The sequence below is a fragment of the Alphaproteobacteria bacterium genome, from assembly GCA_019635875.1.
GTDB lineage: Bacteria > Pseudomonadota > Alphaproteobacteria > Reyranellales > Reyranellaceae > JAFAZJ01.
Genome location: JAHBYP010000002.1, coordinates 729183 through 785856, shown reverse-complemented (window position 1 = coordinate 785856; position 56674 = coordinate 729183). Strand labels below are relative to the sequence as shown.

The window sequence follows — 56674 nt, the reverse complement described above, 5'->3', positions numbered from 1 at the left end:
GCAGCAGCGTTTCGTTCGAGAGGTTGACGCCGGTGCGATAGGGGATGTTGTAGATCAGGATCGGCCGCGTGCTCTTGTCGGCGAGCGCCTCGAAATGTTGCCGCATGCCCTCCTGCGAGGGCCGCGTATAGTAGGGACAGGTGATCAGGTAGCCGTCGATCGGCCACGACCCGACCGTACCCAGCGTCTTGAGCATCTTGCGGGTGTCGCTGCCCGACAGGCCCAGCAGCAAGGGCCTGGTGCCGTCGAGCGTCACGGCCGCGACGTCGACCAGGCGCTGCAGCTCCTCATCGTCGAGCGTGAGCGATTCGCCCGTCGTGCCGGCGAGGATGATGCCGTCGATCGGCTGGCCGGCGTAGTGGCGCAGCAGCTTGCGCAGCGAGGCCTCGTCGAGCGCGCCGTCGCGGAAGGGGGTGATCAGCGGCAGCCAGACGCCGCTGAAGTGTGTTCGGGTCGCGCTGCTCGTGGTGATAGTCATGGTCTCGTCTCCTGTTGAAGCCGGAACAGGAGCGGAAACCAGCAAAAGCAAAGGCCCCGTCCTGAACCGGCGGGGCCTCGTGGTCGTCGATGCGGCGCGCGTTCAGCGCAGGCAAAGACCTCCGGTCCCCGGGAATGGGAACGGTTTGGCTTTGGGCTGCAGAACGCGCGTGCGCATGGCTGCATATTCGCGGCTAGTGTCGGCGCCGTCAACGCCTGTTACCATGGCGTCGCCGGCGGGTGGACGCGATGCCGCGTTTCCGCTGCGAGCGAGGGGAGAATCCACCATGGCCTGGTTCAGCCGCTTCACGCGGTTCGGCGACATGCACATCGTGTACGGCCAGGAGGCCGGCATGTCTTGCGGACTCGCCTCGGTGATGATGTGCGTCTTCAAGGTCAACAAGCTCGTGCCGGGCAAGACGGCGGTCACCGTTGAGGAGAACATCCGCAAGAAGTACCAGGCGGCGCTGGGCTCGGCCTACAACTCCGAAGCGGTCGGCACCTATCCGCAGCACCTCGCGAGCATCCTGACCAGCTTCACTTCCGGCACATGGCGCTGGCACAACCTCGCCGCCAACGCCGTGACGCCGAAGCTGGTGTCCAAGGTCGGCGTGACGCCCGGGCTGGGCCCGGTCGCCATCGTCGAGCCGGTGATCCTGGGCGTCGACTGGGACCTCGGCGGCGCGCACTGGGTCGTCGTCGACACCATCCGCCAGCCGTTCTTTTCGAAATACGCCACCGTCAACGATCCCTGGGATGCCAACGTCCACATGCAGGAGATCAAGGACAGCGGGCCGTTCACCTACAACGCCGGCGAAGGCGGCTTCACCATCAACGGCTGGGACAAGTCGATCGCCGAGACGCGCAAGCAGAAATACGACAACACGTCGAAGGGCATGGTGAAGACCTGGGGCATGATCTGCCGCGACTAGGGGCGCGTCGTCACGGGCCGGCGTGACGGATCAGCCGTGCGTCAGCCCGGCCGCCTCGATGCCGGCGATGCAGGCGGCCTCGTCCTCGTCGCCGGTGCCGCCGGACGCGCCCGCGGCGCCGAGGACCGCGCCCGAGGCATCCCTGATCAGCACCGCGCCGGTCTGCGGCAGGAACTTGCCCTGCGCCGTGGCGGCCAGCGCGCCGAAGAAGTGCGGGTTCTCCCGGGCGCGGCCCAGCAGGGTGCGGCTCGAGGCGCCCATGCCGACCGCCGCCCACGCCTTGCCGGTGGCGATATCGATGCGGAACATGCTGGCGCCATCCTCGCGCTGCGCCGACTTCACGTGGCCCGACTCGTCGAGCACGACGACCGCGAGCGGCCGGATCTTCATCTCGCGCGCCCTGGCGAGCGCGCCCGAGATGATGGCGTTGGCCTGGGCGAGGGTGAGCGGCATGGCGCGAATCCTGCGGGCGGGTCAGGGCGTGAGCATAGGCAGGCGCTACTTCCGCGTCAGCCGCTGGACCAGCAGATCCACCTGGTCGTAGTTCTCGAAATGGATCGTCATGCGGCCTTCCTCGCCGCGGCCGGCATGGTCGATCTCGACGCGCAGGCCCAGCGCCTCGGTCAGCGTGCGCTCGAGCGATCCGGTGTCGGGATCCTTCTCCGCGCCCTTCGCCGTCGACGGCGGCCTGGCGCCTGGTCCGCCGCGAGCCGGGGCCTTCGACTTGCTCCATCCCGGCGGCACGCCCTTGCCGTCCCAGCCCGCCTTCGCCGCTTCCTTTGCGACATTGCCCAGGCGCTCGAACTCGCGCGTGCTCAGGCCCTGCTCGTGGCCGAAGCGCGCCAGCGCGGTCGGATCCCTGGTGCCGAGCAGCGCGCGGGCCTGGCCGGCGTCGAGCCGGTGGTCGGCGATCATCGCCACGACGTCGGCCGGCAGGTCGAGCAGGCGCAGCGTGTTGGCGACATGGGCGCGGCTCTTGCCCACGGTGGCGCCGATGCGCTCCTGGGTGTGGCCGAACTCGCTCTGCAGGCGACGATAGGCGATCGCCTCCTCGATCGGGCTGAGGTCGGCGCGCTGCACGTTCTCGATCAGCGCGATCTCCAGCGTGTCGCGATCGGCCAGTGGCCGGATGACGACCGGCACCTCGTGCAGCTGCGCGCGCTGGGCGGCGCGCCAGCGCCGCTCGCCGGCGACGATCTCGTAGCGCTGCGGCACGGCGGCGCCGTCGGGTCCGCGCAGCGGGCGCACCAGGATCGGCTGCACCAGGCCATGCGCGGCGATCGACTCGGCGAGCTGGGCGAGGCCTTCCTCGGGGAACTCCAGCCGCGGCTGGTACTTGCCGCGCTGCAGCCACTCGATCGGCAGGGTCGAGGTCGGCGTCACCGGCGGCGGCGGCGCAGCGGCGGGCGCGGATGACGGGTTTTTTGCGACATTCGGCGTTTCCACCGGCGTGTCATCGCCCAGAAGCGCGGCGAGGCCGCGGCCCAGCCCACGCGGCTTGATCGGCTCCTTGCTCATCGCGCGACGTCCTCTCGTGCGGGAATGCCCAGGCGGCGGCGGCGCAGCAGCTCGCCCGCCAGCAGGATGTAGGCCTGCGAGCCGGCGCAGTCCTTGTCGTAGACCAGCACCGGCAGGCCGTGCGAGGGCGCCTCGGAGATGCGCACGTTGCGCGGGATCGTGGTGCCGAAGGCGACCTCGGCGAAATGCCCGCGCACGTCCTTCTCGACCTGGACGGCGAGGTTGTTGCGGCGGTCCATCATGGTCAGGATGATCCCGGCGATATGCAACCTGGGATTGAGTGACCTGCGGATGCGGTCGATGGTGCGCACCAGGTGGCCGACGCCCTCGAGCGCGAAGAACTCGCATTGCAGCGGCGCCAGCACCGCGTCGGCTGCAACCAGGGCGTTCAATGTCAGCAGGCCGAGCGAGGGCGGGCAGTCGATCAGGATGACGTCCCAGCGCGTGTGAGCACCGCTTACATCGAGCGCGTCGCGCAGCCGGAACTCGCGCCGCTCGAGGTCGATCAGCTCGAGCTCGGCGCCGGCGAGGTTCACGTTGGCCGGCGCGACATGCAGGTTGGGGATGCGGGTCTCGACGATCGCCTCGTTGAGCGGCGCCTGGCCGAGCAGCGCCTCGTAGGAACCGGTCTTGCGTTGCGCCGCGCCGACCCCCAGCCCGGTCGAGGCGTTGCCCTGCGGGTCGAGGTCGATCAGCAGCACCTTCTGGCCCACCGCGGCCAGGGCGGTGGCGAGGTTGATCGCCGTCGTCGTCTTGCCGACGCCGCCCTTCTGATTGGCCAGCGCGTAGATGCGAGGGGGCGTCGGCAGGTCTTTGGGGGCGGGGGCGTCGGGCAAATCGACTCTCAGGCTCGCGGGCGCAGCCGCGAGATCCTGAGGATGGAGGCACCTGGCTCCGTCGCACTGGGCACGCGCTGGACGTCCATCATCCAGTCGCGCGCCGCCTCGGTCAATTCGCTGTCGACGTTAACGCCCTTGTGGAAAAGGCAAATAGCGGGGTCAGTCGCGAACGGGGCCGCCCAGGCGAGCAGTTTGGGCAGCGGCGCCAGGGCCCGGGCGGTCACCACGTCGACCGGAAAGGGCTCAAGCGCCTCAATCCGGGCCGCCTTGACCGAGGCATTGGGCGCGATGGCGCGCGCGACCTCGATCAGGAAGGCCGCCTTGCGCTGGTCGGCCTCGACCAGGGTGACGGCGATCTCCGGGCGTTCGGCGGCGATGACCAGGCCGGGGAAGCCGGCGCCGGAGCCCAGATCGATCAGCGTCCGGGTATTCTCTGGCAGAAGCCCGAGGAGCTGCAGCGAATCGTCGAAATGGCGTCGCTCCAGATCGTCGAGCGTGGAGCGGCCGACCAGGTTGATCGAGCGCTGCCATTTGCGCAGCAGCGCGGCGTAGGTCTGAAGCTTGGCCGAGTGTTTCACGTGAAACGCCGCCCTGCCCGGCCCTCGGGATGTTTCACGTGAAACGTCGGACGTGGCGCAGCAGCGCGACCAGGGCCGCCGGTGTGACGCCCGCCAGCCGGCCGGCCTGACCCAGCGTGGCAGGACGATGCGCGGTGAAGATCTGCCGGATCTCCGCCGACAGGCTGCCCATGCCGCCGTAGTCCAGGTCATCGGGCAGCGCGAGGGCCTCGTCTCGCCGATAGGCCTCGATATCGGCCTGCTGGCGCCGCAGGTACCCGGCGTAGAGCGCATCTATCTGCAATTGCTCGACAATCGGCGCGGCCATGCCCTTCAGCTCGGGCCAGATCGCCGCCAGGCGCTCCAGGGTGACCCCCGGCAGGGCGAGCAGATCCTGGGCGCTGCGCACCACCCCGTCCTGGTTCACCGCGATCCCGTGCCGCGCCGCCGCCGAGGGCGAGAGCGCGTGGTTCGCCAGCAAGGCACGTCCGGCCGCCAGCGCCTGCGACTTCGTCGCAAAGGCGGCCGCCCGGACAGCACCGACGCAACCGACCTCGACGCCCCGCCGTGTCAGGCGCTGGTCGGCATTGTCGGCGCGCAGCAGCAGCCGGTACTCCGCCCGCGAGGTGAACATGCGATAGGGCTCGGGCGCGCCGCGCGTCACCAGATCGTCGATCATCACGCCGATATAGGCCTCGGCCCGATCGACGATGAAATCCCGCTCGCCGGCGGCATTGATGCCGGCGATCAGCCCCTGCGCCGCCGCCTCCTCGTAGCCGGTCGTGCCATTGATCTGGCCGGCGAGATACAGGCCGGCAATCCGCCTTGTCTCCAGCGTATGGCGCAGCTCGCGCGGGTCGACATGGTCGTACTCAATGGCATAGCCCGGCCGCAGCATGATCGCCGCCTCCAGGCCGGGGATGGTGCGCAGCAGCGCCGCCTGCACCTCGCGCGGCAGCGACGTCGAGATCCCGTTGGGATACACCGTGATATCGTCGAGCCCCTCGGGCTCGAGGAAGATCTGGTGCCGCTCGCGCTGGCCGAAGCGCACGACCTTGTCCTCGATCGACGGGCAATAGCGCGGGCCGGACGACTCGATCTGCCCGGAATACATCGGCGCGCGGTGCAGGTTCGCCTGGATGATCGTATGCGTTGCCGGAGTCGTGGAAGTAAGGAAGCAGGAAATCTGTGGAACAGTGATTCGATCGGTGAGATAGGAGAACGGCACCGGCGGGTCGTCACCGCGTTGTTCCACGAGCGATTTCCAGTCGATGCTGCGGCCGTCGAGACGCGGCGGCGTGCCGGTCTTCAGCCGCCCGAGCTGGAAACCGAAGCGCGCCAGGGTGCGTGACAGTCCGCTGGAGGGCGGCTCCAACGAGTCCTGCGCATCCATCGCCTCGGCCGAGCGCGGCAGGTCGCTCGGCCCGCCCGCTTGGCGCTGCCCACGCGCGCGGCCGGCCGGGATGGTGACCTCGCCGCAATGGATCAGCCCGCGCAGGAAGGTGCCGGTGGTCACCACGACCGCCCGGGCGGCGATCCGCCCGCCATCGCCGAGCTCGACCCCCGCCACCCGGCCCGCATCGTCGAGCCAGACATCCTCGACGGCGCCCGCGCGGACCTCGAGCCCGGCCGTCTCCGCCAGGATCCGCTGCACCGCCCGCCGGTACAGCGCCCGGTCGGCCTGCGCCCGCGGGCCGCGCACCGCCGGTCCCTTGCTCGCGTTCAGCGTGCGGAACTGGATGCCGGCACAATCGATGGCGCGGCCCATGACGCCGTCCAGCGCATCGATCTCGCGCACCAGATGGCCCTTGCCCAGGCCGCCGATCGCCGGATTGCACGACATCTCGCCGATGGTGGCGACGTCGTGGGTCAGCAGCAGCGTGCACGCGCCCATGCGCGCGGCCGCGGCCGCCGCCTCGGTGCCGGCGTGGCCGCCGCCGATGACGATGACGTCGTATGTCGCTCGATCGCTCACCGCGCGCAGATTGCGAACGACCCCGGCCGAGTCAAGCCTGCCGAACCGCCCGGGACTCGCCTGCTCCTCCTGGCATCCTGCCCTGATGTGTCCTGGGTGACAGCCCTGCCCGAGCGAATGGTCCATCCAGTCGACAGCTGCAGGCGGACCTTCAGACGGTCGACATCGTGCAGACCGGGACGAGCGCGCTGAGCTCGCCCCCGGTGAAGCGGATCGACTGCCAACTGCGCGCGATCAGCATCGACGACGGATGGGAGTAGTGAAATGCCGGAAGTGGACATGAACATGGGCGACCGCATCACGCAACGCGTCCGCCAGTTCTTCCAGAAGGGGCACAAGAGCGGCAACAAGCTCTATGCCGTCAAGATCAATGGTGAGGATGATCAGCCGCTATGGAATACGATCCAGTTGAAGGCCGAAACGCGCGATTGGCATGCCGGCGAGGCGCGTGATCTGCGGCTCGCCTGGCCCGGCTCGAATTACGCTCTCGCGCAGTCCCTGATCCGGGTGCCGATCGAAGACCGTTCCGGAAATTGCCAAGAGCAGGCCGCCCTGGCGGCCTGGCACGTGCTCAAGTCGGAATTTCTCCCGCGCAACCGGATCCACATGGTCTCCATCACCCATCCGGGAGATCACGTGTTCTGCCTGGTGTCGCGCGTGCCGATCCCCGAGACCGCGCGGAATTTCGCGAGCGTCAGTCAGTTCGTCCAGTCCCGCGTCGCGCCGAGCTACCTGGTCATCGATCCGTGGCTGAACACCTGCTGCAGCGCCGACCAGTATCTGCTCCGGGGCGGGCAGAAGCTCGACAAATGGCAGGCCGGCGGCAAGCGGGTCTCCTGGCACGCGGGCAGCCAGGGGCCCGGCTGGTATCCGCCGGGCGGCGAATACAAGACCGTATTCGGTCAGGCACCGCTGCAGATCGCTTCGTTCTAGAGTGGGATTGGCAGCGCGTCAGCGGCGGCCGCGCGAACATGCGCTCGGCCGCCGCTGATGACACATCACGAGTTCGCTCCAACGAGCCAAGCCCGACGCCAGCCAGCGCACGCCTGCGCAAGGCCTCGCGTGGCGAGGCCGATGTCGATCGTGCCGTTCAGCACCTGCTCGATGAGGTCGCGCGCCTGGGCGGGCAACAGGTCGAAGCCGCGCCTGACCCACGTCATCTCGCGATCGAGCGCCATGCCCTGGCCGGTCGGCGCGATGCGCCCGCCCGTGCGGCGGAACACCGGCGCAGGGTCATCGCCACGCCTCCAGGGGCCTAACTTTGCCTGACGTCAGCGTGACACACGGCAAACTCCATCGGATTTGGACCATTCCCGCCACGCCGATGCAGCATGGCTGCTGTATTCTCTGGCCAGACGTTCGAACACGGGGCGAAGCCCATGGTTCTGCCGGTGCAATCCTTGTTTCGTTCACCCGAGGTGTTCACTGCCCGCCACTGGTGTGATCCAACCTGGCCGGCCACCACCGCTGGCGTCGGCGACCTCATTGTCCGCCTGCGCCGCAACCGGACGCGGCAGCTGCATGCTGCCTTTTTGCACGCCGAACGCAATCTACATGCTCCTCGACGGAGCAATAGAAGCTTGCTCACCTAGAGCTAAAGCGATTATAAAACATTCATACTTAAGACATTGTTCTGATAGGATTATAGCATGTCGAATGAAATCTTGGTCATCGAGGACGACGCGTTCCTTCGCGACGAGATCGTCGACTTTCTCGCGCGCCGCGGGCGCAACGTCGTGTGCTGCGAATCCATCGCGCAGGCCGACGAGGTCTGCCAGCAGGGGCTGAAGCCGCGGCTGATCCTCTCCGACATTCACCTGCCCGACGGCGATGGCGTCAGCTTCTGCGTGCGCATGGCCGACAGTCTTCCCACAACCAAATGGGTGCTGATGTCCGGCAACCGCGAGTTGGTGCGCTACGGCACCCTGGCGCGCCTGCCCTCGGTGCAGGTCGTCGACAAGCCGGTGCCGCTGGCGGTCCTGGCCCGCTTCATCGGTGCACTCGATGCCACCCCGGCCTGACCCCACCACTACCGACCCGACCCTGCGCCGCCTGGTGCTGCTGGTCGAGGACGAGATCGAGCTGCTGGCGGAGATCTCCGCCTTCCTGCGCCGGCGCGGCCACGAGGTGCGCACGGCCTCGAATTTCGACGAGGCGCTCGAGCAGCTCAAGGCGTGCTCCGACCGGCTCGACCTCCTGCTCACCGATGTGCGCCTGCCCGGCGGCAGCGGCCTGGACCTGCTGCGCTCGGCCGGAGTCGACAGCGAGAAGACGCCGCGCCGGGTGGCGATGACCGGCCACCTCGACCAGGAAGGCATCGACCAGGCCGAAGCCTCCGGCGCCGAGCACGTCCTGCTCAAGCCCTTCAGCCTGTCCGAGCTCAACCGCGCCATCCAGGCCGGCCTGCGTCCGCGTAACGGTTCCGGCGACGATCGCTAGCCCTGCCCAGCCGACGAAAGAGACCCATGGTGGCCATGTCCGACAGCCGATCGCCCGTGCCTGACAGCGAGGGGGCGGCGCTCTCGGTCGAGCACGCCCAGCAGGTGCTGGCGCCGGCCCTGGGCGACAAGCCGTCGCTCGGCCTCTGGGACTTCGTCCGCGAGCTGCGCCTGGTCCTGCTGATCGGCGCGCTGATGGTCGGCATCATCGCCATCGGCACCATCAAGCTCAACGACGCCGCCCGTCACGACGCGCACGCCACGGCCTATCGCGACGCCGAGAGCCTCACCGCCATCGTCGCCGAGCAGGTGCAGCGCACCCTGGCCAATGTCGACGAGCGCCTGCGCTTCGTCGCCCACGAGATTCGCCGCGCCGACGGCGCGGTCTCGCTGCGTCGACTGGTCGACGACGGCGCCGTCTCGCTCGACCAGGTGATCCTGCTGAGCCTGGTCGACGCGCAGGGCCGCCTCGTCCAGACCAATGAGGGGCCGATCGCCGATGGTCCCGATCTGTCGGCCCGCGGCCACATCGCCACGCATCTGCGCACGCGCACGAGCGGACCGCTGATCGGCGAACCCGTCGTCGGCCGGGTCAGCGGCAAGTGGTCGATACATGTCTCGCGCCCGGTGCGCAGGGCCGACGGCAGCCTGCTCGGCATCGTCGTCGCCGCCGTCGATCCCGCCTATTTCGCCGAGTCGTGGCGCGGCCTGAAGCTCGACGCCGGCGGTCACATCGAGATGATCGGCGCCGACGGCGTGCTGCGGGCGCGATCCCACGCTTTGGAAGCGGCGCTGGCCGCCGGTGTCACGGCGCCCGATCTCGTCGAGGCGGCGCGCGGTGCCGACAGCGGCCGTCTGCGGCGCGCCCTGGCCGACGGCCAGAGCCTCTCGCACTTCCGCCGTCTCGACGGCGTGCCGCTGATCGTCTCCGTCGGCTTCAATGTCGGCGCCATCGAGCGCTGGGTCGACGCGCAACAGACGCGAATCATCGCCGGCGCGCTCACGCTGGCGATTCTCCTGGCCATCATTCTCGTCCTGCTGGGCCACCGCACGCTGGCGATCCATGCCGAACGCATGCGCGCCACGGCGACCACGCGCCTGCTGCTCGAGGCGATCGACGCGCTGCCGGTGTCGTTCGGCCTCTACGACCGCGACGAGCGCCTGGTCCTCTACAATCGCCGCTCCGCCCAGCTCAACGGCGCGGTGGTCGGGCCGCAGGCGCTGGGCCGCACCTTCGCCGAGCTGCTCGACGGCTTCATCGAGCAGGAGCGGCCGCGCCATCCCAACACCGACTGGGCGGCCACGCGCCAGATGCAGCTCGACGGCTTCCACGCCGGCGAGCCCTTCGACTCGCCGGCCGCCGACGGCACCTGGCAGCGCAATTTCGGCGTCGCCATGGCCGATGGCGGGCGCGTGCGCATGCAGCTCGACATCACGCCGCTCAAGCGCCGCGAGAACGAGCTGCAGTCCAGCCGCCGGCGCTACGAGAGCCTGGTCAATTCGCTGGCCGACGTCGTTTTCTCCTGCGACCGCGCCGGCGCGATCTCCTACATCAGCGCCCGCGTGACCCGCTTCCTGGGCTACGCCGCCGACAGCCTGAACGGCCGCGACATCCTCTCGCTGTTCCACGAGCAGGACCACGACAAGGTGAGCCGCGCCATGCGCAGCGTGCACCCGCGCGGCGCGCCGCTGACCGTGGTCTGCCGCGCCGTGCGGCCCGACGGCGCCGCGCGCTACGTCGAGATCCGCCTCGGCGCCGGCGAGTCGGACGAGGCCGGCAACCGCGCCATCTCCGGCGTCATCCGCGACATCCACAAGCAGCATCACCTCGTCCTGCAGCTGCGCAACGAGATGAGCCGCCTGAACTCGATCGTGCATTCCAGCGGCGCGCTGATCCTGCTGGTCGACCGCGACGGCCGCGTCACCATGGCCAACAGCGGCTTCCTCGCGCTCACCGGGCGCAGCCACGAGGACGTCGTCGGCCAGCCGCTCGACGTCGTCATCCCCTGCCCGCCTGACGTGCGACTGGTCGAGACCTTCGCCGTGGCCGACGGCGCGCACGCGCCGGCGCCGGTCGAGTTCGACGTCGCCCTGATCGACACGCGGCACGAGAAGCGCATCATCCGCGTCACCGCCCAGGCCGACTACGCCGAGGACGGCCGCATGCGCCACCTGGTGCTGCTGGGCGTCGACGAGACGGCGCGGCGCGCCGCCGAGGTGCGGCTGTTCGACGCCTCGCGTCTCGCCACCCTGGGCGAGATGGCCTCGAGCATCGCACACGAGATCAACCAGCCGCTGGCCGTCATCCGTCTCGCCGCCGAGACCCTGGGTGAGGAATTCCAGCTCGCCGAGCCCGACCAGATGCCGGCCGAGTTCCGCGAGTTCGCCGAGCGCAAGCTCGAGCGCATCGCCAACCAGACCGAGCGCGCCTCGACCATCATCCGCGACCTGCGCATCTTCGCGCGCAAGCCCGACGACCAGCCAACGCCGTTCTCGGTGCCCGACGCGCTGCGTGGCGCCGCCGATCTGGTGCACGAGCAGCTGCGCCTGGCCAGCGTCGCCACCGAGCTGCAGCTCGAGGAGAGCTGCGGCCAGGTGATGGGCCACGCCAACCGCCTGCAGCAGGTGGTGATCAACCTGATGCTCAATGCCCGCGACGCCATGCTCGAGAAGCCCGGCGATGTCGCGCCGGCGATCCGCGTGCGCGCCTATCCCAAGGCCGACCGCTCCAGCGTCGTCGTCGACGTCGAGGACAACGGCCCGGGCATTCCCGCGCATGTCCTGCCGCGCCTGTTCGAGCCGTTCTTCACCACCAAGCCGGGCGGCAAGGGCACCGGGCTGGGCCTGTCGATCAGCTACGAGATCGTGCGCCAGATGGGCGGCACCATCTCGGCCGAGAATCTCGAGGGCCGCGGCGCGCGCTTCCGCTTCGTCCTGCCGACCGCGCCCGAAGCAACGCTCGTCGCAGCGCCCGCCATCGCCGCGGAGTAGCTGGCAGCGTCTTCAAGGCGTTCGGGCCGCGCCGCTCCAGCGACGCGTCATGAGCGCCGCTGGAGCGGCGCGGCCCGAAAACAACCACTCCGAAACCATGCGCGACGGCCCCGCTCCGGGGCTACTTGCCGATGCAGAAGTCGCGGAACACCACGTCGAGCATGTCCTCGACGTCCATGCGGCCGGTGATGCGCGCCAGCGCGCGGGCGGCCAGGCGCACGTCCTCGGCGATCAGCTCCGGCAGATCGGGATCGGCGCGCGCCGCTTCCATTGCCCGATCGAGCGCCTGGACGCAGTGCGTCAGCGCCTCGCGGTGGCGCGCGCGGGTGAGCGGTGGCGGCGCGGCCTCGGCGCGCGCCAGCAGGCTGGTATGCTCGCCGACGATCTCGACGGCGCCGACCATCGCCGCCACCGCGTTCTCCAGCCGCTCGAGCAATCGCGCCACACCGCGGCCCGACAGCGCCGAGACGGCGAGATAGGCGGCGCGGCGCGAGCCATCGTCGGCGACATCCTCCGCCATGCCGTCGATCCCGGCGCCTTCGTCGGGCAGCAGGTCGACCTTGTTGACGACCACCAGGTCGGTGCCGCCGTTCCACGCATCGGCCGTGCTCCACACGTCGCGCGCCACGCGCCGCCAGTCGCCGGACTCGCCCGCCTCCACCACCAGCACGCGGATATCGGCGTCGCCGGCGCGCGCCCTGGCGCGGCGCACGCCCTCCTGCTCGACCGGGTCGCTCGAGTCGCGCAGGCCAGCGGTGTCGGCGAGGGTCACGGGATAGCCGCCGAGATCGAGATGCACCTCGATCACGTCGCGCGTGGTGCCGGCCGTCGCCGCGACGATCGCCGCGTCGCGCCTGGCGATCAGGTTGAGCAGCGAGGACTTGCCGGCGTTGGGCGGACCGATGATGGCGATGGTCACGCCATCGCGCAGACGTTCCCCGCGACGATCGTCGAGATGCCCGGCGATCTCGCCGCGCAGGCGCTCGATCTCGGGCCAGACCTTGGCGACGACGTTCGCCGGCAAGCCCTCGTCGGGAAAGTCGATGCTGGCCTCGAGATGGGCCACCGCGCGCAGCAGCACGTCGCGCCAGCCGTCGTACAGGCGAAACAGCGCGCCGTCGTACTGGCGCAGGGCCTGGCGCCGCTGCGCCGCGGTCTCGGCCGCCACCAGGTCGGCGATCGCCTCGGCCGAGGTCAGGTCGAGCTTGTTGTTCTCGAAGGCGCGCCGGGTGAACTCGCCGGGTTCGGCGAGACGGCAGAAATCGAGCTTGGCCAGCGCCGCCAGCGCCGCGGCGATCACCGCGCGGCCGCCGTGGATATGAAACTCGGCCATCGTCTCGCCGGTGTACGAGCCGGGCGCCTGGAACCACAGGGCCAGGCCGCGATCGATCACCTCGCCGCTCTCGGGGTCGAGAATGGCCTTGACCATGGCCTTTCGTGGCGTGGGGAGGCTGGGATCGCGTGCCGAGAAGCCGCGCTGAAACGCACCCGGCTCGGTCAGGAAGATATAGGCGTCGCCCGCCCGCTTGCCGGAAACGCGGATGACGGCGATGCCGGCCCCGGCCCGCCGCGTGGGCGCCGCCGTGGCAAGCGCGTAGATCGTGTCGTCGGCTGCAGCCATGCGACCAGCTTACCTCATTGCAGGGGGTAAAGCGCCAACACGTGCGCATCGGGCACGTGGGCGACGCGCAGGATCGGCACGCGGTCCATGGCATCGAGCGCGACGAGCCCGTGCGCGACATAGCCCGACGCGCTGTCCGGCTCGAGCAGCAGGGCGGCCAGGGTCGCCAGTCGCTGATCGAGGGTGACGAAGAAGCTGCCGGCGGGAATCGTTTCGTCATCCCTCTCCAGCTCGAAGCGCCCCAGCACCCTGCCGCCGGCGCCGCGCTCCACGGCGAGCGTCCGGTAGCGCTCGACCGTGAGCCTGGCCTGGGCGCCCAGTGAGTCGACGGCGATGCCCAGCTCGACCAGCCGGCGCGCCGCCGGCAGGGCCGAGGGCGGCAGCACGTAGCCCCATGGCCGGGGCCGCGTCACCTCGGGCACCAGCTTCAGGGAAGAGCGCCACTCGACGTTGACGGTGCGCGGCGCGCCGCTTGCCGGATCGACGAACACCATGTCGCGCCGCTCGGGCGTGGGCCGCGCGCGCACCACGAGCATACGCAGCGGATCGCGCACGAGGTCGAAGCGCCGCGACTCGTCGCGCGCGACGTTGAGCGCGATGGCGTTCCTCGCCGCGGTCTTCAGCGCCGCCTCCATGGCGATCGCCTGGGCAAAGACGCGGCGTTTCCAGTTGGTGCGACCGATGCCGATGCCGCGCGTCTCGATCAGGATGCCGGCGGCATGGCGCAGGCCGGCGGCGTTGCGCGCCAGCTCCGGCTCGATGCCGCCCATGTTGACCACCTTCGGGTCGCGATCGGCGGTGAAGTACCAGTCGTGCACCAGGCCATGGGCATCGAAGGCGTTGCGCAGCGCGGGCAGGAACGTGCCGTCCTGCAGGAGCGCGATGGCCGGAGTCAGGTTGGCCTGGGTCGCGGCCTGGACCAGCACGTCGGGCCGCGCCAGCCCGCCGAAGTTGCGCAGCCAGTTGCCGATGGCGCTGTACTCGTGCGCATCGAGAACCAGCGCCGGATCGAGCTCGCGCATCAGGCCGATCAGCACGCGCGCCTCCGGCGTGCGCGCCAGCACATGATCGCGGTTGAGATCGATGCCGTTGGCGGTGGCGCGCCGGAACGCCTCGGCGCCGTCGGGATTGGCGCGCGGCACGACGACCACGTTGATATGGGCGAGCAGCGGCACGAGGTCGCCGCGCGCCAGGCGTTCGATGATCGCCAGCGCCGCCTCGCCGCCGGCCGGCTCGTTGCCATGCTGCTGGCCGACGATCAGCACGGTGGGCCGCCCGTTGCGGCGCAGCGTGGCGATGTCGCGCTCACCCTGGGCGAAGATCGCCGCGTCGATCGCGCGGCCCTGCTGCGAGCGGCCCATGGTGCGCAGCGCGACATGCGCGACGCCCTCGCCGGTCGCGGCGAGGAACGCCGACAGCTCGGCATGCGTGGTGAAATCGACGCGGCCGGGCGCGAAGGACGGCGTGGCGTAGGTGACCCGCGGCTCGGGAAAGAGCGCGGCGACGGACGGCGCCTGCGGCGGGACCCGGGCCGGATCGAACTGCGCCGCCGCTGACGCCAGCGCGGCGAGCAGCAGCAGCTGCGAGAGGAGGAGGCGCGCGACGGGCCGGACCATCGCCTATGGTGCGGTCGCCTTGGCCGTCGAATCAATCGCGGCTTCGCCGCCGGCCTGGGCGCGCAGCCACGCCAGGAACGCCGCGACCTTGGGCAGCGCCGTCTTCCGCGTCGGGCAGACGAAGTGATAGGCGAAGTCCAGAGCGTGCGAGACGTTGAACGGACGGATCAGGCGGCCGGCGCGGATGTCGTCGGCGGCGAGGCGGCCCTTGGCCAGCGCCACGCCCTGGCCGGCGATCGCCGCCTCCAGCACCAGGCTCGACTGGTTGAAGCGCACGCCGCGCGAGGAGTCGATGCCGCTGACGCCGGCGGCGCGCAGCCACATGCGCCAGTCGGGGCAGCTCGGATCCTGGTCGGGACTGTCGTCGTGCAGCAGGGTCAGCTGGCGCAGATCGTCGGGCGTCGCCGGCAGCCGGCCGATCACCTCCAGCGACGGGCTGCACACCGGGAAGACCATCTCCTCGAGGATCTTCTCGTGGAACAGGGGCGCGTAGTTGCCGGAGCCGTAGCGGATCGCGCAGTCGATGTCGTCGGCGTCGAAATCGACCAGGTTCATCGACGCGGTGATGCGCACGTCGATCTCCGGCTGGGCGTTGCGGAAATCGTCGAGCCTGGGCACCAGCCATTTCGCCGCGAAGGACGGCGCCACGGAGACGGTGAGCGGGCCGGCCTTGCCGCCGGCCGAGATCTGCTGCAGCGCCTGCACGATGCCGTCGAAGGCCTCGGTCAGGCCGGGCAGGCAGGACTGGCCCTCGGCGGTCAGCAGCAGGTTGCGGTTGGAGCGCTTGAACAGCTCGACGCCGAGATAGTCCTCAAGCTGGCGGATCTGCTGGCTCACCGCCGCCGGCGTCACATGCAATTCGTTCGCCGCCCGCGAGAAGCTCATGTGCTTCGCCGCGACCACGAAGGCCCGCAGCGAGTTGAGCGGCGGCAGGCGGCTCAGGGTGATGCGCATCGTCGTCATATCGCGGAGGCGACCCGCCTTCGCAAGTGAGAATGTTAAATCCCCACTTTAAACACAATCGTCGTGTTATTATGATTCCGGCGGTCAGTTAAGCCCAGCTATCGAATGGCCTGCCGAAGCTACTTCCTGGCGGGCTTCGGCGGCGGTTGCCGGGCGATGATCCGGTCCTTGATCTTGTCGTAGACGGCGTCCGGGATGATGCCCTTGTCTGCCAGCTCGTTCTTGGCCCGGTAGGGCCGGCCCTTGATGATGGCGTCGCTGCGCACGTCGCCGATGCCGTCGAGCGTCATCAGCATTGCCTTGTCGGCCGTGTTGATGTCGATCAGCTCGCTCGCCGGCGCCGCGGGCGGCGGCGTGGCGGGCTTGCCGGCCTGGGCGAGCACGGCGGCCGGCGCGCCGGCAAAACCCGCCAGCAACGCGAGAACGAGGCACAAGCGGGACCGCATTGGATGTCTCCCGGGTTGACGGCGAAAGCGACGCGGCCCATTGAGCACCGACAGACTGACCCCAGATTGACGGCAGCCCATGGCGGCCCTGTACGACAACATCCTGCGCCGTCGCGCGATCATCAGCCGGCAGGCCCTGCTCGCCGACATCGAGCGCCTGTGCGGCGATCCGGCCGAGGGGGGAGAGCCGCCGCGCGGTCCGGTGCTGGCGCTGTTCAAGGAAACCCTGGCGAGGGGCCGCGCCGAGATCCGGCGGCGCTTCGAGGGCGAGGCGGAGAAGGACGCGCATCTCGCCAATGACGGCCCCGCGGTGCTGGCCGCCACGTCATACCTGATGGACCAGCTGATCCGCGGCCTGTTCGACTTCGTCGTCGAGCGCATCTATCCCGCGGCCAATCCCAGCATGGCCGAGCACATCGCCCTGGTCGCCTCCGGCGGCTACGGCCGCGGCCAGCTGGCGCCGCAGTCCGACATCGATCTGCTGTTCCTGCTGCCCTACAAGCAGACGCCGCGCGGCGAGCAGATCGTCGAATACATGCTGTACTTCCTGTGGGACCTCGGGCTGAAGGTCGGCCATGCGACGCGCTCGGTGCCGGAATGCATCCGCCAGGCCGAGCGCGACTTCACTGTCCGCACGGCGATGCTCGAGACCCGCTGGCTGTGGGGCGAACGCACGCTCCACGGCGAGCTCAAGCAGGCCTACGCGCAGAAATTCCTCGCGGGCGAGGGCCGCGACTTCGTCGAGGCCAAGCTCGCCGAGCGCGACGCACGGCACCAGCGCATGGGCGACTCGCGCTACGTCGTCGAGCCCAACGTCAAGGAAGGCAAGGGCGGCCTGCGCGACCTGCAGACGCTGTACTGGATCGCCAAGTACCTCTACCGCGTCGAGGACGTCGCCCAGCTGGTCGACAAGGGCGTGCTGGCCGCGTCGGAGGCGCGCCAGTTCGAGCGCGCCGAGCGCTTCCTCTCGACGGTGCGCTGCCACATCCACTATCTCACCGGCCGGCCCGACGATCGCCTGTCGTTCGACCTGCAGCGCGAGGTGGCGCGGCGCACCAGCTACGCCGACCGGCCCGGCAGCCGCGGCGTCGAGCGCTTCATGAAGCACTACTACCTGCACGCCAAGACGGTCGGCGACCTGACGCGCATCTTCATCGCCGCGCTCGAGGCCAGCCGGCGGCGCAAGCCCAAGCTGGCGTTCCTCCTGGCGGCGCTCAAGCCGCGCCAGCTCGAGGGCTTCAAGGTCGACGGCGAGCGGCTGACCGTGGGCGGCGCCGACGATTTCGTGCGCGAGCCGGTGCGCTTCCTGCGCCTGTTCCATGTCGCGCAGGAGAACGGCATCGACATCCACCCGGCGACGCTCAGGCTGATCACGCAGAACATCAAGCTGGTGGATGCGAGGCTGCGCGCCGACCCCGAGGCCAATCGCCTGTTCATGGCGATGATGACCTCGCGCAAGGATCCCGAAACGACCCTGCGCCGGCTCAACGAAGCCGGCGTCTTCGGCAAGTTCATCCCGGATTTCGGTCGCGTCGTGGCGCAGACGCAGCACGACATGTACCACACGTACACGGTCGACGAGCACACCATCCGCGCCATCGGCATCCTCTCGCGCATCGAGAAGGGCGAGCTCGAGGAGGACCATCCGCTGGCCTCCAAGGTCGTGCACAAGGTGCTGTCGCGGCCGGTTCTCTATCTCGCGGTGCTGCTGCACGACATCGCCAAGGGCCGCGGCGGCGATCATTCGGTGCTCGGCGCCGACGTCGCCCTGCAGCTCGGGCCCCGCCTGGGCCTGAGCGACGCCGAGACCGAGACGGTGGCCTGGCTGGTGCGCCATCACCTGGCGATGTCGGGCACCGCCTTCCAGCGCGACCTGCAGGATCCCAAGACCATCGCCGACTTCGCCGCGCTGGTGCAGTCGCCCGAACGCCTGCGCCTGCTGCTGGTGCTGACCATCTGCGACATCCGCGCGGTGGGCCCCAATGTCTGGAACGGCTGGAAGGCGGCGCTGCTGCGCCAGCTCTACTACGCGGCGGAACATCTGCTGTCGGGCGGCACGCTGCAGGGCGGCCGCGCCGAGCGCGTGAAGCAGGCGCAGGCCGAAGTCGCGCCGCTGCTGGCGGGCTGGAGCGAGACCGAGAAGGAGGTTCATTTCGCGCGCGGCCTGCCGGCCTACTGGCTGTCGTTCGACGCACCGACCCTGGCGTGGCAGGCCGAGCTGGTGCGCGGTGCCGCGAAGGCGCCAAGGCCCCTGCACATCGCGCACCGCGTCGACGCAAAGCGCGCCGTCACCGAGGTCACGGTCTACACCCTCGACACCCACGGCCTGTTCGCGCGCCTCGCCGGCGCTTTCGCGGTCTCCGGCGCCAGCATTGTCGACGCCAAGATCTTCACCCTGTCCGACGGCATGGCGCTCGACACATTCTGGATCCAGGATTTCGACGGCATGGCCTTCGACAAGCCTGAGCGCCTGCAGCGCCTGTGGGCCCGGCTCGAGCTGGCGCTGACCAACCGGCTCGACGTCACGGCGGAACTCGAACGGCAGCGGCCGAACTACCCGACGCGCGACCAGGTCTTCACCGTCGAGCCCAGGGTGCTGATCGACAATGCCGCTTCGAATACCCACACAGTGATAGAGGTCAATGGCCGCGACAGGCCGGGTTTCCTGCACACGGTCACCAGGGCGCTGACCCGGTGCAACCTGCAAATCCAGTCCGCGCATATCACTACATATGGTGAACGGGCGGTCGACGTCTTCTATGTGAAGGATCTGTTCGGGTTGAAGGTCGTCCACGAGGGCAAGCTCGACGACATCCGCCGGCGGGTCGACGAGGCCATCCGGGCCTTCGACTCCCGCTTCGCGCGCCGGCCCATGGCCAAGGTCACAGCCGAGCTGACAGCCAGCGCGGCGGGGGCGGAGTAGCCAGCGAACAACTATTCCTAATCGGACTTATTTCCTGTATTATAAGACGTTACAGTAATTTTATAATCCAGTTCTTGAGGCCTGTTGGCCACCAACCCCAGCGCCGTTTGTTCCATGTTCTCCAAGCTCTTCGACGATCTCGCACATGGCAAGCCAATGCTGGTGATCAGCCTGGTGGTGATCGTCGTCTTCGTCGGTGTGGTGCTTTACATCGCGATGTATGCCGGCAGCAGCAGGGGTGACGGCAGGGGGCGGCGCACCACTCTGATGATGCTGGCGCCGATTATTCTGCTCGGCGGTGGCGGCTGGGCGTTCTACTCCTGGGACCGCTTCGGCGGCATCTCGACATCCTCTGGCGCCGCGCCGTTCTGGGACCGCCCGGGACCCTGGGGCGAATCCGACAGGGCGACCAAGCTGGCCGACCGCGCTCAGCACCAGCTGCGTGCCGGCGATGTCGATGGCGCCCGCCTCACCCTGGAAAGTGCGCTCGACAGCTTCCGCCGCGCCCGCAACACGCTGGGAGAAGCCAAGATCCTGGGCGCGGTCGGCGACATCGACCGCCGGCTGGGCCGCTACGACACCGCGCGGGCCGCCTATGGCGATGCGCTGGTGCTCTACCGCAAGGACAGCAGCCGCGCCGGCGTCGCAAACACCCTGCGCGGTCTGGGCGAGCTCGAACGGCAGTCCGGCAACCGCGAAGCGGCGGTGGCCGCCTACAGCGAAGCGCGCGAGCTCTACCGCGCGCTCAACGACCGCCAGGGCGAGGCCAACACGCTGCTGAGCTACGCCGAATTGCTGCGCAACGCCGGCGAGGTCGCCAACGCGCGCAAGGTCTTCCTCGACGCCCAGCGGCTTTACCGCCTGGAGCGCGACCGCGTCGGCCAGGCCTTCGTCCTGCTTGGCCTGGGCGATCTCGATCGCGACGAGGGCCAGATCGAGAGGGCACGCTCGGCCTACGACGAGGCGCGCGAGATCTTCCGCGACGATCGCGTGCGCTTCGGCGAGGCACTGGCCATGCTCTGCCTCGGCGACCTCGAGGTCGCCCGGCGTGCGCCGGGCGCGGCGCGGTCGTTCTACACCGACGCACGCCTGATCCTGTATCGCGACCGCGTGATGTTCGGCGAGATCCAGTCGCTGATCGGCCTCTCGCTGGTCGAGCGCCAGTCCAACAACGCCACCAAGGCCGTCGAATGGGCGCGCGGCGCCAACGCCGTCGCTGCCCAGGCGCGCGACGCCGTCGCCGTGGCGGCGCTGGAGCATCTCAGGACAAACCCGTCCGACGCACCGCCCGCACTGATGCGCGCGCGCTACTACCCCCTGCGCTAGAACGGCAATCGCGTTGTCACCCCGAGCGCAGCGAGGGATGACAGGTGATCATCAAGTTTACCGACCGGTCCTGACCGAGATCGGCGTCGGGCAGGGCTTGCCGTCGGTCTCGCAGATCGCGTCGACGACGCGAACGCCCACGATCTCGGTGCATGCCGCCTTCAACGGCTGCGACTCGTCGGCATGGATGACCAGCGGACGTGTCGCGTTGGCGGCGATCGGCTGGCTCGCGCCATGGCGATACGACGACTTGAACTCATGGCGATGGGTACGGCCATCGCGCAGCGAGAATTCGAGATCGACCTGGACATAGTCGACCGCGAGCCGCGAGCGGTTGTGGGCGAGCAGCGACGGCACGCAGGAGCCGAACACCGTCGAATTGGGACCGCGCCTGACCTCGATGACGTCGCCGCCCTGCGCCAGCGCCGACGACGCCGCGGCCAGCAGCATCAGCGCCGTGAAGCGTCCGATCATTCGGCGACCTCGCCGCGTCGCGCATCGCGCCGCTGCGCCAGGATCTGCATGATGGCCGCGGCGGTCTCCTCGATCGACCGGCGAGTGACGTCGATGCTCTGCCAGCGCTTGCGCGCGTAATAGCGCCGCGCCTCCTGCATCTCGACCTGGACCTTCTCGATGTCGGTGTAGTCGCTCTCGGTCTCCTCCTGCAGCAGGCGCAGGCGATTGCGGCGGATCTGCACGAGGCGCTCGGGATCGGTCGTCAGCCCGATCACCAGCGGACGCGTCGCGTTCTCCAGCTCCGGCGGCGGCGGCACGTCGGGCACCAGCGGGATGTTGGCCGCCTTCACCCCGCGATTGGCGAGATAGACGCAGGTCGGCGTCTTCGAGGTGCGCGACGGCCCGACCAGAATCACGTCGGCGTCGTCGATGTCGTGCGTCGACTGGCCGTCGTCGTGCGCCAGCGTGTAGTGCATGGCGTCGATGCGGCCGAAATACTCGTCGTCGAGCGCGTGCTGGCGGCCCGGCCACATCGCCGTCTTGCTGTGGAAGTGCACGCCCAGCATGCTCATCGCCTGATCGAGCACACCGACGCAGGGCAATTGCAGGCGCCGGCAATGCTCGCGCAGCCGGTCGCGCAACTCGGGATCAACCAGCGTGTAGAGCACCGGCCCGCGGTTGAGCTCGATGGCGCCGGCGACCTTGTCGATCTGGCCTACGGTACGGATCAGCGGCCAGGTGTGCTCGGTGACGAACACGCCCTCGAACTGCACCAGGCAGGCGCGCGCCACGCTGGTCACGGTCTCGCCAGTCGAGTCCGATACCAGATGGACGTGGAAGTTGCGGCTGCGCATCGTGGCCAAGCTTACCCACGCCGGCCGGGGAATAACAGGTGGACGACCGACCTGATCATCCCCGATTCGCACCGCCGGGACGCGACCCGGCCGCTACAGCACACGGCCGTCCCGATCGTTCGCCGACATCCACCCGACGGGGATCGTCGTTCACGGCTGATTGCGGAGACGGGGACAGCGAACCTGTCCCCGTTGTCCCCGGCATTGTTGCCGCGCCGGATTTCAGCCGAATCGCGGCAAAATCGCTTGTGCCGGGCCGGCTGTCCCCATGCTATCCATCATCCCGCATCGCCTGTGGGCAGCGCGTGGATGAATTTGATCCCCGCGGTCCACACGGCCTACTTCTTCTCCTCCTTAAGATTCAAGATTCATGAAAGAGAAGAAGAGCAAAAACCTGATCCGCACCCTTCGGGGAGAACGGCTGAAAAGCCCGCCGATCTGGCTGATGCGCCAGGCCGGCCGGTATCTGCCGGAGTATCGCGCTGTGCGCGAGAAGGCCGGCGGTTTCCTCGAGCTCTGCTATACGCCGGACTTCGCCACCGAGGTGACACTGCAGCCGATCCGGCGCTTCGGCTTCGACGCGGCGATCATCTTCTCCGACATCCTCGTCATCCCCCACGGCCTGGGCCAGGCGGTGTGGTTCGAGGAGGGCGAGGGACCCAGGCTCGAGGCGCTGACCGGTCCCGGCGATCTGGCGCGGCTGTCGCTGGCCGCGGTCGAGGACAAGCTGGCGCCGGTCTACGCCGCGATCCGCGCCACGCGCGCGGCGCTGCCTGAGGAGACGGCGCTGATCGGCTTCTGCGGCGCGCCGTTCACCCTCGCGAGCTACATGATCGAAGGCGGATCGAGCCGCGACTTCTTCAGGATCAAGCAATGGGCCTACGGCCATCCCGACAGCTTCCGCAGGCTGATCGAGCTGCTGGTCGAGGCCTGCGTCGATCACCTCGATCGCCAGGCCGAGGCGGGATGCGAGGCGGTGCAGATCTTCGACAGCTGGGCCGGGGTGCTGCCGGAGGAGCAGCTCTTCCGCTGGTCGGTGCAGCCCATGCACGCCATTGCCAGGGGATTGAAGGCGCGGCGACCCGATCTGCCGATCATCGTCTTTCCGCGCGGTGTCGGTCCCGCGGCGCTGATGTACCGCCGGCTGCAGGAGTTCGACGCGCTGTCGATCGACACCGCGATCGGCGCGCATTGGGCGGCCGAGCAGCTGCAGCCGCATATCGCCGTGCAGGGCAATCTCGATCCGGTCATGCTGGTGACCGGCGGCGAGGCGATGGTGCACGAGACCAGGCGCATCCTCGGCAAGCTGGCCGATGGCCGGCACATCTTCAATCTGGGACACGGCATCGTGCCGCAGACGCCACCCGACAATGTCGCGCGCCTGGTCGACACCGTGCGCGCGTGGTCGAGCCGATGAGCGGCTGCCGTCGTCCTGCGCGCAGCGAAGGACCCAGCAGTATCGCGGTCACACGCATGCATTGTGTCCGGATGTACCACCGCAAGGCCCTTCGCTGCGCTCGGGACGACGGACGCGTTGCATGAAGGTCGCGATCGTCCTGTTCAATCTCGGCGGGCCCGATTCGCCCGAAGCGGTCGAGCCGTTCCTGCGCAACCTGTTCAGCGATCCGGCGATCATCGGCGCGCCGGGATTCATCCGTCGGCCGCTGGCGCGCTTCATCGCAGGGCGCCGCGCGCCTGTCGCGCGCGAGATCTACGGCCGCATCGGCGGTCGCTCGCCGATCCTGCCACAGACCGAAGCGCAGGCGCGCGCGCTGGAGCGGGCGCTGGCCGGACGCTTTCCCGATCACCGGTTCCGCGCCTTCGTGTCGATGCGCTACTGGAATCCGCTGTCGGATGCCGCCGCGTCGGTCGTGAGCGCGTGGAATCCCGATCGTATCGTCCTGCTGCCGCTCTATCCGCAGATGTCGACGACGACGTCGGAATCCTCGATCGAGGACTGGCGTGCATCGGCGGCGCGTGCCGGCATTCGCGCGCCGACCGGCGTGGTGTGCTGCTATCCGACGCAGGCCGGATTCATCGAAGCCGCCGCCGGCCTGATTCGCCAATCGATCGCCCAAGTCGGTGCTCAGCCCCATCGGCTGCTGTTCTCGGCGCATGGCCTGCCCGAGAAGGTGATCCGCCGCGGCGATCCCTATCAATGGCAGGTCGAGCAAAGCGCGCGGTCCGTCGTCGAGCGACTGGCGCTGCCCGATCTCGACTGGAGCATCTGCTACCAGAGCCGCGTCGGCCCGCTGAAATGGATCGGACCCTCGACCGATTCGGAGATCCAGCGGGCGGGTCGCGACGGCAAGGCCATCGTGCTGTTTCCCGTCGCCTTCGTCTCGGAGCATTCCGAGACGCTGGTCGAGCTCGACATCGAGTACCGCGAGCTGGCGCACCGCTCGGGCGTGCCCGCCTTCCATCGTGTCGAGACCGTGGGCATCAACGAGGCCTTCATCGTCGGCCTGGCGGACCTTGTCGAACGTGTACTGGCCCAGCCGGATCGTGCGATCGTCAATGGTGGCGGCTTCGCCGCTTGCCCGACGCCGCACGTCCGGTGTCTGCTGGCCGGGCGGTCAGGGAAATAGGCGATGCTCTATCTCGTCCTGAAATCCCTGCACATCGTCGCGGTGATCGCCTGGATGGCGGGCATGCTCTATCTGCCGCGCCTCTTCGTCTATCACGCCGATGCCGAGCCGGGCTCGAAGCAATCCGAGACGTTCAAGATCATGGAGCGCCGCCTGATGCGCGCCATCATCAACCCGGCGATGATCGCGACCTGGATCTTCGGCCTGAGCATCGCCTACCTCCAGGACTACTGGCTGCAGGGCTGGTTCATCCTCAAGATCGCGCTGGTGCTGGCGCTGAGCGGGGTGCACGGCGCGTTCTCCCGCTGGCGGCGTGACTTCGAGGCCGACCGCAACACCAGGCCGGCGCGCTTCTATCGCGTCTGGAACGAGGTGCCGACCCTGCTGATGATCGGCATCGTCTTCGTCGTCGTGCTCAAGCCGTTCTGACTGGTCACGCGGAGCGACGCACGAAGCATCATAGTCACCCTGTCATCCCGAGCGCAGCGAGGGATCCAGGGAGATGCCTGGACCCCCGCTGCGCTCGGGATGACAGGTGCGTTTGAATCGCTGCGTGCCGCGCTACAGTGCGGCATGACGCTCGCCGACTGGCTCATTGTCATCGAGATCGCCGCGACCCTGGCGTTCGCCGTGTCGGGGCTGATCGTGGCCGCGCGCGAGAGGCTCGATGTCGTGGGCGCCGCCGTGGTCGCCATCGCCGCGGCCTTCGGCGGCGGCACGGTGCGCGACGTGCTGCTGGGCCGGCGGCCGTTCTTCTGGGTCGAGCACCAGGAGTATCTCTGGGCGGTGCTGATCCTCGCCGCCTTGTCGTGGCCGTTGTTCGTGCGCGGCCGCGTTGCCGTGTCGGAGCGCGTACTGGTGATACCCGACGCCCTGGGGCTGGGCCTGTTTTCCGCCACCGGCGTCGGCCTGGCGCTCGATGCCGGCATGCCGATGCTGGTCGCGGTGCTGATGGGTGTGGTGACCGCGGTGTTCGGTGGCGTGGTGCGCGACGTGCTGTGCAATCGCCTGCCGGCGGCGCTCTACGATCACCAGCCCTACGCGCTCTGCTCCTTCGCGGGCTGCTGGATCGCCATCGGCTGCGTCAGGCTGGGCGTGGCGCACACCACGGCGCTGCTCGCCGGCGCGGCGCTGGCCAGCGCGCTTCGGCTGCTGGCGTGGTGGCGCGGCTGGCGGCTGCCGGGCTGGCCGACAGCGTAGCTAGAAGATCGCGACGGCGCTGACGATCATGCGGGTCGCCGAGCCCATCAGCAGCACGTCGGGGCCGACCTGGATGTAGAGATAGCCAGCGGGCGCCGGCGTCAGGCGTCCCAGCAGGGCGGGCGGCAGCGCGAAGTAGGCGACTCCCATGGGCAATGGCTGCCCGATGGCCCACTTCTTGGCCAGGCCAGGCGGCATGCAGCCATTGTGCTTCTTGGCCAGACCGGGCGGGCAATGACCCATGGTCGCCTGGTGGCCGTAGTACTGGCGAATGACACGCTGGTCGGGCGCGCCGATGGTCACCGAGACGCTGGCGCTGCCGCGTGGCGCGGGTGCCACAGCCGGGCCCGGTCCCGGCCGCACCACGTCGGGCTGACCGCCGCGGCCCTGTCCCTTGCCGCGACCCGGACCGGCATCCGCGGGCCTCTGCGCAAAGGTGGGCATCGCAAGAGCGAGGGCAATCGTCGTGGCCATCAGGGCAAGAGCGGCGCGCATCGGGTTCCTCCTGTGCCTCGGCGATGCATGGTCCCGGTTTGTGGCGGGAATCGGGAGGGTCGCAGGCGCCGTCGCCGGCGCGCTATGCTGCGCCCGCTGGAGTAAGGAGGAGACGAGCATGGCCAAGGCAAAGAAGGTGGCGGCGAAGAAGGTGAAGCCCAGGCCGGCGAACCCCAGGGTGTTCAACAAGGGTCTGGCGATCCGCCGCCAGGTGCTGGGCAAGCAGTACGTCGACAACTCGCTGGCCAACGCCAACGAGTTCATGATGGCTTTCCAGGAGATCACCACCGAGTACTGCTGGGGCTATGTCTGGGGCCGCGACGGACTCAGCAAGAAGCAGCGCTCGATGCTCAATCTCGGCATGCTGGCGGCACTCAACCGCGGGCCCGAGCTGCGCCTGCACATCAACGGCGCCATCACCAACGGCGTGACCAAGGACGAGATGAAGGAGATCTTCCTGCAGGTCGGCATCTATTGCGGTATCCCCGCCTGCCTTGACGCCTTCAAGACGGCCAACGAGGTGTTCAAGGAGCGCGGACTGTGAGGGCGGCGGCCGGGTTGCTGGCGATGGCCGTCGCCGCGCCGGCGGCCGCGCAGGGCCTCGACGGCGCCTATGCCGGCCGGCTGAGCTGCGAGATCCTCGCCGGCCAGACGCGCCGGGCGCTGGCGACGGATATCCGCATCACCATCGCCGGGACGACCGTGAGCTACGAGCGCGAGATTCACAGCCCCGATGGCGGGACCACGGGCATCAAGGAACGTGGTACCGGGACGGTGAGAGGAACCAGCCTGTCCATGGCTGCCACCGGACGCGGCAACAGCTGGTCCTACGAGGCGAGCTACAGCGGCACGATCACCGGCGGCACGATCGCGATGCGCGGCGCGCAGAAATGGCATGTCAACCGCGGCAACCAGGACCGGCAGTGCACGATCAACGCCCGGCGTCGCTAGGGAGGCAGGCAATGCGACACGCGATCTCGGCTGGTGCGGCGGCGCTTGTGTCGCTGGCCATGGTCGCTCCGGCACAGGCGCAGTACGACGGCGTCTACACTGGCCAGGTCCAGTGCGGGCCGACGGGCGGCCAGCGCGTGCCGGCGGGCACCGTCCGTGTCAACGTGACGGGCGCGAGCTTCACCTATGAGGTCCAGCTTGCCGGCGGCGGCATCGAGCGCGGCAGCGGCAGTGTGACGGCCCCCAGCCTGTCGGCCGGCGGCTCGGCTTCGGGCGGCGGCGTGCGCTACGACGGCAGCTACAGCGGCCAGATCATGCCCGGCAATCTCTGGATGACCGGCGCGCAGAGCGGCACCTTCCCGGGCGGCGCGCGCGGCAACCGCCAGTGCTCGATCGCGGCGCGGCGCCGATGATCCTGCGTGCCGCCCGGACCGACGAAGCCGCGACCCTGACGGCGCTGTGCGTGCGCTCGAAGCGCCACTGGGGCTATGACGACGACTTCATGGCGCGCTGCGCCGTGTCGCTGGCGGTGCCCGACCAGGCGATCGCGCGCGGCGACGTGCAGGTGGCGATCGACGAGAGCGGCCGGCCGCTGGGCACGGCGCAGCTCTCGCTGCCGTTCGACGACGCCATCGAGCTCGACAAGCTGTTCGTCGATCCGCCGGTCATCGGCCATGGCGTCGGCGCCGCGCTGCTGCGCTGGGCGCTGGACGAGACCCGCGCGCGCGGCGTGAAGCGGCTGGTGATCCTGGCCGATCCCAACGCCGCGGCGTTCTACGAGAAGATGGGCGCGCGCTTCCTGCGCATGGCGCCGTCCGATGCGATTCCCGGCCGCGAGCTGCCGTTCTACGAAGTCGATCTGCGAGGACAAGCGTCATGAGCAAGAATCTGGCCCCGCCGGCCACCATCGCCTTCATCGGGCTGGGCATGATGGGCCGGCCGATGGCCGCACGCCTGCTCGGCGCCGGCTATGCCTTGCGCGTCTACGACCTGTCGCAGCAAGCGATGTCGGAGTTCGTTGGCGCCAATCCCGGCGCCATCGCCACGGCGTCCGCCAGGGCCTGCGCCGAGGGCGCCGACGCGCTGATCGCCATGCTGCCCGACGGCAAGATCGTGCGCCGCGCGCTGCTCGATGGCGCCGATGCCGCGGCCGAGGGCCTGTCGAAGGAGGCGGTCTTCGTCGACATGTCCTCGAGCGCGCCGGTGGGCACGGTCGAGCTGGGCAAGGAACTGACCGCGCGCGGCCTGTCGATGATCGACGCGCCGGTCTCCGGCGGCGTGCGCCGCGCCATCGACGGCTCGCTGGCGATCATCGCCGGCGGCGCGGCTGATGACGTCGAGCGCTGCAGGCCGCTGCTGCTGTCGATGGGCAAGACGGTGTTCCACACCGGCGCCATCGGCGCGGGCCACGCGGTGAAGGCGCTGAACAACTACCTGTCGGCGACCAGCCTGCTGTCGATGTGCGAGGCGATGATCGTCGGCGAGAAGTTCGGCATCGATGCCGGCATGCTGGTCGACGTCTTCAACAGCTCCAGCGGCATGAGCAACAGCACCCAGGTCAAGGGCCGCCAGTTCATCGTGCCGCGCAACTACGCCGCCGGCTTCACCATGGCGCTGATGGCCAAGGACCTGCGCACCGCCGCCGACCTGGCGGCGCAGCTCGACGTCGAGGTGCCGACCATGGCGGGGATGGCCGAGATCTGGGCGCGCGCGGCGGAGAAGGTCGGCCAGTCGGCCGACCACACCGCGATCCACAAGTTCCTGGAAGGCAAGTAGCACGTGTCTTTACCTTCCCCCGGAGGGGGAAGGTGCCCGAAGGGCGGAAGGGGGATGTCGAAGACGAACGCAGGAGTCCGTCTTCGACATCCCCCATCCGTCAGCGCTACGCGCTGCCACCTTCCCCCTCCGGGGGAAGGTAAGGCTCTTGAGTCTACTTGCCGCGGGTGAACGCCAGCCAGATGCCGCCACCGATCAGTGTGGCGCCGCCGGCGGCCGAGAGCATGCGCACGCGCCGGCGCGAGAACAGCGCCCGGGCGCGGCCGGTGAGGATGGCGTAGAGGCTGTCGGAGATCGCCGCGATCACCATCGCCGTGGCGCAGAGCAGGACGATCTGGCTGGTCTGCTCGCCGTTGGGCGACACGAACTGCGGGATGAAGGCGCCGAAGAAGATCAGCACCTTCGGGTTGCTCGCCATCACCAGGAAGCCCTGCAGGAAGAAGCCGCCGCGCGGCCTGGGCGTGGCCACCGCGGGATCGAGCGTGCCGGAGTCGCGCAGCATCTTCCAGCCGAGATAGACCAGGTAGGCGGCGCCGGCCCAGCGCAGCCAGTCGAACAGCCAGCCCATGGTGGCGACGACCGAGGACAGGCCGATCACCAGCACGACCATCATGCCGGCCAGCGCCAGCTGGGTGCCGGCGACGTTGAGCAGGCCGGCCCGCGTGCCGTGCGTCAGGCTGTTGCCGACGACCAGCGCGACCGTCGGACCGGGGATCACGGTGATCACCACCGAAGCGGCGACGAAGGCGAGGTAGAGTTCGAGCGACATGCGATGCCCCACGTTGCTTGCGGTGGGTCAAACCACGGCGCACAGTCGCCGTCAACGACACGGGGAACCACCGACATGAAGCGCCAGGAACTTCCCGACGGCACCGAGATCGCCAAGTGGTACGTGCGGGCCATCAAGGCCGGGCCGTTCGTGTTCGTCGCCGGCACCACCTCGCTCGACGCCAGGGGCCGGGTGCAGGGTCGCGACGCCGGGGCGCAGACGCGGGTGACCATGCGCAAGATCGCCAACGCGCTGAAGGGCGCCGGCGCCAAGGTCGACGACATCACCCGGCTGACCATCTACTGCACCGACATCCGCGACAGCGCCCTGATCACCAATGAACTGTCGCGCTGGTTCAAGAAATCGCGCTGCGCCTCCGCCCTGATCGGCGTGTCGACCCTGGCGGTGCCCGGCCTGGTGGTCGAGATCGAGGCCACGGCGGTGGTCGTCGACGGCCGCTGAGGCCAGCGCGCCCTTGAACTTGGCCGCGTCCGGCGCTATCTAGGCGCCAGATTTCGGGTGCGCGCACCGCCCCGGGTCGCGATCCGAGCCGCAACGCCAGTTGTCTATCGGGACCGTCCAGCAGGGCGATCCGGCCGCGCGGCGAACTTCCTGATGTCGAACAACGCGGAACCTGCCGCGCCTTCGGTCATTGACCACATTAGCCCGCAATCCGGGCCTCTCTCAGACGAATTCCCATGAATCTCCAGGATCTCAAGAAGAAAACCCCCGCGGAGCTTTCGGCCTATGCCGAGGAGCTGCAGATCGAGAACGCCTCGATCATGCGCAAGCAGGAGCTCATGTTCGCGGTGCTCAAGCGGCTGGCCGAGTCCGACCAGGCGATCTTCGGCTCGGGCGTGATCGAGGTGCTGCCCGACGGCTTCGGCTTCCTGCGCTCGACCGAGGCCAACTACCTCGCCGGCCCCGACGATATCTACATCTCCCCTGCGCAGATTCGTCGCTACGGCCTGCGCACCGGCGACACCGTGGAAGGCGAAATCCGCGCACCCAAGGACGGCGAGCGCTACTTCGCGCTGACCAAGCTCAACACCATCAATTTCGAGGACCCCGAGCAGGTCCGCCACCGCATCAACTTCGACAACCTCACGCCGCTCTATCCCGACGAGAAGCTCAAGGTCGAGCTTGAGGAAGCCGGCTTCGTCGCCGCCGAGAAGGTCACCGAGGATGTCGGCTCGGCGCGGGCCAGCGCCGCCGGCCGGGTCAGCACCGGCGGCCCGCGGCGCACGGCGACGCTCAGCAAGAAGCCGGCCGGACCGACCATCGACATCAGCACGCGCGTGATCGACCTGATCGCGCCGATCGGCAAGGGCCAGCGCGCGCTGATCGTCTCGCCGCCGCGCACCGGCAAGACGATGCTGCTGCAGAACATCGCCCACGCCATCGCCAAGAACAATCCCGAGGTCTTCCTGCTGGTGCTGCTGATCGACGAGCGGCCCGAGGAAGTCACCGACATGGCGCGCACGGTGAAGGGCGAGGTCGTGTCCTCGACCTTCGACGAGCCGGCCTCGCGCCACGTCGCCGTCGCCGAGATGGTGATCGAGAAGGCCAAGCGACTGGTCGAGCACAAGAAGGACGTGGTGATCCTGCTCGACTCGATCACCCGCCTGGGCCGCGCCTACAACACCGTGGTGCCGAGCTCGGGCAAGGTGCTGACCGGCGGCGTCGACGCCAACGCCCTGCAGCGCCCCAAGCGCTTCTTCGGCGCCGCCCGCAACATCGAGGAAGGCGGCTCGCTCACCATCATCGCCACGGCGCTGATCGACACCGGCAGCCGCATGGACGAGGTGATCTTCGAGGAGTTCAAGGGCACGGGCAACTCGGAGATCATCCTCGACCGCAAGCTCTCCGACAAGCGCACCTTCCCGGCGATCGACATCACCCGCTCGGGCACGCGCAAGGAGGAGTTGCTGGTCGACCGCGGCACGCTCAGCAAGATGTGGGTGCTGCGCCGCATCCTGATGCCGATGGGCACGGTCGATGCGATGGAGTTCCTGCTCGACAAGATGAAGACGAGCAAGAACAACGCCGACTTCTTCGCCTCGATGAACCAGTAGGGCCGGACGCGTGCGCTTCGCGTCGGCCGACGCGGCGATGCGCGCGCTGTTCGCCGAGTTCGGCCCGGTCGACGATCCCGACTGGCGCTTCATGTCGATCTTCGCCGCTGAACCGATCGACCCGGATCACCCCGACATCCGCACCGCACGCGGCGCCATTTCGCGCACCATGCATTTCGGCTCGGCGCGCCTCGACCTTACGACGGGCGTTGTCGAGTTCATCGACGAGGATCATCGCGACGGCGGCGAGTTCGTCGTCCGTCGCGTGTCCCTGTCACGCGAATGGTGCGAGGCGTTGAGCGTGCTCGACTGGCAGCGCGCGTAGCGCCGCCCATCACCCGGCGGCTAGGGCTTGTACGACTTTTCTCCGCTGGTGTTCTGACCCGGCGGCAGAGTCTCCGCCGGCACCTTGCGTCGCAGGATGTCGCTACAGACGCGGTTGGCAAACGCCTTGGGCAGCGTCGTCGACGCCCCCGACATGACGGCAATGCCGATCAGCCCACCGCCAGCGCGGACCTCGTCGACATAATACTCGCCCACGACTTCGCGGGTCTGCGGGTTCGTCAGCCGCACGAAACCGGCGAGTTGTGTCGAATCGCCGATCAGAATGGCGGCCGCGGCGTTCATCCCTTTGAAGTTCTCGAGGCGAACATCGAGCGTGTACTTGTTCGGCCCGTTGCCGCAGGTCTGTGCGACGTGCTCGAGCGCGGCCTTCAAGTTGGCGACGATCGTCGCGTTGACGGTCGCCGCCTCGGTCTCGACATTGATCGGACCGATGCCTGCCTGCGCCCTCGCAACATCGGGAAAGGCCCGGATCTCGCGGACCGGCTCGTGACAGGCGGCAAGCATGAACGCCACGCCCGCAACCGCAAGCGCGCGTACTACCAGGAACGACATCGAATTCCCCCTTGATCCCCCTTGCATTGGCACTGAGGATATTGCTTCAGTCGACATATCTCAATACGGGCAAAACGTCCCATGCTGTTCAACAACAAGGCTAAGCTGCTGGCGACCACGGTCGTGGCCGCTCTCATGGGGGTGGGGTGCACCTACGATGCACAGATGTCGCGTCCCGACTCGGCCAAGCCTGCGGCTGGCCAGGTCGCCAACGCTGCAGGCAGCCCGACGATCGAGGGACTCGACCGATTCAACCTCACGCTCAAGCCGATCACGCATATCTGCAGCGGGCACAACTACAAGCTGGCCTACCAGGAGCAGGCCCGCGACCGGATCGTCGCCGAAATCCGCGCCAGGCTCGGCGCAGCAGGAGATGCGGGCTCCGTCTCGGTTCGGTCCGTCGACGCGCACATGCGGTGCCTGCTGGCCGGATTCGGCTCCACGCAAACCGCCTGCGTGACCGATGCCACGATCCTGATCCAGACGTCCTGGACAGACGGGCGCCGGACACTGTCGGGGCAGGGCACGGGTACCGGCACGGGACGGTCGCCGGCCGGCCTCGTCTGCGAGAACGGCGGGCTATCGATCGGCATGGCGGTCGACGCCGCCCTCGATGCCGCCCTGAAGTCCGCGCTCATGCCGCGCTGAAGGACATCAGCGCGCCTCGAGCGCCATCTCCAGCACGCGTGCGACATGCAGCGCCTCGCGTTGCGAGCCGTCGTGGATCTGGTGCCGGCAGCTCGTGCCGTCGGCAATGATCAGCGTATCGGCGTCGGCGGCGCGCACCGCCGGCAGCAGCGACAGCTCGGCCATCGCCATCGACACGTCGTGATGCGCCGCCTCGTAGCCGAAGGCGCCGGCCATGCCGCAGCAGCTCGACTCGACCTGCGTGGTCGTCAGGCCGGGAATCCAGCCCAGCACGGTCTGCACCGGACCCATGGCGCCGAAGGCCTTCTGGTGGCAATGGCCGTGCAGCAGCGCTTTGCTTTGCGAGAGGGGCTCGAGCTTCAGGGCGCAGCGCCCCGCCGCCTTCTCGCGCGCCAGGAACTCCTCGAACAGGAAGCTGCTCTCGGCGATGCGCGCGGCCTCGTCGCCGAGGCCCATCACGGCGTACTCGTCGCGCAGCGACAGCAGGCAGGACGGCTCGAGCCCGACGATTGGCACGCCGCGCGCGACGAACGGCGCGACGGCGGCGATCAGCCGTGAGGCCTCGCGCCTGGCCTCGTCGACCAGGCCGGCAGCGAGATAGGTGCGCCCGCAGCACAACGGACGCTCGCCATTGGACGGCGATGCGACGTGCACCCTATAGCCGGCGGCCTCGAGCACGCGCAGCGCGGCGCGGGCGTTTTCGGGCTCGAAGTAGGTGTTGAAGGTGTCGGCGAGGAAGACGACCTCGTGCGCGCCCGATGACGTGCCCTTCGCGCTGAAACGATCGCCGCGCCACTTCGGCAGCGAACGCCTGGCCGAGAAGCCGAGCAGCTTCTCCGACATCGTCGCGGCGCCGGGCAGCATGTCGCGAAGGTTGAACAGCCAGGGCAGGCGCGCGGCCCAGGGTGCGTAGCGCGGCAGGTGGGCGATCAGCCTGTCCTTCAGGCTCAGGCCGTGCCGGCGGACGCGCTGGTGCGCCACCTCGATCTTCATGCGCGCCATGTCGACGCCGGTCGGGCAGTCGCGCTTGCAGCCCTTGCAGGCGACGCACAGATCCATCGCCGCGGCGACGGCGTCGGAGGTCAGGGCCTCCGGCCCGAGCTGGCCGGAGAGCGCCAGCCGCAGCGTGTTGGCGCGGCCGCGCGTCAGGTCCTTCTCCTCGCGCGTGACGCGGAAGCTCGGGCACATCGTGCCGGCGTCGAACTTCCGGCAATGGCCGTTGTTGTTGCACATCTCCACGGCCTTGGCGAAGCCGCCGGCCGGGTCGCCGCCAGAGCCTGGTGGAGTGGTGATCTCGGTGCGCGGATCGGCCTGCACGTTCCACGCCGACCAGTCGAGCGCGGTCTTCAGCGCGACGCTGCGGTAGCCCGGCTTGAAGCGGAACAGCTCGCGCTGGTCCATCTTCGTGGGCCGCACGATCTTGCCGGGGTTGAGGATGCCCAGCGGGTCGAAGGCGTCCTTCAGCTCCTCGAACGCCTTGGTGAGCCGCGGCCCGAACTGCCAGCCCACCCACTCGCTGCGCACCAGACCGTCGCCGTGCTCGCCCGAGAACGCGCCCTTGTACTCGCGCACCAGCGCGCCAGCCTCCTCGGCGATGGCGCGCATCTTCTCGGCGCCATCGCGACGCATGTCGAGGATCGGCCGCACATGCAAGGTGCCGACGCTGGCATGGGCGTACCAGGTGCCGCGCGTGCCGTGCTTCTCGAACACGTCGGTCAGGCGCGAGGTGTAGTCGGCGAGGTGCTCGAGCGGCACCGCGCAATCCTCGATGAAGGAAACCGGCTTTCCGTCGCCCTTCATCGACATCATGATGTTGAGCCCGGCCTTGCGCACCTCCCACAGCGCCGACTGCGCCCGGGCGTCGACCATCTCGACGACGCTGCCGGGCAGGCCGAGATCGCCCATCAGGTCGACGAGGCGCTTCAGGTCGCGGATCTGCGTGTCACGCTCCTCGCCGGCGAACTCCACGAGCAGGATGGCCTGCGGCTCGCCGATCAGCGCCGCGTCGATCACCGGACGGAAGGCGGGATTGGCGCGCGCCAGGTCGATCATGGTGCGGTCGACCAGCTCGACCGCCACCGGCTTGAGCGTGACGATGTGCTGGGTCAGCTCCATGGCGCGGCGGAAACTGGGGAAGTTCACCACGCCCAGCGTCTTGTGCTTCGGCAGCGGCGAGAGCTTCAACGTCAGGCGCCGCGTTACCGCCAGGGTGCCCTCGCTGCCGACCAGCAGGTGCGCGAGGTTGATCGAGTTGTCGGTCGTGTAGGGCCGCTCGCTCTGCGGATGGAAGACGTCGAGGTTGTAGCCGCCGACCCGGCGCAGCACCTTCGGCCACAGCCGCTCGATCTCGCCGCGCTCGCGCGCCGCCAGCCCGCGCGCCACGTCGGCGAGGCGCTTCACCGCCGGATCCGAATCGTCCTCGTGCCAGGTGCCGAAGCGCGCCGCGCCGCCATCGGCGAGGATGGCGTCGATCGCCTCGACGTTGTGCACCATGTTGCCGTAGCGGATCGAGCGACTGCCGCAGGAATTGTTGCCGGCCATGCCGCCCAAGGTGCACTGCGCCGAGGTCGAGACGTCGACCGGGAACCACAGCCCGTGCGGCTTGAGGAACGCGTTGAGATGGTCGAGCACCAGGCCGGGCTGCACGGTGATCGAGGCGCGCTCCCTGTCGAACTCCACGACCTCGCGCAGATGCTTGCTGAAGTCGACGACCAGCGCCTCGCCGACGGTCTGGCCGCACTGCGAGGTGCCGGCGCCGCGCGGCAGGATCGGCACCTTCAGGTCGCGCGCGATGTCGACCACCGCGCGCAGATCGTCCTCGTCGCGCGGAACCACCACGCCCACCGGGTCGATCTGGTAGATCGACGCGTCGGTGGCGTAGCGGCCGCGCGCGGCGGCGTCGAACATCACCTCGCCCTTGAGCGCGCCCTTCAGCGTGCGCTCGAGTGTGCGAACCGGCGCCTTGGGCATGGGCGACGACCTCGCGACGTCGGCGGCCGTCATGTCATGTCCTCCAGGACCGCGTCGCGCTTGTGCGCGAGGTGGTCCACCAGGATGCGGCGCAAGCGCTCGCCGTCGCGCGCCGCCAGGGCCTCGAGCATCTCGCCGTGGTCCTCGACTGCCCGGTCCCATTTCTCCTGGATATAGTTCGAGCGAAAGCGCAGCGCGTGCAGGCGGTCGTTGAGCGCGCGATAGGTGCGTGTCAGCGTCGGGTTGCCGGCGATGGCGTTGATGCGCTCGTGGATGACGCGGTTGATGCGATAGTAGCTCGGCAGGTCGCCGCGCGCGTGGCAGCCGACCATCTCCTCGTGCATCGCGCGCAGCGCCGCGATGTCGGCGTCGCTGACGTGCCGGCAGGCGAGCTCGCCCGACAATCCTTCGAGCGCGCCCATCACGGTGAAGGTGTCGCGCACGTCCTCGGGCGAGAGCTTCACCACCTGCGCGCCGCGGTTGGGCGGCAGCGCCACCAGCCCCTCGGTGGCGAGCACGCGCAGCGCCTCGCGCAGCGGCGTGCGCGAGATGCCGAGCTGCTCGCAGAGCTCGCGCTCGTTGAGCCGCTCGCCCGGTGTCAGGCGACCCTCGACGATCATGTCGCGCAGCCGTGCTGCCACCGCCTCGTGCAACGCCTGCCGGCTGATCAATGCCGATGGACCGTCCATCGCCTCACAAATCTCCTGACGACAAACCCGTCTGGACTCACTTTGGCATATTGTATACAAAATGCAAGACGCTCAGCCACGGAGGGACCGACCATGCTGCGCCTCAATGGGCACCCCAGCGGCCGCCATTTCCTGCAGATCCCCGGACCAACGAACGTGCCGGACCGCATCCTGCGCGCCATGGACCACCCGACGATCGACCATCGCGGGCCGGAGTTCCAGGCGATGGCGCTGAAGGTCCTGCGCGACGTGCGCCAGGTCTTCCAGACCGCGCAACCCGTGGTGATCTATCCGTCCTCGGGCACCGGCGCGTGGGAAGCGGCGCTGGTCAACACGCTCTCGCCCGGCGATCCGGTGCTGATGGTCGAGACCGGCCACTTCGCGACGCTGTGGAAGAAGATCGCCGAGAAGATCGGCCTGAAGCCCGAGTTCATCGCCGGCGACTGGCGCCGTGGCGTCGATGCTTCGGCCGTCGAGGCACGGCTGCGCGAGGACAGGGGCCAGGCGATCAAGGCGGTGTGCGTCGTGCACAATGAGACCTCGACGGCGGTGACCTCCGACATCGCCGCGGTGCGCCGCGCGATCGATGCCGCGAAGCATCCGGCCCTGCTGATGGTCGACACGATCTCCTCGCTGGGCTCGATCGACTATCGCCATGACGAGTGGGGCGTCGACGTCACGGTCGGCGGCTCGCAGAAGGGGTTGATGCTGCCGCCCGGCCTGTCGTTCAACGCCATCAGCGAGAAGGCGCTGGCGGCGTCGAAGGGCTCGACCCTGATCCGCTCGTACTGGAGCTGGGAGGAGCAGCTGGCGATGAACGCCAATGGCTGGTTCCCCTACACCCCGGCGACCAACCTGCTCTACGGCCTGAGCGAAGCTCTGGACATGCTGATGGAGGAGGGGCTCGCCAATGTCTTCGCCCGTCACGCGCGCCATGGCGAGGCGACGCGCCGCGCCGTGCGCGCCTGGGGGCTCGAGCTGCTGTGCGTCAATCCCTCGGAGTACAGCAACTCGCTGACCGCGGTGCTGATGCCCGCCGGCCACGACGCCGATGCCTTCCGCAAGGTCGTGCTGGCGAAGTTCAACATGTCGTTGGGCCAGGGCCTGACCAAGGTCGCCGGCAAGGTTTTCCGCATCGGCCATCTCGGCGACTTCAACGACCTGTCGCTGATCGGCACGCTGGGCGGCGTCGAGATGGGCCTCGCGGTCGCCGGCGTGCCGCACAAGGTCGGCGGCGCGCAGGCGGCGATGGACTATCTCAAGGGTGTCGCGTCGGGTGCGCAGGCACACGCCCGCGCAGCGGAATAGCGGCGCGCACGCAAGCGTCGACGGCGCGTTCGCCGTCGAACGATGCTCCCGTCATCAGGAGATGGAGGGAGATGTGACCTTGAAGGTCTATGGCGTCGCGGGCTCGCGCGCCGCGCGAGTCCAACGGCGGCATCCCGGTGATCGACGACGACGGCGACATCGTCTGGGAGTCGATGGCGATCTATCTCTACCTCGCCAAGAAGGCCGGCGGTGGACAGCTGGTCGGCGGCCGCTTCACCATCGCCGCCCTCAACATCGCCGCCGTACTGTCGTGGTCGCGCCCGGCGCGCGATCTCTATGCCGACTTCCCCCGCGTCACGGCGTGGCTGAAGGCCTGCCTCGACCCGCCGGCGCAGAAGAAGGTCCGGTGCATGCGCTGATTTTCTGGGCAGTGTGGTATCGGCACCACGTCGGCCCCGCACGTCCATGGATAGTGGAGACGGCGTGAAGCCAATGCCTATCGGTTCGATGCCTGGCTCGTCAGAAAGTTGTAACCCTTTGAGGATATGGGGGAATCGGCTAATCCCTTAACTTGGTTGGGGGATTTTTCGGTCGCTTTCGGTCTCGCCAGCGTGCCATAGTCGGGCTCAACCCGGATGGCCATTGGGAGCGCGGTCGAGCGGGGGGAGAGCGACATGACCGGATCCGACCGGGCCAAACGTGTGCTGATCTACAGCCACGACAGCTTTGGACTGGGCCATCTCAGCCGCTGCCGCACCATCGCCAACGCGCTCGCGGCGGCCGACGAGGATCTCTCCGTCCTGATCATTTCCGGCTCGCCGATCATCGGCAGCTTCGATTTCGGCGCGCGCGTCGATTTCGTTCGCGTGCCCGGCATCGGCAAGCGCAGCGACGGCGAGTACGAAGCGCTGAACCTAAACATCGGCATCGACCGCACCGTGGGCATGCGCGCGGCGCTGATCCGTGAGACTGCGGAGATGTTCGATCCCGACCTGTTCATCGTCGACAAGGAACCGTTGGGCCTGCGCGGCGAGGTGTCCGAGACGCTGAAGGTCCTGAAGGCGCGCGGCACGCCGCTGGTACTGGGCCTGCGCGACGTGATGGACGAGCCGACGATGCTGGCGCCCGAGTGGAAGCGCAAGAACGTGCTGCCGGCGCTGAAGCACCTCTACGACGAGATCTGGATCTACGGCCTGCCGCAGTTCAACGACCCGCTGAGCGGCATCACGCTGCCCAAGGCGGTGCGGCGCAAGACCGTCTACACCGGCTATCTGCGCCGCGACCTGCCGCGCGAGAGCGACGACCTCGCGGTGCTGCACGATCTTAACCGGCCCTACATCCTGGTCACCGCCGGCGGCGGCGGCGACGGCGAGGCGGTGGTCGACTGGGTGCTGCGTGCCTACGAGCACGACGCCAACATCCCCTATGCGGCGGTCGTGGTCTTCGGCCCGTTCATGGCGCCCGAGGCGCGCGAGTCGTTCCGCCAGCGCGCCGAGAGATTGCGCGGCGGGCCGGTGCGCACGCTCACCTTCGAGACCAATCTCGGTCCGCTGATGCAGCGCGCCGCCGGCGTCGTCGCCATGGGCGGCTACAACACCTTCTGCGAGATCCTGTCCTTCGACAAGAAGGCGCTGATCGTGCCGCGCACCGTGCCGCGGCGAGAGCAGTTCATCCGCGCCCAGGGCGCGCGACAGCTCGGCCTGGCCAACATGCTGGCCGACGACGGCGTGCGCGATCCGGCGAAGATGGCGACGGCGCTGCGGCAGTTGCCGCAGCAGGGCCTGCCGTCGGAGGTGGTGATCCCCGGCCTGCTCGACGGGCTGCCCAATGTCGGCAAGCTGGTGGCGCGCCATGTCAGGCGTCCGCTGTGGCGGCCGGTGCCGGTACTGCTGCCGCAGGACGATGCCGCGATCTCCGACACGGCGCGGCGGCGTAGACAGGCGTGATCGCTCCGGCCGGTCCCGGCCCCACCCTGGCCATCGTCGTCAAAGGCTATCCGCGGCTGTCGGAGACCTTCATCGCCCAGGAGATCGCTGCCTTCGAGGACCGCGGGCTCGATATCGTGATCGTCTCGTTGCGCCATCCGACCGAGAGCAAGACGCACCCGGTCCATCGGCGCATCCGCGCCGGGCTGCTGTACCTGCCGGAATACCTCCATCAGGAACCTCTGCGCGTGCTGAAGGCGTGGTGGGCGGTACGCCGCCTGCCGGGCTATCGCGCCGCGTCTCGGCAATGGCTGGCCGACTGGCGGCGGGATCGGACGCCCAATCGCGGCCGCCGCTGGGGCCAGGCGCTGGTGCTGGCGCACGAGCTGGCGGCCAGCGTGAAGGCGCTGCACGTGCACTTCCTGCACACGCCGGCCTCGGTGACGCGCTACGCCGCGATGATCCGCGGCCTGCCATGGAGCGGTTCCGCGCACGCCAAGGACGTGTGGACCACGCCGGCCTGGGAGATCCGCGAGAAGCTCGCCGATTGCCAGTGGCTGGTGACCTGCACCGCGACGGGTCGCGACCATCTCGCGCCGCTGGCGCCGACCAGGGATCGCGTCCAGCTGGTCTACCACGGCCTCGATCTGGCACATCTGCCGCCGCCGCCGCCGCCGCGGCCACCGCGCAACGGCAGCGCCGCCGCCGACCCCGTGACCATCCTCTCGGTGGGGCGACGCGTCGAGAAGAAGGGACTCGACGATCTGCTCGAAGCCCTGGCGCGACTGCCCGCGAGCCTCAACTGGAGCTTCGGCCATATCGGGGGCGGCCCGCTTGGCGAGCAGCTGAAGGCGCAGGCGCGCCGCCTGGGTATCGCCGATCGCTGCACCTGGCATGGCGCGCAGGCACAGCCCTTCGTCTTCAATGCCTATGGCTATGCCGATCTCTTCGTCCTGGCCAGCCGCATCGCCAGCGACGGCGATCGCGACGGCCTGCCGAATGTGCTGATGGAGGCGCAGAGCCAGGCGCTGCCGTGCGTCGCCACGCGCGTCTCGGCAATTCCCGAGCTGATCGACGACGGCAGGAGCGGGTTGCTCGTGCCACCGCGCGATCCGGCGGCGCTGGCGCAGGCGATCGAGCGCCTGATCCGTGATCCCGCCTTGCGCGCGCGACTGGGCCAGGGCGGCTTCGAGACGGTGCTCCGGCGGTTCTCCTTCGAGGCCGGCATCGAGCGTCTGGTCGCCCGTCTGCGTCGATAGATGCTATGTCCCCCCGCATGCGGATCGCGTTCCACACGCCGCTCAAGCCGCTCGACCATCCGACGCCTTCCGGCGACCGCTCGATGGCGCGGGCGCTGGCTGCCATCCTGCACCGGCTGGGCCACGAGGTGATCGCCGTCGACCGCCACCAGCCCGGCCGACGCGGCCTTGTCGAGCCCGGGCGCTTGGCCGAGGACCGCGACCGCCATCTGGCGCGCCTGCCCGAGCTGATCGGCCAGCGGCCCGACCTGTGGTTCACATATCACCTCTGGTACAAGCGGCCCGACTGGCTGGGCCCGGGCGTGAGCGCGGCGCTGAACATCCCCTATGTCGTTGCCGAGGCGTCGTACGCGCCCAAGCGCGCCGGCGGGCCGTGGGATGTCGGCCATCGCGCGGTGGGCGAGGCGATCGCCGCCGCCGACCTCGTGCTGACGCTCAATCCTGACGACGCGCCGATGATCGCGCCGCTACTGCGCACGCCCGACGCCGCGGCGACGATACCGCCCTTCCTCGACGTCGAGCCGTTTCGCGCCGTCCGCCGCCCTCCGCGCGATGGCGTGCCGATGCTTCTCGCCGTCGGCATGATGCGACCGGGTGACAAGCTCGCCTCCTATCGCCTGCTCGCCGACGCGCTGCAGCGCGTGCGCGATCTCGACTGGCGGCTAATGATAGTGGGCGATGGCGAGGTGCGCGGCGACGTCGAGGCCGCCTTCGCGCCGCTGGTAGATCGCGTCGTCCTCCACGGCGCAGCTGAAGCCGCGGGGCTGCCCGCGATCTATGCCGCGGCCGACCTGCTGGTCTGGCCGGCGATCAACGAAGCCTATGGCATCGCGCTGCTCGAGGCGCAGGCGGCGGGCTTGCCCGTCGTCGCTGGGCGCACGCGCGGCGTGCCCGCCGTGATCGGCGACGGCGAATCGGGTCTGCTGCCGGCCCTGGGCGACGCGCAGGCCTTCGCCGATGCAGTGCGCGCGCTGCTGGTCGATCCGGCGCGCCGCGCGGCGCTCGCCGCCGGCGCAGGCGCGCGGGTCGATCGCGATCATGATCTGCCGGCGGCCCAGGCGCGCATCGGAGCGGCGCTGGCGGCGATGCTGGCGCGCCGCGCGACGGGGGCGGCGGCGTGAGCGTGCGCATCGCCTTCCTGCGCCATGGCCCGACGGCGTGGAACGATGAGGGCCGGTTGCAGGGCATGACCGACGTGCCGCTGTCGTCGCGCGGCCGCGCCCATGTCGCGACATGGCGCGTTCCATACCAGGACTGGCGCTGGGCCTGCAGCCCGTTGACGCGCGCGCGCGAGACGGCGGTGCTGCTCGGCGCGCCGCCCTCGCTGGCGGTCGAGCCGGCGTTGCGCGAGATGGCCTATGGCGAGTGGGAGGGACGCACCCTGGACGAGCTGCGCGCGCGCGAGCCCCAGGGCATGCGCGATGCCGAGACGCGCGGTCTCGACATGGCGCCGCCGGGCGGCGAATCGCCGCGCCAGGTGATGGATCGGCTGCGGCCGTGGTTCGCGGCGCAGCGCGACGACGTCGTCGCCGTCTCGCACAAGGGCGTGATCCGCGTCGTGCTGGCGATGGCGACGGGCTGGGACATGAAGAGCCGGCAACCGGTCAAGCTTGACTGGAATTGCCTGCATGTCTTCGCCGTCGCAGGCGACGGCGCGGTGGCCGTGGACCGTCTGAACACGCCGCTGGGGAGCGAGAGGGCGGCATGAGCGCCCGGCTGATGTTCCACGTCCAGCACCTGCTGGGCATCGGCCACCTGCGGCGCGCCGCGACGCTCTCGCGCCACTTCGCCGCCGCCGGCCACGACACGGTGCTGACCTCCGGCGGCGCGCCGGTGCCGGGCCTCGACATTGGCGGGGCGCGGCTGGTGCAGCTGCCGCCGGTGCGCGCCACCGACAAGCTGTTCAAGGTGCTGGTCGACGATGCCGGTGCGGTGATCGACGACGCGTTCAAGGCGCGCCGCGCCGAGATGCTGGTCGACACGCTGCGCCGCCATCGGCCGGATGTTCTATTCATCGAGCTGTTTCCCTTCGGCCGCCGTCAGTTGCGCTTCGAGCTCCTGCCGCTGGTCGAGGCCGCCAAGGCGCTGCCGCGGCCGCCGCGCATCGTCTCGTCGGTGCGCGACATTCTGGTGCAGTCGCCCAAGCCCGAGCGCGTCGCCGAGATGGTCGACCTGTTCGGGCGCTATTTCGACGACGTGCTGGTGCACGGCGACCCGGCGTTCATTCCCTTCTCGCGCACCTTTTCCGAGCACGCACGCCTGGCCGATCGCACGCACCACACCGGCTACGTGATCGACGGCTTGCCTGGGCGCGGGCAGGCCCGCGATGTCGGGCGCGGAGAGGTGATCGTTTCGGCGGGCGGCGGCGCGGTCGGCGCGCCACTGATGGCCGCAGCGCTCGATGCGCGCGCGCTGAGCGGGGTGCGCGAACTGCCGTGGCGTTTCCTGTGCGGCCACGCCATGCCGGACGCCGACTTCGAGGGGTTGCGCGCGCACGCGGCGCGTCTCGACCCCGGGCGCATCGTCGTCGAGCGCGCGCGCGGCGATTTCACCACCATGCTGGCGAACTGCGTGCTGTCGATCTCGCAGGGCGGCTACAACACCGTCATCGAAACCCTGTCCGTGGCCGACCGCGCGGTGATCGCGCCCTATGCCGGCGGGCTGGAGACCGAGCAGGCCTTGCGCGCCGAGCTGCTGGCCGAACGCGGTGTCTTTCAGGTCGTGGCCGAGGACACGCTCTCGCCGGCGACACTGGCGGCGGGCGTGGACCGCGCGCTCGAGGGGCCCTCGATCCGGTCGTTTCCGCGCATCGATGCCGACGGCGTCGCCCGGACGCTGCAGCTGGTCGAGGGATGGTTGCGCCCATGAGCGCCTGGCGGGAGCTCGACGAGGAGCTGGCGCGCTGGTCCGATCTGGGACGCGTCGCCACGCTGTGGTGGCGCGACGACGATGCGAGCGACGCGACGCCGGCGCTCGACCGCCTGCTGGCCCTGCAGGCACGCCACGACGTCGGGCTGGCGCTCGCGGTGATTCCCGAACGCGCGACCGCCGCGTTGTCGGCACGTCTCGCCGACGCCGCCGGCACGGCGGTGCTGCAGCATGGCTATGCGCACCAGAACCATGCGGCCGCCGGCGAGAAGAAGACGGAGCTCGGTCCGCATCGGCCGGCAATGGTCGTGCTGGGCGAGCTCGGCACCGGCTGGATGGCACTCGAACGCTTCTTCGGTGCGCGTGCGCTGCCGGTGATGGTGCCGCCGTGGAACCGGATCGCACCTGCTTTGGTGCCGATCCTGCCGGAGATCGGCCTGCGCGGCCTGTCGACATTCGGCCCGCGCAGGCGCATGGAGCCGGTACGCGGCCTGTGCCAGGTCAATACCCATGTCGATCCGGTCGATTGGCGTGGCGGCCGCGGCTTCGTCGGCGAGCAGGCCGCCGTCGCCAGCCTGACACGATCTCTTGCCATCCGGCGACTGGGCGGGTTTGAGTCGGCTGTCGGGGAGGAAACGACGGGTTTGCTGACGCACCATCTCGTGCAGGATGAGGCGGTGTGGGCGTTCATCGAACGGCTGATTGCACGATTGCGCGCTCACTCCGGGGTCCGCATACTCGCGCCGCAAGAGGTCTTTGGGCTGTCATGACAGGGCGGTATCGCTATCGAACGAAGGATCTGTTCGGCGACTATGCGCGGGCGGCCGCCGGCGCCTTGATCTGCCTGGCGCCGGCGGTCTTCGTCGACAGCAACAGCGTGACACTGGGGCTGGCGGCGGTCGGGCTGCTATTCGTGGTCTTCGGCTTGCGTACCGCCCTGCGTCAGGCGACGGAGATCGTCGTCGACGACCAGGGCATGGCCGCCGTGGGCCCGTTGCCGCGGCGTATCGAATGGAAGGCAGTCCAGCGCGTGAAGCTGTCCTATTACACCACACGCCGGGATCGTCAGGGCGGCTGGATGCACATGACCCTGAGCGGACACGGCGGCACAATCCGCATCGATTCCGCTCTCGAGGGGTTCGACGACATCGCCCGCCGCGTCGGCCGCACGGCGCAGGAGAACGGCGCCGAGCTCAGCGACACCACAAGGGCCAATTTCGCCGCGCTGAACATCGTCCTGCCCGACACCCCCGCGACGGACCGGGCGACATGAGCGACCTGCTGCGAGTTCGCGACCTCAAGATCGACTTTCGCGTGCATGACGGAATTCTGCGCGCGGCCGATGGCGTGTCTTTCTCGGTCAAGCCGGGCGGCACGGTGGCGCTTGTGGGCGAGTCCGGGTCGGGCAAGTCGGTCTGCGCCCAGGCGATCATGGGCCTGCTGCCCAAGGTCGCGACCATCGCCGGCGGCTCGATCGAGTTCACCGACCCGGCCGTTCCCGACGCCCGGCCGATCGACATCGCGCGGCTCGATCGCAACGGCGCGCTGATGCGCACGATCCGCGGCGGGCGCATCTCGATCATCTTCCAGGAGCCGATGACCTCGCTCTCCGCCCTGCACACCGTGGGCGACCAGATCGGCGAGGCGGTGAAGCTGCATGGCGGCCAGCTTTCCGAGCTCGACACGCTGGGCGACCAGATCGGCGAGGTCGCCGAGAAGGTCCAGGCGCGTTCGGGCGGCAAGATGAGCACCAGGGAGGCGCTCGAGCTCACGCGCGAGATGCTGGAGCTGGTCGGCTTCCCGGACCCCAGGCGGGCGCTGCGCACCTATCCCTTCGAGCTCTCCGGCGGCCTGCGCCAGCGCGCCATGATCGCCATGGCGCTGGTCTGCCGCCCGGCGCTGCTGATCGCCGACGAGCCGACGACGGCGCTCGACGTGACCATCCAGGCACAGATCCTCAAGCTGATGAAGGATCTGCAGGGACAGCTCGGCATGGCGATGCTGATGATCACCCACGATCTCGGCGTCGTCGCCAACATGGCCGACGAGGTCGTGGTGATGTATCGCGGCAAGGTGGTCGAGAGCGGCGTCAGCGAGGACATCTTCCGCCACGCCGAGCACCCCTACCTGAAGGCGCTGCTGCACGCCGTGCCGCGCTTCGGCATGGCCGACGACGAGCGCCTCGTGCCGATCCGCGAGATCCAGAGCACCACGGGCCACCTGCTCGCCGAGAAAGCGCCCGTCGAGAAGACCGACGACTTCGATCCCGCCGCGCCGATCCTCTCGGTGCGCCACATCCACAAGACCTACGCCATCCGCAAGGCCGAGGGCTTCGTCGACACGATGCTCGGCCGCGGGCCGGCGCGCATCGTGCACGCCGTCAACGACGTCAGCTTCGACGTGCAGCGCGGCGAGTGCCTGGGCCTGGTGGGCGAGAGCGGCTGCGGCAAGACTACGCTCAGCAAGATCCTGATGCGCGCCATCAGCGCCGATCCGGTCATGTCCACCAAGGGCGGCGGCATCGTCTTCGACGATCACGGCCGCAAGGTCGACGTCATGGCGCTGAGCGGCCCGGAGCTGGTGAAGTTCCGCCGCAAGCTGCAGTTCATCTTCCAGGACCCGTTCGGCTCGCTCAATCCGCGCATGACGGTATTCGACATCATCAGCGAGCCGCTGGTAATCCATCAGGTGGGCGACGACGCACATCGCCGCGAGATGGTCGGCGAGCTGATGGAGCTGGTCGGGCTCGACCGCCGGCACCTCAACCGCTACCCGCATTCCTTCTCCGGCGGCCAGCGCCAGCGCATCGGCATCGCGCGCTCGCTGGCGCTCAGGCCTGACATGGTGATCTGCGACGAGCCGGTATCGGCGCTCGACGTGTCGATCCAGGCGCAGATCCTGAACCTGCTGAGGGACCTGCAGGACAGGCTGGGCCTGACCTACATGTTCATCAGCCACAATCTCGCGGTGGTCGACTACATCGCCGACCGGATCGCCGTGATGTGCGCGGGGCGCCTGGTCGAGCTGGCGCCGGGCGGCGAGCTGTTCCGCAATCCGGTGCATCCCTATACCAAGGCGCTGCTGGCGGCGGTGCCCGAGCCGGATCCGGCCAAGCGCCTCGACCTCGGCGCACTGATGGAAGGCAAGGCATCGATTCCGTCGGAATGGCCGGCGCCATTCACCGAAAGCGATGCGGCACCACTGGATTGGCTCGATCTCGGCAACGGTCACTTCGTGCGCGCCGGCGCCGACCTGCTCGGGCGTCCCTCGGAGAGGGCGGCATGATGAACACCTCCGTCATCCTGAGCGCAGCGAAGGATCTCGCGATATCGCGGTCCAGTCGAGGCGCTGTGTTCGGTCGCACCACCGCTAGGTCCTTCGCTGCGCTCAGGACGACAGTGTGGGCTGTGCTGGCGGCGTGCTTCCTCTGCGCCGGCGTCGCGATGGCGCAGCCGGCGCCGAAGGAAAGCGCGCTGTTCGCCGACAGGGTAAAGGCCGGACAGATGCCGCCGGTCGGGCAGCGCCTGCCGCAGGCGCCGCTGGTCGTGACCGAGTTCGCCGGCAAGGACGGCCCCGGCAAGCAGGGCGGCGAGATCACCATGCTGATGGCCACGCCGCGCGACGTGCGCATGATGGTGGTCTACGGCTACAGCCGGCTGGTGGGCTTCAACCACAAGTTCGAGCTCAAGCCCGACATCCTCGAGAGTGTCAGCGTCGAGGAAGGGCGCATCTTCACCCTGAAGCTGCGGCCCGGGCACAAATGGTCCGACGGCCACCCGTTCACGACGGAGGATTTCCGCTACTACTGGGAGGACGTCGCCAACAATCCCGATCTGTCGCCGGTCGGTCCGTCGATCGAGATGATGGTCGACGGCAAGCCACCGCAGATCGAGATCATCGACGCCACGACGATCAAGTACACTTGGCATCGACCCAATCCCGGCTTCCTGGAATCGCTCGCCCGGCCGGCGCCGCTGTTCATCTTCCGGCCGGCGCATTACCTCAAGAAGTTCCACAAGAAGTACGCCGATCCGGCGTTCCTCGAGAAGACGCTCAAGGATTTCGGCCCGCGCGGCTGGGCGCCGCTGCACAACCGCCTTGACGACATGTACCGCAACGAGAACCCGGACCTGCCGACGCTCGAGTCTTTCGTGATGAAGACGCGGCCGCCGTCGCAGCGCTTCGTCTTCGAGCGCAACCCGTACTATCACCGCATCGACGGCCAGGGCACGCAGCTGCCCTATCTGGATCGCATCGTGCTGAACATCGCCAGTGCCCAGCTGATCTCGCTCAAGGCCGGCTCCGGCGAAAGCGACCTGCAGGCGCGCTACCTCAAGTTCGCGGACTACACGTTCCTGCGCAAGGGCGCGAAGCAGTTCGGCTTCGAGGTGAAGCTGTGGGACACGGCGTTGGGCAGCAACATCGCCATCTTTCCCAGCCTTACGGTCAAGGATCCGGTCTATCGCGCGCTGTTCCGGCAGCCCAATTTCCGCCGCGCGCTGTCGATGGCGATCGATCGCGACGAGATCAACGAGCTGCTCTACATCGGCCTGGCACAGCCCTCGCAGAACACGGTGCGCCCGCAATCGCCGCTCTATCGTCCCGAGTATGCCAGCAAGTGGGCCAAGTTCGATATCAGGGAGGCCAACCGGCTGCTCGACAAGATCGAGCTCAAGTTGCCCGACGGCAGGACCGGCACCATCCGCAGGCGTGACGAGCAGGGCATCCGCATCTTGCCTGATGGCAGGCCGCTGAACATCCTGCTGGAGATGGACGGGCAAGTTACCGAGGAGGCCGACGTGCTGCAGCTGGTCGCCGACACCTGGAAACGGGTCGGCATCAAGCTGCATCTGCGTGCGCGCGATCGCCACGATCTGCGCGCCCGGCTCTATAGCGGCGAGACGCAGATGACGGTCGACAACGGCTTTGAGAATGGCCTTGCCAGCGCCACGTCCAACCCTGCCGAGTTCGCCTGCCTGTCCCAGCCTACACGGTGGTGCTCGGCCTGGGGCCAGTACCGCGACACCTACGGCAAGTCGGGCGAACCGGTCGACATGCCGAGCGTCCAGCGCATGAACGACTTGGCGGCAAGGTGGGAAAGAGCCACCGATCCCAAGGAGCAGGAGAAGATCTGGCACGAGCTGCTGCAGCTGCATGCCGATCTGGTGTTCACCATCGGCATCGTGACGGGCGTTCAGCAGCCGGTGGTGATGAGTCCGCGGCTGCGCAACGTGCCGGACAAGGGCATCTACAATTGGATCCCCGGCTCGCACTTCGGGGTCTACCGGCTCGACTCGTTCTGGCTGGCTGGCGGGCGATGAGCATGACGTCGCGCTTCGCCGTCCATGACATGCGCCGCCTCGAGCACGACCGGCGACGCCGTTCGCGCGGCTGGGACGTGCGCTTCGTCGCCGCGGTGCTGATGCTCTATGGCTGCATCGGCGTGGCGTTCTTCGCCGTCGAATGGATGCACGCGGCGCCCGACGACGCGCCGGCGACGGAGCAGGAGCTGCGCGACTGGCGCTCGGGGCGCGCAGGCCCGCATCCGGCGGTGCCCCCGCCCGCGCTCGAGCCTCCCGGCTCGGCTGCGTCGGAAGGGCGCTGAGACATGCTATCGTACATCGTCAAGCGCTTCCTGATCATGATTCCCACGCTGGCGGTCATCAGCGCGCTGGTCTACTTCATCATCAACCTGCCGCCGGGCGACTGCGTCACGACGATCATCGACGAGCTGATGGCGCGGGGCGATCCCAACGCGACGCGCAAGGCCGAGGAGATCCGCAAGCTTTACGGTCTCGACCAGCCGGTGTGGGTGCAATATCTCGACTGGGTGAAGGGCATCTTCTCGTGGGATTTCGGCCTGTCGTGCCAGGACCAGGTACCGGTGTCGAAGCTGATCGGCGACCGCATGCTGCTGACCATCATCATGGAAAGCGCGACCATCGCCTTCATCTGGATCGTCTCGTTCGTCATCGGCGTCTATGCCGCCACGCACCAGTATCGGCCGGGCGACTACCTGGCCTCCTTCATTGGCTTCATCGGCCTAGCGACGCCGAACTTCCTGCTGGCACTCGTGCTGCTCTACGTCGGCAAGGTCTATTTCGGCGTCTCGATCGGCGGCCTGATGGATCCGCAGTATCTCGATCAGCCGTGGAGCTGGGCGAAGTTCCGCTCGGTCCTGGAGCATCTGCTGATTCCCGTGATCGTCATCGGCACCGCCGGCACTGCCGGCATGATCCGCCGCCTGCGCGCCAACCTGCTCGATGAGCTGCAGAAGCAGTACGTCGTCACCGGCCGCGCCAAGGGGCTGCCGCCGATGAAGCTGCTGATCAAGTATCCGCTGCGCCACGCGCTCAACCCGTTCATCGCCGACATCGGCACCATCCTGCCCGAGGTGATCTCGGGTTCGGTGATCGTCTCGGTGGTGCTGTCGCTGCCCACAACCGGGCCGATGCTGCTGGAGGCGCTGAAGAGCCAGGACGTGAACCTCGCCGCGACCTTCCTGCTCTTCGTCGCCGTGCTGACCGTGATTGGCACGCTGATCTCCGACCTCCTGCTGGCCGCGCTCGATCCGCGCATCCGCCTGCAGGGCGGCGCGACACGCTGAGGCCGGCAGCCATGACCGACGCGCCCGTTGCCAAGTCGCCGCATTTCGTTTCCAAGGAGCCGTGGGATCCCTACGTCGCCGACAAGCTGACGGCGGAGCAGGAACGCTTCTACATGGCCAACCAGTGGCAGCTGATGTGGTGGCGTCTGCGCCGCCACAAGCCGGCTGTCGTCTGTGGCCTCTTCCTGCTGTTCATGTATCTCACGACACTGATCAGCGAGCTTATCGCGCCCTACGACTTGCAGACGCGCCACACCAAAAGCGTCTTCGCACCGCCGCAGGGCATCCATCTGTTCCACGACGGCCGGTTCATCGGGCCGTTCGTCTACGGCTACAAGATGGAACGCGACCCCGACACGCTGCAGCGCGTGTACAGCGCGGACACCACCAAGGTGGAGAAGCTGCGCTTCTTCTGCCTCGGCGAGGAATACGAGCTTTGGGGCTTCATCCCCGGCCGCTTCCATTTCGTCTGCCCTGCCGAGGGTGGCACGTTCTTCCTGCTCGGCACCGACCGGCTCGGCCGCGACATGTTCAGCCGCGTCGTCTACGCGGCGCGCATCTCGTTGACCGTCGGCCTGTTCGGCGTGACGATGAGCTTCATCCTCGGCCTGGTGATCGGCGGCATCGCCGGCTACTACGGCGGCTGGATCGACAACGTCGTCCAGCGTGTCATCGAGATCCTCAAGAGCTTCCCGCATCTGCCGCTGTGGCTGGCGCTCAGCGCGGCATTGCCGGTCGCCTGGTCGCCGCTGCTGGTCTATTTCGGCATCACCATCATCCTGGCACTGCTCGACTGGCCCGGCCTGGCGCGCGCCGTGCGCTCCAAGCTGCTCAGCCTGCGCGAGGAGGATTTCGCCACCGCGGCGCTGCTGATGGGCGCCAGCCCCAGGCGCATCATCGGCCGCCACCTGCTGCCCAGCTTCATGAGCCACCTGATCGCCTCGGCGACGCTCAGCATCCCCTCGATGATCCTGGCCGAGACGGCGCTTTCCTTCCTCGGCCTGGGCCTGCGGCCGCCGCTGGTGTCGTGGGGCGTGCTGCTCAACGACGCCACCGACATCAATGTCGTGGCGGTGAACTGGTGGCTGATGTTGCCGGTGGTGCCGGTGATCCTGGTGATCCTCGCCTTCCAGTTCTTCGGCGACGGCCTGCGCGACGCGGCGGACCCCTACCAGTAGGTCGGGCTTGATCGCGTCACCGGCGCATGCCTGACTATGGTCTGACATGGTCGATCTTCTCATCACCGTTGCGCTGATCGCGCTGAACGGGGTCTTTGCGCTTTCCGAGCTGGCGGTGATCTCCTCGCGGCGCGGCCGCCTGCAGGCGCTGGCCGATGGCGGCAGCCGCGGGGCGCGAACGGCGCTGGCGCTGGCCCAGGATCCCGGCCGTTTCCTGTCGACCGTGCAGATCGGCATCACCCTGGTCGGCATCCTCGCCGGCGCCTTCTCCGGCGCCACGCTGGGTGCCGCGCTCACCGAGATGCTGGCGGTGCGCGGCGTGCCGCGGGCCTGGGCCGATCCCCTGGGCTTTGGCGCCGTCGTCGCCGCCGTGACCTATCTCTCGGTGGTGGTGGGCGAGCTGGTGCCCAAGCGGCTGGCGCTGCGCTCTCCCGAGCGCATCGCCGTGGTGATTGCCGGGCCGATGTCGGTGCTCTCGCGCATCGCCACGCCGGCGGTGATGCTGCTCAACCAGTCTTCGGCGCTGGTGCTGCGGCTCTTCGGCAAGTCGCAGGGCGACGAGCAGCACGTCACCGAGGACGAGATCCGCGCCATGGTGGCCGAGGCCGAGACGGCCGGCATCGTCAAGCCCGGCGAGCGGCGCATGATCTCCGGCGTGATGCGCCTGGCGGATCGCGGCGTGCGCGCCATCATGACGCCCCGGCCCGACATCGAATGGATCGACATCAGCTCGACCGACGAGGAGATCATCGCCGAGATCCGTGCCTCCGACCGCACCTGGCTGCTGGCCTGCGAGGGCAATCCCGACCAGGTCGTCGGCGCGCTGCGAGCGCGCCACCTGCTGCAGGATCGCCTCGACGGACGCAACACGCCGATCCGCGAGCTGCTGAAGCAGCCGGTGGTGCTGCCCGACACGCTCAACGCCCTGCAGGCGCTCGATCGCCTCTACGAATCGGGCAACGGCTTCGGCCTGGTGCTCGACGAGTACGGCCATTGCGAAGGCATCGTCACGCGCGCCGACGCGCTGAAGGCGATTCGCGGCGAGCACGCCGGGGGCGAGCCCGAGGACGATCCCATGGTCGTGCGCCGCGACGACGGCTCGTTCCTCGTCGCCGGCGCACTGCCGGTCGACACGCTGCGCGACACTATGGGCATGCGCCTGCCGACCGAGCGGCCCTACCACACGGTCGCCGGGCTGGTGCTGCACGAGCTGCGCCGGGTGCCGGTGGTGAGCGACTGGGTGGTCGTCGACGGCTGGCGAGTCGAGGTGGTCGACATGGACAACCGTCGCATCGACCAGGTGCTGATGAGCAAGGCGCCCTGATCGGCGCCGCGGTCGGCAAGCAGGTTCCGCTGTCGTCCTGAGCGCAGCGAAGGACCCGGCGGTGGCGCGTACGGACGCGCTGTTGGTCGGTGGCCGCGCTGCCGCGAGATCCTTCGCTGCGCCCAGGATGACGGGATGCGCCCGTCACACCACGTCGTAGTTGATCTCGACCTCGCGGCCGAAGGCGTGGCCCTGGCAGGTCAGCACCCAGCCGTTGTCGAGGTCTTCCTGGGTGTAGATGTCGTTGGCCGCGAGCATGATCTCGCCCTTCACCCGCTTGGCCGCACACGAGGCGCAGAAGCCTTCCTCGCAGGCCGAGTTGGGCGACAGGCCGGCGGCGCGCGCCGCCTGCAGGATGGTCTGCCCTTTCTGGTAGGGCACGGTGTGGGTCTTGCCCTCCAGCCGGATGGTGATGGTCTCGGGCACCACCCTGTCGTCGTCGTCGGGGATCGGCACCGCGGCGTTGGCCGAGGCCTCGAAGCGCTCGATGATGACGCGTTCGGGCGCCATGCCGCGCTTCAGCAGCGTGTCCTCGACCAGGGTCATGAAGGGCCCGGGCCCGCAGAGATAGGCGGCGCCGGCGTCGAAGCCGTCGGCCATCGCCGCCTCGATCTTGGCCGCGCTGGTCAGGCCGTGCTCGGCGTCGAGATGATGGATCACCTCCAGCCGGCCGGCATGCGCCAGGGCCAGCGTCTCGAGCTCAGCGCGGAAGATGATCGAGGGCCGGTCGCGGTTGGCGTAGAACAGCCGCACGCGGCGCTGCGTTGTCTTGAGCGCGCTCTTGATCAGCGACAGCACCGGCGTGATGCCGCTGCCGCCGGCGAACAGCAGGATCGGCGCGCCGCCGTCGACCAGCAGGAAACGGCCGGCGGGCGGCATGGCCTCGATCGTCGCGCCTTCGACCAGCGCGTCGTTGAACCAGTTGGAGCCGCGGCCGCCGACCACCCGCTTGACCGTGACCTTTGGTCGCGCATCGATCTCGGGCGAGCTGGAGAGCGAATAGCAGCGCGCGACCTCGCCTTCGGGGTGGGTCACCCGGAAGGTGAGGAACTGGCCGGCCTTGTAGCGGAAACGTTCGGCCAGATCGGGCGGCACGTCGAAGACGAAGGAGCGCGCGTCGGGCGTTTCCTGGATGATCTGGACGATCTTGAGGGAATGGTACGGCATGGACGCTGTCCTGCGGAAATTTCCCTGACTCGTCTAGCCTGGTGTGATAGCGTCCCGCCAGAAAAATGAACAGCGCGTCAGATTTCGCGGCCTGACGAAACAGGAGCAGGAAATGTCGAGCACTCGCCTCTACCAGCTGCCCGTCGACATCACCGAGTGGAAGTTCGACGGCAAGACCGAGATGAACTTCACCTGGGAGTACGAGGACGGCAGCGCCGAGCTGCTCAATCTCTACGAGAAGGGCAAGCAGCAGCAGTGGGACGCCTCGACCCGTCTCGACTGGTCGCAGGAGCTGTTCGAGGACAACCCGATGGGCATGTCCGACGAGACCATCCCGATCTTCGGCTCGCCCTTCTGGGACAAGATGACCGAGAAGGAGAAGATCGACCTGCGCTGGAACCTGCAGTCGCACTCGATCTGCCAGTTCATGCACGGCGAGCAGGGCGCGCTGATCGCAACCGCCAAGATCGTCAACACCGTCCCCGACATGAACGCCAAGTTCTACGCCGCGACGCAGGTGATGGACGAGGCGCGCCACGTCGAGAGCTACAAGCGGCTGATCCACGAGAAGTTCAAGATGGCGTACCCGATCACGCCGTCGCTGAAGAACCTGCTCGAGCAGACGCTGAGCGACAAGCGCTGGGACTTCACCTATCTCGGCATGCAGGTGCTGATCGAGGGCTTGGCGCTGGCCGCGTTCCAGCGCATCCGCGACACGGCGAAGAACAACCTGGCCGGCGCGGTCAACGCCTATGTCATGCAGGACGAGGCGCGCCACGTCACCTTCGGCCGGCTGGCGCTGCGCGAGTTCTATCCGCAGCTCACCGAGGCCGAGCGCGCCGAGCGCGAGGAGTTCTGCGTCGAGGCGCTCTACTTCATGCGCGACCGCTTCAACCAGGGCGAGGTCTGGATGCGCTCGGGCCTGCCGGTCGACAAGCTGATGGAGTATGCCTACAACTCCGGCGTCATGCAGGCCTTCCGCACGCGGCTGTTCACCCGCATCGTGCCGATCCTCAAGGACATCGGCCTGTGGGGCGATAAGGTGCAGAAGGCGCTCAACGACATGAACGTCATGGAGTACGCCAAGATCGACGCCACGGCGATCCTCGCCAACGATCTGAAGGTCGCCGACGATTTCGACAAGAAGCGCTTCGTCGCCGAGCAGATCGCGGCGCAGTAACGACTTCGCTGTCGTCCTGAGCGTCAGCGAAGGACCTCGCGGTCGAACGACCAAAGAATCGCGGCGCCGGATGATCTCCGGCGCCGCTTGCGTTTGGAAGGACCACCGCGAGGTCCTTCGCTGACGCTCAGGACGACGGTGTGCGGCCTACTTGCAGGCCTCGACCCTGGGCTCGCCGTCGAGCACGGCGGCGATGCGGCCGATATCGAGGCAGCGCTCGCCGATCCAACCCAGGCCATGCGCGAACAGGCCGAAGCGCGCCAGGGTATCGACCTTGCCCTCGATCGACGGTTCCTGCTGGGCCACGAGCCAGCCCAGGACGAAGATGTTGGAGGTCGCGAAATCGCCGGCCACCTCGCCGCGATTCCTGCCCCAGAGCTCGGCATTGGCCTTCGCCGCCTTGGCCGAGGCGCCGGCAGCCTGCGCGCCGATCGATTCGGTCCAGCGATAGACGACCTCGACGGCCGGATCCTGTCCGCCGTTGCGCATCTTCTCGGCCTTCACCTCGGCGGCGACATTGCGGTAGGGCTTGCCGCCCACCGTGTCGCCCGTACAACCGATCGTTCGGCAGATCTGCACCCAGGAGAGAAACTCGGCGAAGGTGATCTCGGTATTGCCGTTGTTGAGCAGGCGCCATTTGCGCGCCATGCCCCAGCCCCGCCAGTAGAGATTGTTGGCGCGCGCCCGCCCCTCCAGCGGCGTGCTCTTCTCGATGGCATCGAGAACGGCGCTCGCCGCCTTGGGCCATTCCGGTGGCATATTGGCCTGGGCTGTGCCGCCGGCGCAGGCCACGATCACGGCGGCGATGATCGCCGCCCGCATCCCCGTCATTCTTGTCGCTCCGTCGCACACCCGATGCACAAGATGCGGAGCAGCTTGATGCTTGTCCAGCGCGGCGCGGCTACTG

At 68.7% G+C, this 56674-nt stretch carries 55 protein-coding genes and 2 pseudogenes (2 of these 57 only partly in view); 36 read left to right on the top strand and 21 right to left on the bottom strand.

All coding sequences use genetic code 11. The annotated features are described in order from the left end of the window. Positions 1–478, bottom strand: partial view of a 4-hydroxy-tetrahydrodipicolinate synthase gene (dapA, locus tag KF889_10000; protein ID MBX3499764.1) — the 5' portion only. 437 nt of this gene lie to the left of the window's left edge; the window shows 478 of its 915 coding nt (coding positions 1–478); the start codon lies at positions 476–478; the stop codon falls past the left edge of the window. Between the two features lie 286 nt (positions 479–764). Here dapA and KF889_09995 point away from each other — a divergent pair, with 286 nt between their 5' ends. Continuing rightward, complete coding sequence (locus KF889_09995; protein ID MBX3499763.1) at positions 765–1409, top strand: hypothetical protein; 645 nt, start codon at positions 765–767, stop codon at positions 1407–1409. A 30-nt stretch (positions 1410–1439) separates the two neighbouring features. On the opposite strand, the gene KF889_09990 is transcribed toward KF889_09995, so the two are convergent. Genes KF889_09990 through mnmG form a run of 5 tightly spaced genes read right to left on the bottom strand, consistent with a single transcriptional unit; the run spans position 1440 to position 6298 of the window. Further along, positions 1440–1862 carry a heme-binding protein gene (locus KF889_09990; protein MBX3499762.1) on the bottom strand — a complete coding sequence of 141 codons (423 nt, stop codon included), beginning with the start codon at positions 1860–1862 and terminating at the stop codon, positions 1440–1442. A gap of 45 nt (positions 1863–1907) precedes the next feature. Then, positions 1908–2927, bottom strand: a complete 1020-nt coding sequence (locus KF889_09985; protein ID MBX3499761.1) for a ParB/RepB/Spo0J family partition protein — start codon at positions 2925–2927, stop codon at positions 1908–1910. Next, entirely contained in the window at positions 2924–3763 is an 840-nt protein-coding gene (locus KF889_09980) for a ParA family protein (GenBank protein MBX3499760.1), read from the bottom strand. Before KF889_09980 ends, KF889_09985 begins: the two co-directional genes overlap by 4 nt. 8 nt (positions 3764–3771) lie before the next feature. Then, entirely contained in the window at positions 3772–4344 is a 573-nt protein-coding gene (gene rsmG, locus KF889_09975; protein ID MBX3499759.1) for a 16S rRNA (guanine(527)-N(7))-methyltransferase RsmG, read from the bottom strand. Positions 4345–4378: 34 nt separating this feature from the next. Beyond that, positions 4379–6298 carry a tRNA uridine-5-carboxymethylaminomethyl(34) synthesis enzyme MnmG gene (gene mnmG / locus KF889_09970; GenBank protein MBX3499758.1) on the bottom strand — a complete coding sequence of 640 codons (1920 nt, stop codon included), beginning with the start codon at positions 6296–6298 and terminating at the stop codon, positions 4379–4381. 264 nt (positions 6299–6562) lie between these two features. Here mnmG and KF889_09965 point away from each other — a divergent pair, with 264 nt between their 5' ends. Then, positions 6563–7231 carry a hypothetical protein gene (locus KF889_09965; protein ID MBX3499757.1) on the top strand — a complete coding sequence of 223 codons (669 nt, stop codon included), beginning with the start codon at positions 6563–6565 and terminating at the stop codon, positions 7229–7231. Between the two features lie 65 nt (positions 7232–7296). Here the strand turns inward: KF889_09965 and KF889_09960 are convergent, their stop codons facing one another. Beyond that, positions 7297–7521 (bottom strand): hypothetical protein, encoded by a 225-nt coding sequence (locus KF889_09960; protein ID MBX3499756.1) that lies wholly within the window; start codon positions 7519–7521, stop codon positions 7297–7299. Between the two features lie 426 nt (positions 7522–7947). Between KF889_09960 and KF889_09955 the strand changes: the two genes are divergently transcribed. The 3 genes from KF889_09955 to KF889_09945 are packed head-to-tail and all read left to right on the top strand — an operon-like array spanning position 7948 to position 11727. Further along, positions 7948–8319, top strand: a complete 372-nt coding sequence (locus KF889_09955) for a response regulator (protein ID MBX3499755.1) — start codon at positions 7948–7950, stop codon at positions 8317–8319. Then, the gene (locus KF889_09950) at positions 8303–8737 is read left to right on the top strand and encodes a response regulator (GenBank protein ID MBX3499754.1); all 435 of its coding nucleotides are present in this window, start codon (positions 8303–8305) and stop codon (positions 8735–8737) included. Before KF889_09955 ends, KF889_09950 begins: the two co-directional genes overlap by 17 nt. 35 nt (positions 8738–8772) lie before the next feature. Further along, a complete protein-coding gene (locus tag KF889_09945) occupies positions 8773–11727 on the top strand; it encodes a PAS domain S-box protein (GenBank protein MBX3499753.1) in 2955 nt (984 codons plus the stop codon). A 121-nt stretch (positions 11728–11848) separates the two neighbouring features. Here KF889_09945 and mnmE read toward each other — a convergent pair whose 3' ends face one another. The 4 genes from mnmE to KF889_09925 form a co-directional block, all read right to left on the bottom strand. Then, on the bottom strand, positions 11849–13348 hold the full coding sequence (gene mnmE, locus KF889_09940; protein ID MBX3499752.1) for a tRNA uridine-5-carboxymethylaminomethyl(34) synthesis GTPase MnmE: 1500 nt from the start codon (positions 13346–13348) through the stop codon (positions 11849–11851). Between the two features lie 14 nt (positions 13349–13362). Beyond that, a complete protein-coding gene (locus KF889_09935) occupies positions 13363–14964 on the bottom strand; it encodes a M14 family metallocarboxypeptidase (protein ID MBX3499751.1) in 1602 nt (533 codons plus the stop codon). Positions 14965–14967: 3 nt separating this feature from the next. Further along, the gene (locus KF889_09930; GenBank protein ID MBX3499750.1) at positions 14968–15918 is read right to left on the bottom strand and encodes a transcriptional regulator GcvA; all 951 of its coding nucleotides are present in this window, start codon (positions 15916–15918) and stop codon (positions 14968–14970) included. A gap of 128 nt (positions 15919–16046) precedes the next feature. After that, on the bottom strand, positions 16047–16373 hold the full coding sequence (locus KF889_09925; GenBank protein ID MBX3499749.1) for a helix-hairpin-helix domain-containing protein: 327 nt from the start codon (positions 16371–16373) through the stop codon (positions 16047–16049). Between the two features lie 79 nt (positions 16374–16452). Between KF889_09925 and KF889_09920 the strand changes: the two genes are divergently transcribed. Together KF889_09920 and KF889_09915 are read left to right on the top strand one after the other, a co-directional pair. Beyond that, positions 16453–19296 (top strand): [protein-PII] uridylyltransferase, encoded by a 2844-nt coding sequence (locus KF889_09920; protein MBX3499748.1) that lies wholly within the window; start codon positions 16453–16455, stop codon positions 19294–19296. Positions 19297–19410: 114 nt separating this feature from the next. Further along, positions 19411–20622 (top strand): tetratricopeptide repeat protein, encoded by a 1212-nt coding sequence (locus KF889_09915; protein MBX3499747.1) that lies wholly within the window; start codon positions 19411–19413, stop codon positions 20620–20622. Positions 20623–20679: 57 nt separating this feature from the next. On the opposite strand, the gene KF889_09910 is transcribed toward KF889_09915, so the two are convergent. Together KF889_09910 and KF889_09905 are read right to left on the bottom strand one after the other, a co-directional pair. After that, positions 20680–21096 (bottom strand): hypothetical protein, encoded by a 417-nt coding sequence (locus tag KF889_09910; protein MBX3499746.1) that lies wholly within the window; start codon positions 21094–21096, stop codon positions 20680–20682. Further along, positions 21093–21932, bottom strand: a complete 840-nt coding sequence (locus KF889_09905) for a kinase/pyrophosphorylase (GenBank protein MBX3499745.1) — start codon at positions 21930–21932, stop codon at positions 21093–21095. The genes KF889_09910 and KF889_09905 overlap by 4 nt, the downstream gene beginning before the upstream one ends. 370 nt (positions 21933–22302) lie before the next feature. Between KF889_09905 and hemE the strand changes: the two genes are divergently transcribed. From hemE to KF889_09885, 4 genes are all read left to right on the top strand, one after another. Next, positions 22303–23349, top strand: coding sequence for a uroporphyrinogen decarboxylase (gene hemE / locus KF889_09900; GenBank protein MBX3499744.1), 1047 nt, complete (start codon positions 22303–22305; stop codon positions 23347–23349). 121 nt (positions 23350–23470) lie between these two features. Next, the gene (gene hemH / locus KF889_09895; GenBank protein ID MBX3499743.1) at positions 23471–24520 is read left to right on the top strand and encodes a ferrochelatase; all 1050 of its coding nucleotides are present in this window, start codon (positions 23471–23473) and stop codon (positions 24518–24520) included. Between the two features lie 3 nt (positions 24521–24523). Further along, positions 24524–24949, top strand: a complete 426-nt coding sequence (hemJ, locus tag KF889_09890; protein MBX3499742.1) for a protoporphyrinogen oxidase HemJ — start codon at positions 24524–24526, stop codon at positions 24947–24949. 144 nt (positions 24950–25093) lie between these two features. Further along, complete coding sequence (locus tag KF889_09885) at positions 25094–25720, top strand: trimeric intracellular cation channel family protein (protein ID MBX3499741.1); 627 nt, start codon at positions 25094–25096, stop codon at positions 25718–25720. On the opposite strand, the gene KF889_09880 is transcribed toward KF889_09885, so the two are convergent. Further along, on the bottom strand, positions 25721–26215 hold the full coding sequence (locus KF889_09880; GenBank protein ID MBX3499740.1) for a hypothetical protein: 495 nt from the start codon (positions 26213–26215) through the stop codon (positions 25721–25723). 118 nt (positions 26216–26333) lie between these two features. Between KF889_09880 and KF889_09875 the strand changes: the two genes are divergently transcribed. The 5 genes from KF889_09875 to KF889_09855 are packed head-to-tail and all read left to right on the top strand — an operon-like array spanning position 26334 to position 28942. Next, on the top strand, positions 26334–26759 hold the full coding sequence (locus tag KF889_09875) for a carboxymuconolactone decarboxylase family protein (GenBank protein MBX3499739.1): 426 nt from the start codon (positions 26334–26336) through the stop codon (positions 26757–26759). Then, entirely contained in the window at positions 26756–27166 is a 411-nt protein-coding gene (locus KF889_09870) for a hypothetical protein (GenBank protein ID MBX3499738.1), read from the top strand. The genes KF889_09875 and KF889_09870 overlap by 4 nt, the downstream gene beginning before the upstream one ends. 11 nt (positions 27167–27177) lie before the next feature. Further along, complete coding sequence (locus KF889_09865) at positions 27178–27579, top strand: hypothetical protein (protein MBX3499737.1); 402 nt, start codon at positions 27178–27180, stop codon at positions 27577–27579. Next, positions 27552–28046: a GNAT family N-acetyltransferase gene (locus tag KF889_09860; GenBank protein ID MBX3499736.1), complete on the top strand. Its 495-nt coding sequence runs from the start codon at positions 27552–27554 to the stop codon at positions 28044–28046. The genes KF889_09865 and KF889_09860 overlap by 28 nt, the downstream gene beginning before the upstream one ends. Continuing rightward, the gene (locus tag KF889_09855; protein MBX3499735.1) at positions 28043–28942 is read left to right on the top strand and encodes an NAD(P)-dependent oxidoreductase; all 900 of its coding nucleotides are present in this window, start codon (positions 28043–28045) and stop codon (positions 28940–28942) included. The genes KF889_09860 and KF889_09855 overlap by 4 nt, the downstream gene beginning before the upstream one ends. 154 nt (positions 28943–29096) lie before the next feature. On the opposite strand, the gene KF889_09850 is transcribed toward KF889_09855, so the two are convergent. Continuing rightward, positions 29097–29711 (bottom strand): LysE family translocator, encoded by a 615-nt coding sequence (locus KF889_09850; protein MBX3499734.1) that lies wholly within the window; start codon positions 29709–29711, stop codon positions 29097–29099. Positions 29712–29786: 75 nt separating this feature from the next. Between KF889_09850 and KF889_09845 the strand changes: the two genes are divergently transcribed. The 3 genes from KF889_09845 to KF889_09835 all read left to right on the top strand — a co-directional run bounded on the left by KF889_09845 (position 29787) and on the right by KF889_09835 (position 32111). Beyond that, complete coding sequence (locus tag KF889_09845; GenBank protein MBX3499733.1) at positions 29787–30173, top strand: RidA family protein; 387 nt, start codon at positions 29787–29789, stop codon at positions 30171–30173. A 236-nt stretch (positions 30174–30409) separates the two neighbouring features. Then, positions 30410–31786, top strand: a complete 1377-nt coding sequence (gene rho / locus KF889_09840) for a transcription termination factor Rho (GenBank protein MBX3499732.1) — start codon at positions 30410–30412, stop codon at positions 31784–31786. A 10-nt stretch (positions 31787–31796) separates the two neighbouring features. Next, on the top strand, positions 31797–32111 hold the full coding sequence (locus KF889_09835) for a hypothetical protein (protein MBX3499731.1): 315 nt from the start codon (positions 31797–31799) through the stop codon (positions 32109–32111). A 20-nt stretch (positions 32112–32131) separates the two neighbouring features. Here the strand turns inward: KF889_09835 and KF889_09830 are convergent, their stop codons facing one another. Further along, positions 32132–32683, bottom strand: coding sequence for a hypothetical protein (locus KF889_09830; protein MBX3499730.1), 552 nt, complete (start codon positions 32681–32683; stop codon positions 32132–32134). 81 nt (positions 32684–32764) lie between these two features. Between KF889_09830 and KF889_09825 the strand changes: the two genes are divergently transcribed. Continuing rightward, a complete protein-coding gene (locus KF889_09825) occupies positions 32765–33331 on the top strand; it encodes a hypothetical protein (protein MBX3499729.1) in 567 nt (188 codons plus the stop codon). Between the two features lie 6 nt (positions 33332–33337). Here the strand turns inward: KF889_09825 and KF889_09820 are convergent, their stop codons facing one another. Together KF889_09820 and KF889_09815 are read right to left on the bottom strand one after the other, a co-directional pair. Beyond that, the gene (locus KF889_09820) at positions 33338–36334 is read right to left on the bottom strand and encodes an FAD-binding protein (protein MBX3499728.1); all 2997 of its coding nucleotides are present in this window, start codon (positions 36332–36334) and stop codon (positions 33338–33340) included. Next, positions 36331–36990: a GntR family transcriptional regulator gene (locus KF889_09815; protein ID MBX3499727.1), complete on the bottom strand. Its 660-nt coding sequence runs from the start codon at positions 36988–36990 to the stop codon at positions 36331–36333. Before KF889_09815 ends, KF889_09820 begins: the two co-directional genes overlap by 4 nt. Positions 36991–37083: 93 nt before the next feature. On the opposite strand from KF889_09815, the gene KF889_09810 reads away from it, so the two are divergent. The 15 genes and pseudogenes from KF889_09810 to KF889_09740 all read left to right on the top strand — a co-directional run bounded on the left by KF889_09810 (position 37084) and on the right by KF889_09740 (position 53420). After that, positions 37084–38298: an aminotransferase class V-fold PLP-dependent enzyme gene (locus KF889_09810; GenBank protein ID MBX3499726.1), complete on the top strand. Its 1215-nt coding sequence runs from the start codon at positions 37084–37086 to the stop codon at positions 38296–38298. Positions 38299–38371: 73 nt separating this feature from the next. Continuing rightward, a pseudogene (locus KF889_09805) lies at positions 38372–38678 on the top strand (hypothetical protein). A 255-nt stretch (positions 38679–38933) separates the two neighbouring features. Then, positions 38934–40115, top strand: a pseudogene (locus tag KF889_09800) (hypothetical protein). Between the two features lie 122 nt (positions 40116–40237). Beyond that, positions 40238–41443 carry a glycosyltransferase family 4 protein gene (locus tag KF889_09795; GenBank protein ID MBX3499725.1) on the top strand — a complete coding sequence of 402 codons (1206 nt, stop codon included), beginning with the start codon at positions 40238–40240 and terminating at the stop codon, positions 41441–41443. Positions 41444–41448: 5 nt separating this feature from the next. Further along, complete coding sequence (locus tag KF889_09790; protein MBX3499724.1) at positions 41449–42564, top strand: glycosyltransferase family 4 protein; 1116 nt, start codon at positions 41449–41451, stop codon at positions 42562–42564. Between the two features lie 2 nt (positions 42565–42566). Then, positions 42567–43151 (top strand): histidine phosphatase family protein, encoded by a 585-nt coding sequence (locus KF889_09785; GenBank protein ID MBX3499723.1) that lies wholly within the window; start codon positions 42567–42569, stop codon positions 43149–43151. Continuing rightward, positions 43148–44311: a glycosyl transferase gene (locus KF889_09780; protein ID MBX3499722.1), complete on the top strand. Its 1164-nt coding sequence runs from the start codon at positions 43148–43150 to the stop codon at positions 44309–44311. The genes KF889_09785 and KF889_09780 overlap by 4 nt, the downstream gene beginning before the upstream one ends. Then, the gene (locus KF889_09775; protein ID MBX3499721.1) at positions 44308–45081 is read left to right on the top strand and encodes a polysaccharide deacetylase family protein; all 774 of its coding nucleotides are present in this window, start codon (positions 44308–44310) and stop codon (positions 45079–45081) included. The genes KF889_09780 and KF889_09775 overlap by 4 nt, the downstream gene beginning before the upstream one ends. After that, a complete protein-coding gene (locus KF889_09770) occupies positions 45078–45584 on the top strand; it encodes a hypothetical protein (protein MBX3499720.1) in 507 nt (168 codons plus the stop codon). Before KF889_09775 ends, KF889_09770 begins: the two co-directional genes overlap by 4 nt. After that, complete coding sequence (locus tag KF889_09765) at positions 45581–47596, top strand: ABC transporter ATP-binding protein (GenBank protein MBX3499719.1); 2016 nt, start codon at positions 45581–45583, stop codon at positions 47594–47596. The genes KF889_09770 and KF889_09765 overlap by 4 nt, the downstream gene beginning before the upstream one ends. A gap of 113 nt (positions 47597–47709) precedes the next feature. After that, on the top strand, positions 47710–49632 hold the full coding sequence (locus KF889_09760) for an ABC transporter substrate-binding protein (protein MBX3499718.1): 1923 nt from the start codon (positions 47710–47712) through the stop codon (positions 49630–49632). Further along, on the top strand, positions 49629–49916 hold the full coding sequence (locus KF889_09755) for a hypothetical protein (GenBank protein ID MBX3499717.1): 288 nt from the start codon (positions 49629–49631) through the stop codon (positions 49914–49916). Before KF889_09760 ends, KF889_09755 begins: the two co-directional genes overlap by 4 nt. A 3-nt stretch (positions 49917–49919) precedes the next feature. Next, positions 49920–50918 (top strand): ABC transporter permease, encoded by a 999-nt coding sequence (locus KF889_09750; GenBank protein MBX3499716.1) that lies wholly within the window; start codon positions 49920–49922, stop codon positions 50916–50918. 11 nt (positions 50919–50929) lie between these two features. Continuing rightward, a complete protein-coding gene (locus tag KF889_09745) occupies positions 50930–52096 on the top strand; it encodes an ABC transporter permease (GenBank protein ID MBX3499715.1) in 1167 nt (388 codons plus the stop codon). Between the two features lie 46 nt (positions 52097–52142). Continuing rightward, a complete protein-coding gene (locus tag KF889_09740; GenBank protein ID MBX3499714.1) occupies positions 52143–53420 on the top strand; it encodes an HlyC/CorC family transporter in 1278 nt (425 codons plus the stop codon). A 144-nt stretch (positions 53421–53564) separates the two neighbouring features. On the opposite strand, the gene KF889_09735 is transcribed toward KF889_09740, so the two are convergent. Then, positions 53565–54587: a ferredoxin--NADP reductase gene (locus KF889_09735; protein ID MBX3499713.1), complete on the bottom strand. Its 1023-nt coding sequence runs from the start codon at positions 54585–54587 to the stop codon at positions 53565–53567. Positions 54588–54699: 112 nt separating this feature from the next. Between KF889_09735 and KF889_09730 the strand changes: the two genes are divergently transcribed. Continuing rightward, positions 54700–55767, top strand: coding sequence for a ferritin-like domain-containing protein (locus KF889_09730; protein MBX3499712.1), 1068 nt, complete (start codon positions 54700–54702; stop codon positions 55765–55767). 147 nt (positions 55768–55914) lie between these two features. On the opposite strand, the gene KF889_09725 is transcribed toward KF889_09730, so the two are convergent. After that, positions 55915–56598 carry a hypothetical protein gene (locus KF889_09725; protein MBX3499711.1) on the bottom strand — a complete coding sequence of 228 codons (684 nt, stop codon included), beginning with the start codon at positions 56596–56598 and terminating at the stop codon, positions 55915–55917. A 70-nt stretch (positions 56599–56668) separates the two neighbouring features. Then, positions 56669–56674: the final stretch of a histidine phosphatase family protein gene (locus KF889_09720; protein ID MBX3499710.1), read on the bottom strand. 648 nt of this gene lie beyond the right edge of the window; only the last 6 of its 654 coding nucleotides appear in the window; its start codon lies beyond the right edge, outside the window — the gene reads right to left on this strand; its stop codon occupies positions 56669–56671.

Coding starts and splice junctions, on each gene's coding strand:
- KF889_09955 (MBX3499755.1), top strand. CDS start 7,948: ATGTCGAATGAAATCTTGGTCATCGAGGACGACGCGTTCCTTCGCGAC.
- KF889_09750 (MBX3499716.1), top strand. CDS start 49,920: ATGCTATCGTACATCGTCAAGCGCTTCCTGATCATGATTCCCACGCTG.
- KF889_09810 (MBX3499726.1), top strand. CDS start 37,084: ATGCTGCGCCTCAATGGGCACCCCAGCGGCCGCCATTTCCTGCAGATC.
- KF889_09855 (MBX3499735.1), top strand. CDS start 28,043: ATGAGCAAGAATCTGGCCCCGCCGGCCACCATCGCCTTCATCGGGCTG.
- KF889_09745 (MBX3499715.1), top strand. CDS start 50,930: ATGACCGACGCGCCCGTTGCCAAGTCGCCGCATTTCGTTTCCAAGGAG.
- KF889_09735 (MBX3499713.1), bottom strand. CDS start 54,587: ATGCCGTACCATTCCCTCAAGATCGTCCAGATCATCCAGGAAACGCCC.
- hemE (MBX3499744.1), top strand. CDS start 22,303: ATGAAAGAGAAGAAGAGCAAAAACCTGATCCGCACCCTTCGGGGAGAA.
- KF889_09740 (MBX3499714.1), top strand. CDS start 52,143: ATGGTCGATCTTCTCATCACCGTTGCGCTGATCGCGCTGAACGGGGTC.
- KF889_09910 (MBX3499746.1), bottom strand. CDS start 21,096: ATGATCGGACGCTTCACGGCGCTGATGCTGCTGGCCGCGGCGTCGTCG.
- KF889_09905 (MBX3499745.1), bottom strand. CDS start 21,932: ATGCGCAGCCGCAACTTCCACGTCCATCTGGTATCGGACTCGACTGGC.
- KF889_09935 (MBX3499751.1), bottom strand. CDS start 14,964: ATGGTCCGGCCCGTCGCGCGCCTCCTCCTCTCGCAGCTGCTGCTGCTC.
- hemH (MBX3499743.1), top strand. CDS start 23,471: ATGAAGGTCGCGATCGTCCTGTTCAATCTCGGCGGGCCCGATTCGCCC.
- KF889_09765 (MBX3499719.1), top strand. CDS start 45,581: ATGAGCGACCTGCTGCGAGTTCGCGACCTCAAGATCGACTTTCGCGTG.
- KF889_09930 (MBX3499750.1), bottom strand. CDS start 15,918: ATGCGCATCACCCTGAGCCGCCTGCCGCCGCTCAACTCGCTGCGGGCC.
- KF889_09885 (MBX3499741.1), top strand. CDS start 25,094: ATGACGCTCGCCGACTGGCTCATTGTCATCGAGATCGCCGCGACCCTG.
- KF889_09990 (MBX3499762.1), bottom strand. CDS start 1,862: ATGCCGCTCACCCTCGCCCAGGCCAACGCCATCATCTCGGGCGCGCTC.
- KF889_09725 (MBX3499711.1), bottom strand. CDS start 56,598: ATGACGGGGATGCGGGCGGCGATCATCGCCGCCGTGATCGTGGCCTGC.
- rho (MBX3499732.1), top strand. CDS start 30,410: ATGAATCTCCAGGATCTCAAGAAGAAAACCCCCGCGGAGCTTTCGGCC.
- KF889_09950 (MBX3499754.1), top strand. CDS start 8,303: ATGCCACCCCGGCCTGACCCCACCACTACCGACCCGACCCTGCGCCGC.
- KF889_09780 (MBX3499722.1), top strand. CDS start 43,148: ATGAGCGCCCGGCTGATGTTCCACGTCCAGCACCTGCTGGGCATCGGC.
- KF889_09995 (MBX3499763.1), top strand. CDS start 765: ATGGCCTGGTTCAGCCGCTTCACGCGGTTCGGCGACATGCACATCGTG.
- KF889_09845 (MBX3499733.1), top strand. CDS start 29,787: ATGAAGCGCCAGGAACTTCCCGACGGCACCGAGATCGCCAAGTGGTAC.
- KF889_09850 (MBX3499734.1), bottom strand. CDS start 29,711: ATGTCGCTCGAACTCTACCTCGCCTTCGTCGCCGCTTCGGTGGTGATC.
- KF889_09965 (MBX3499757.1), top strand. CDS start 6,563: ATGCCGGAAGTGGACATGAACATGGGCGACCGCATCACGCAACGCGTC.
- hemJ (MBX3499742.1), top strand. CDS start 24,524: ATGCTCTATCTCGTCCTGAAATCCCTGCACATCGTCGCGGTGATCGCC.
- KF889_09945 (MBX3499753.1), top strand. CDS start 8,773: ATGTCCGACAGCCGATCGCCCGTGCCTGACAGCGAGGGGGCGGCGCTC.
- KF889_09915 (MBX3499747.1), top strand. CDS start 19,411: ATGTTCTCCAAGCTCTTCGACGATCTCGCACATGGCAAGCCAATGCTG.
- mnmE (MBX3499752.1), bottom strand. CDS start 13,348: ATGGCTGCAGCCGACGACACGATCTACGCGCTTGCCACGGCGGCGCCC.
- KF889_09825 (MBX3499729.1), top strand. CDS start 32,765: ATGCTGTTCAACAACAAGGCTAAGCTGCTGGCGACCACGGTCGTGGCC.
- KF889_09770 (MBX3499720.1), top strand. CDS start 45,078: ATGACAGGGCGGTATCGCTATCGAACGAAGGATCTGTTCGGCGACTAT.
- KF889_09920 (MBX3499748.1), top strand. CDS start 16,453: ATGGCGGCCCTGTACGACAACATCCTGCGCCGTCGCGCGATCATCAGC.
- KF889_09755 (MBX3499717.1), top strand. CDS start 49,629: ATGAGCATGACGTCGCGCTTCGCCGTCCATGACATGCGCCGCCTCGAG.
- KF889_09875 (MBX3499739.1), top strand. CDS start 26,334: ATGGCCAAGGCAAAGAAGGTGGCGGCGAAGAAGGTGAAGCCCAGGCCG.
- KF889_09820 (MBX3499728.1), bottom strand. CDS start 36,334: ATGACGGCCGCCGACGTCGCGAGGTCGTCGCCCATGCCCAAGGCGCCG.
- KF889_09880 (MBX3499740.1), bottom strand. CDS start 26,215: ATGCGCGCCGCTCTTGCCCTGATGGCCACGACGATTGCCCTCGCTCTT.
- KF889_09985 (MBX3499761.1), bottom strand. CDS start 2,927: ATGAGCAAGGAGCCGATCAAGCCGCGTGGGCTGGGCCGCGGCCTCGCC.
- KF889_09790 (MBX3499724.1), top strand. CDS start 41,449: ATGTCCCCCCGCATGCGGATCGCGTTCCACACGCCGCTCAAGCCGCTC.
- KF889_09865 (MBX3499737.1), top strand. CDS start 27,178: ATGCGACACGCGATCTCGGCTGGTGCGGCGGCGCTTGTGTCGCTGGCC.
- KF889_09815 (MBX3499727.1), bottom strand. CDS start 36,990: ATGGACGGTCCATCGGCATTGATCAGCCGGCAGGCGTTGCACGAGGCG.
- KF889_09730 (MBX3499712.1), top strand. CDS start 54,700: ATGTCGAGCACTCGCCTCTACCAGCTGCCCGTCGACATCACCGAGTGG.
- KF889_09830 (MBX3499730.1), bottom strand. CDS start 32,683: ATGTCGTTCCTGGTAGTACGCGCGCTTGCGGTTGCGGGCGTGGCGTTC.
- KF889_09925 (MBX3499749.1), bottom strand. CDS start 16,373: ATGCGGTCCCGCTTGTGCCTCGTTCTCGCGTTGCTGGCGGGTTTTGCC.
- KF889_09775 (MBX3499721.1), top strand. CDS start 44,308: ATGAGCGCCTGGCGGGAGCTCGACGAGGAGCTGGCGCGCTGGTCCGAT.